The organism is Streptomyces sp. NPDC007971, from assembly GCF_042958635.1.
GTDB lineage: Bacteria > Actinomycetota > Actinomycetes > Streptomycetales > Streptomycetaceae > Streptomyces.
On sequence record NZ_JBIBJK010000011.1, the window covers coordinates 1 to 56,852 of the forward strand.

General features: G+C 70.8%; 47 protein-coding genes and 3 tRNA genes. 16 read left to right on the top strand and 34 right to left on the bottom strand.

Going from position 1 to position 56,852, the window contains the following annotated elements:
• Positions 1–1,282: 1,282 nt before the first annotated feature.
• A tRNA-Leu gene (locus tag ACFZCP_RS23330) sits at positions 1,283–1,366 on the bottom strand.
• A 387-nt stretch (positions 1,367–1,753) separates the two neighbouring features.
• Between ACFZCP_RS23330 and ACFZCP_RS23335 the strand changes: the two genes are divergently transcribed.
• From ACFZCP_RS23335 to pknB, 6 genes are all read left to right on the top strand, one after another.
• Positions 1,754–2,620, top strand: a complete 867-nt coding sequence (locus ACFZCP_RS23335; protein WP_362688819.1) for a DUF3662 and FHA domain-containing protein — start codon at positions 1,754–1,756, stop codon at positions 2,618–2,620.
• A gap of 10 nt (positions 2,621–2,630) precedes the next feature.
• Positions 2,631–3,152, top strand: coding sequence for an FHA domain-containing protein (locus ACFZCP_RS23340; RefSeq protein WP_391429584.1), 522 nt, complete (start codon positions 2,631–2,633; stop codon positions 3,150–3,152).
• A 131-nt stretch (positions 3,153–3,283) separates the two neighbouring features.
• Positions 3,284–4,825 carry a Stp1/IreP family PP2C-type Ser/Thr phosphatase gene (locus tag ACFZCP_RS23345; RefSeq protein WP_391429586.1) on the top strand — a complete coding sequence of 514 codons (1,542 nt, stop codon included), beginning with the start codon at positions 3,284–3,286 and terminating at the stop codon, positions 4,823–4,825.
• Positions 4,826–4,852: 27 nt separating this feature from the next.
• Positions 4,853–6,304: an FtsW/RodA/SpoVE family cell cycle protein gene (locus ACFZCP_RS23350; RefSeq protein WP_391429588.1), complete on the top strand. Its 1,452-nt coding sequence runs from the start codon at positions 4,853–4,855 to the stop codon at positions 6,302–6,304.
• Positions 6,301–7,782, top strand: coding sequence for a penicillin-binding transpeptidase domain-containing protein (locus ACFZCP_RS23355; protein WP_391429590.1), 1,482 nt, complete (start codon positions 6,301–6,303; stop codon positions 7,780–7,782). Before ACFZCP_RS23350 ends, ACFZCP_RS23355 begins: the two co-directional genes overlap by 4 nt.
• A gap of 169 nt (positions 7,783–7,951) precedes the next feature.
• Entirely contained in the window at positions 7,952–9,943 is a 1,992-nt protein-coding gene (pknB, locus tag ACFZCP_RS23360; protein ID WP_391429592.1) for a Stk1 family PASTA domain-containing Ser/Thr kinase, read from the top strand.
• A gap of 287 nt (positions 9,944–10,230) precedes the next feature.
• On the opposite strand, the gene ACFZCP_RS23365 is transcribed toward pknB, so the two are convergent.
• The 6 genes from ACFZCP_RS23365 to ACFZCP_RS23390 are packed head-to-tail and all read right to left on the bottom strand — an operon-like array spanning position 10,231 to position 14,404.
• Entirely contained in the window at positions 10,231–10,983 is a 753-nt protein-coding gene (locus ACFZCP_RS23365) for a class E sortase (protein ID WP_391429595.1), read from the bottom strand.
• A gap of 14 nt (positions 10,984–10,997) precedes the next feature.
• Complete coding sequence (locus ACFZCP_RS23370) at positions 10,998–12,062, bottom strand: class E sortase (RefSeq protein WP_391429597.1); 1,065 nt, start codon at positions 12,060–12,062, stop codon at positions 10,998–11,000.
• Positions 12,059–12,697 (bottom strand): aminodeoxychorismate/anthranilate synthase component II, encoded by a 639-nt coding sequence (locus tag ACFZCP_RS23375; RefSeq protein WP_362688793.1) that lies wholly within the window; start codon positions 12,695–12,697, stop codon positions 12,059–12,061. The genes ACFZCP_RS23370 and ACFZCP_RS23375 overlap by 4 nt, the downstream gene beginning before the upstream one ends.
• Positions 12,694–12,855 (bottom strand): hypothetical protein, encoded by a 162-nt coding sequence (locus tag ACFZCP_RS23380; RefSeq protein WP_362688790.1) that lies wholly within the window; start codon positions 12,853–12,855, stop codon positions 12,694–12,696. The genes ACFZCP_RS23375 and ACFZCP_RS23380 overlap by 4 nt, the downstream gene beginning before the upstream one ends.
• Positions 12,856–12,907: 52 nt before the next feature.
• Entirely contained in the window at positions 12,908–13,594 is a 687-nt protein-coding gene (locus ACFZCP_RS23385; RefSeq protein ID WP_391429599.1) for a class E sortase, read from the bottom strand.
• Positions 13,595–13,615: 21 nt separating this feature from the next.
• The gene (locus ACFZCP_RS23390) at positions 13,616–14,404 is read right to left on the bottom strand and encodes a DUF881 domain-containing protein (RefSeq protein ID WP_391429601.1); all 789 of its coding nucleotides are present in this window, start codon (positions 14,402–14,404) and stop codon (positions 13,616–13,618) included.
• A gap of 140 nt (positions 14,405–14,544) precedes the next feature.
• Between ACFZCP_RS23390 and crgA the strand changes: the two genes are divergently transcribed.
• Entirely contained in the window at positions 14,545–14,799 is a 255-nt protein-coding gene (gene crgA / locus ACFZCP_RS23395; RefSeq protein ID WP_067299185.1) for a cell division protein CrgA, read from the top strand.
• Between the two features lie 283 nt (positions 14,800–15,082).
• Here crgA and ACFZCP_RS23400 read toward each other — a convergent pair whose 3' ends face one another.
• Entirely contained in the window at positions 15,083–15,973 is an 891-nt protein-coding gene (locus ACFZCP_RS23400; protein WP_362688780.1) for a rhomboid family intramembrane serine protease, read from the bottom strand.
• A gap of 88 nt (positions 15,974–16,061) precedes the next feature.
• Positions 16,062–16,595 carry a peptidylprolyl isomerase gene (locus ACFZCP_RS23405; RefSeq protein WP_391429605.1) on the bottom strand — a complete coding sequence of 178 codons (534 nt, stop codon included), beginning with the start codon at positions 16,593–16,595 and terminating at the stop codon, positions 16,062–16,064.
• Between the two features lie 241 nt (positions 16,596–16,836).
• Between ACFZCP_RS23405 and ACFZCP_RS23410 the strand changes: the two genes are divergently transcribed.
• On the top strand, positions 16,837–17,538 hold the full coding sequence (locus ACFZCP_RS23410; protein ID WP_391429607.1) for a DUF5324 family protein: 702 nt from the start codon (positions 16,837–16,839) through the stop codon (positions 17,536–17,538).
• Positions 17,539–17,759: 221 nt separating this feature from the next.
• On the opposite strand, the gene ACFZCP_RS23415 is transcribed toward ACFZCP_RS23410, so the two are convergent.
• Positions 17,760–18,977, bottom strand: coding sequence for an MFS transporter (locus ACFZCP_RS23415; protein ID WP_391429609.1), 1,218 nt, complete (start codon positions 18,975–18,977; stop codon positions 17,760–17,762).
• A 183-nt stretch (positions 18,978–19,160) separates the two neighbouring features.
• Here ACFZCP_RS23415 and ACFZCP_RS23420 point away from each other — a divergent pair, with 183 nt between their 5' ends.
• On the top strand, positions 19,161–19,982 hold the full coding sequence (locus ACFZCP_RS23420; protein WP_391429611.1) for a helix-turn-helix domain-containing protein: 822 nt from the start codon (positions 19,161–19,163) through the stop codon (positions 19,980–19,982).
• Between the two features lie 222 nt (positions 19,983–20,204).
• On the opposite strand, the gene ACFZCP_RS23425 is transcribed toward ACFZCP_RS23420, so the two are convergent.
• The 10 genes from ACFZCP_RS23425 to ACFZCP_RS23470 form a co-directional block, all read right to left on the bottom strand.
• On the bottom strand, positions 20,205–21,311 hold the full coding sequence (locus ACFZCP_RS23425; RefSeq protein ID WP_391429613.1) for a zinc-binding dehydrogenase: 1,107 nt from the start codon (positions 21,309–21,311) through the stop codon (positions 20,205–20,207).
• On the bottom strand, positions 21,308–22,120 hold the full coding sequence (locus tag ACFZCP_RS23430; RefSeq protein ID WP_391429615.1) for a phytanoyl-CoA dioxygenase family protein: 813 nt from the start codon (positions 22,118–22,120) through the stop codon (positions 21,308–21,310). Before ACFZCP_RS23430 ends, ACFZCP_RS23425 begins: the two co-directional genes overlap by 4 nt.
• A 135-nt stretch (positions 22,121–22,255) precedes the next feature.
• Positions 22,256–22,990, bottom strand: a complete 735-nt coding sequence (locus ACFZCP_RS23435) for an SDR family oxidoreductase (protein WP_391429617.1) — start codon at positions 22,988–22,990, stop codon at positions 22,256–22,258.
• A 31-nt stretch (positions 22,991–23,021) separates the two neighbouring features.
• Complete coding sequence (gene panD / locus ACFZCP_RS23440) at positions 23,022–23,438, bottom strand: aspartate 1-decarboxylase (protein WP_391429620.1); 417 nt, start codon at positions 23,436–23,438, stop codon at positions 23,022–23,024.
• Between the two features lie 124 nt (positions 23,439–23,562).
• Positions 23,563–24,081, bottom strand: a complete 519-nt coding sequence (locus tag ACFZCP_RS23445) for a flavin reductase (protein WP_391429622.1) — start codon at positions 24,079–24,081, stop codon at positions 23,563–23,565.
• Positions 24,075–25,265, bottom strand: coding sequence for an acyl-CoA dehydrogenase family protein (locus ACFZCP_RS23450; RefSeq protein WP_362688757.1), 1,191 nt, complete (start codon positions 25,263–25,265; stop codon positions 24,075–24,077). The genes ACFZCP_RS23445 and ACFZCP_RS23450 overlap by 7 nt, the downstream gene beginning before the upstream one ends.
• A gap of 44 nt (positions 25,266–25,309) precedes the next feature.
• A complete protein-coding gene (locus ACFZCP_RS23455) occupies positions 25,310–26,470 on the bottom strand; it encodes an acyl-CoA dehydrogenase family protein (RefSeq protein WP_391429625.1) in 1,161 nt (386 codons plus the stop codon).
• On the bottom strand, positions 26,467–26,730 hold the full coding sequence (locus tag ACFZCP_RS23460) for an acyl carrier protein (RefSeq protein WP_362688751.1): 264 nt from the start codon (positions 26,728–26,730) through the stop codon (positions 26,467–26,469). Before ACFZCP_RS23460 ends, ACFZCP_RS23455 begins: the two co-directional genes overlap by 4 nt.
• Positions 26,727–28,340 (bottom strand): amino acid adenylation domain-containing protein, encoded by a 1,614-nt coding sequence (locus ACFZCP_RS23465; RefSeq protein ID WP_391429627.1) that lies wholly within the window; start codon positions 28,338–28,340, stop codon positions 26,727–26,729. The genes ACFZCP_RS23460 and ACFZCP_RS23465 overlap by 4 nt, the downstream gene beginning before the upstream one ends.
• Positions 28,337–29,128 (bottom strand): alpha/beta fold hydrolase, encoded by a 792-nt coding sequence (locus ACFZCP_RS23470; RefSeq protein ID WP_391429629.1) that lies wholly within the window; start codon positions 29,126–29,128, stop codon positions 28,337–28,339. The genes ACFZCP_RS23465 and ACFZCP_RS23470 overlap by 4 nt, the downstream gene beginning before the upstream one ends.
• Positions 29,129–29,700: 572 nt before the next feature.
• Here ACFZCP_RS23470 and ACFZCP_RS23475 point away from each other — a divergent pair.
• Positions 29,701–30,555, top strand: a complete 855-nt coding sequence (locus ACFZCP_RS23475) for a LysR family transcriptional regulator (protein ID WP_391429631.1) — start codon at positions 29,701–29,703, stop codon at positions 30,553–30,555.
• A gap of 155 nt (positions 30,556–30,710) precedes the next feature.
• Here ACFZCP_RS23475 and ACFZCP_RS23480 read toward each other — a convergent pair.
• Positions 30,711–30,783 (bottom strand) — tRNA-Ala (locus ACFZCP_RS23480).
• Positions 30,784–30,966: 183 nt separating this feature from the next.
• Between ACFZCP_RS23480 and ACFZCP_RS23485 the strand changes: the two genes are divergently transcribed.
• Both ACFZCP_RS23485 and ACFZCP_RS23490 read left to right on the top strand, forming a co-directional pair.
• On the top strand, positions 30,967–31,515 hold the full coding sequence (locus tag ACFZCP_RS23485) for a helix-turn-helix domain-containing protein (protein ID WP_391429633.1): 549 nt from the start codon (positions 30,967–30,969) through the stop codon (positions 31,513–31,515).
• A 141-nt stretch (positions 31,516–31,656) separates the two neighbouring features.
• The gene (locus tag ACFZCP_RS23490; RefSeq protein WP_391429635.1) at positions 31,657–33,249 is read left to right on the top strand and encodes a protein kinase; all 1,593 of its coding nucleotides are present in this window, start codon (positions 31,657–31,659) and stop codon (positions 33,247–33,249) included.
• On the opposite strand, the gene ACFZCP_RS23495 is transcribed toward ACFZCP_RS23490, so the two are convergent.
• Positions 33,213–34,496, bottom strand: a complete 1,284-nt coding sequence (locus ACFZCP_RS23495; RefSeq protein WP_391429637.1) for a hypothetical protein — start codon at positions 34,494–34,496, stop codon at positions 33,213–33,215. The two genes, ACFZCP_RS23490 and ACFZCP_RS23495, sit on opposite strands and share 37 nt — an antisense overlap.
• A gap of 362 nt (positions 34,497–34,858) precedes the next feature.
• A complete protein-coding gene (locus tag ACFZCP_RS23500; protein ID WP_003999697.1) occupies positions 34,859–34,987 on the bottom strand; it encodes a DLW-39 family protein in 129 nt (42 codons plus the stop codon).
• A gap of 348 nt (positions 34,988–35,335) precedes the next feature.
• Here ACFZCP_RS23500 and ACFZCP_RS23505 point away from each other — a divergent pair, with 348 nt between their 5' ends.
• On the top strand, positions 35,336–35,671 hold the full coding sequence (locus ACFZCP_RS23505) for a DUF6344 domain-containing protein (RefSeq protein ID WP_362688730.1): 336 nt from the start codon (positions 35,336–35,338) through the stop codon (positions 35,669–35,671).
• A 298-nt stretch (positions 35,672–35,969) separates the two neighbouring features.
• Positions 35,970–36,596 (top strand): UTRA domain-containing protein, encoded by a 627-nt coding sequence (locus ACFZCP_RS23510; protein WP_391430064.1) that lies wholly within the window; start codon positions 35,970–35,972, stop codon positions 36,594–36,596.
• Between the two features lie 35 nt (positions 36,597–36,631).
• Here the strand turns inward: ACFZCP_RS23510 and ACFZCP_RS23515 are convergent, their stop codons facing one another.
• Together ACFZCP_RS23515 and ACFZCP_RS23520 are read right to left on the bottom strand one after the other, a co-directional pair.
• The gene (locus ACFZCP_RS23515; RefSeq protein ID WP_391429639.1) at positions 36,632–36,874 is read right to left on the bottom strand and encodes a ferredoxin; all 243 of its coding nucleotides are present in this window, start codon (positions 36,872–36,874) and stop codon (positions 36,632–36,634) included.
• A gap of 254 nt (positions 36,875–37,128) precedes the next feature.
• Complete coding sequence (locus ACFZCP_RS23520; protein WP_391429641.1) at positions 37,129–37,593, bottom strand: hypothetical protein; 465 nt, start codon at positions 37,591–37,593, stop codon at positions 37,129–37,131.
• Positions 37,594–37,741: 148 nt separating this feature from the next.
• Here ACFZCP_RS23520 and ACFZCP_RS23525 point away from each other — a divergent pair, with 148 nt between their 5' ends.
• Together ACFZCP_RS23525 and ACFZCP_RS23530 are read left to right on the top strand one after the other, a co-directional pair.
• Positions 37,742–38,281, top strand: coding sequence for a hypothetical protein (locus ACFZCP_RS23525; RefSeq protein ID WP_391429643.1), 540 nt, complete (start codon positions 37,742–37,744; stop codon positions 38,279–38,281).
• 433 nt (positions 38,282–38,714) lie between these two features.
• A complete protein-coding gene (locus ACFZCP_RS23530; protein WP_391429645.1) occupies positions 38,715–43,007 on the top strand; it encodes a hypothetical protein in 4,293 nt (1,430 codons plus the stop codon).
• Positions 43,008–43,404: 397 nt separating this feature from the next.
• Here the strand turns inward: ACFZCP_RS23530 and ACFZCP_RS23535 are convergent.
• From ACFZCP_RS23535 to dnaA, 9 genes are all read right to left on the bottom strand, one after another.
• A tRNA-Ile gene (locus ACFZCP_RS23535) sits at positions 43,405–43,478 on the bottom strand.
• Between the two features lie 110 nt (positions 43,479–43,588).
• Positions 43,589–44,326 carry a DUF3566 domain-containing protein gene (locus tag ACFZCP_RS23540; protein WP_391429647.1) on the bottom strand — a complete coding sequence of 246 codons (738 nt, stop codon included), beginning with the start codon at positions 44,324–44,326 and terminating at the stop codon, positions 43,589–43,591.
• A 19-nt stretch (positions 44,327–44,345) separates the two neighbouring features.
• Positions 44,346–46,943 carry a DNA gyrase subunit A gene (gyrA, locus tag ACFZCP_RS23545; RefSeq protein ID WP_391429649.1) on the bottom strand — a complete coding sequence of 866 codons (2,598 nt, stop codon included), beginning with the start codon at positions 46,941–46,943 and terminating at the stop codon, positions 44,346–44,348.
• Positions 46,944–46,985: 42 nt separating this feature from the next.
• Positions 46,986–49,067 (bottom strand): DNA topoisomerase (ATP-hydrolyzing) subunit B, encoded by a 2,082-nt coding sequence (gene gyrB, locus ACFZCP_RS23550; protein ID WP_391429651.1) that lies wholly within the window; start codon positions 49,065–49,067, stop codon positions 46,986–46,988.
• Between the two features lie 364 nt (positions 49,068–49,431).
• Complete coding sequence (locus ACFZCP_RS23555) at positions 49,432–50,013, bottom strand: DciA family protein (protein ID WP_391429653.1); 582 nt, start codon at positions 50,011–50,013, stop codon at positions 49,432–49,434.
• The gene (gene recF, locus ACFZCP_RS23560) at positions 50,010–51,167 is read right to left on the bottom strand and encodes a DNA replication/repair protein RecF (protein ID WP_391429656.1); all 1,158 of its coding nucleotides are present in this window, start codon (positions 51,165–51,167) and stop codon (positions 50,010–50,012) included. Before recF ends, ACFZCP_RS23555 begins: the two co-directional genes overlap by 4 nt.
• Before the next feature lie 64 nt (positions 51,168–51,231).
• A complete protein-coding gene (gene gnd / locus ACFZCP_RS23565; protein WP_391429658.1) occupies positions 51,232–52,107 on the bottom strand; it encodes a phosphogluconate dehydrogenase (NAD(+)-dependent, decarboxylating) in 876 nt (291 codons plus the stop codon).
• Between the two features lie 193 nt (positions 52,108–52,300).
• On the bottom strand, positions 52,301–53,431 hold the full coding sequence (gene dnaN, locus ACFZCP_RS23570; RefSeq protein WP_391429660.1) for a DNA polymerase III subunit beta: 1,131 nt from the start codon (positions 53,429–53,431) through the stop codon (positions 52,301–52,303).
• A gap of 1,144 nt (positions 53,432–54,575) precedes the next feature.
• Positions 54,576–56,561, bottom strand: coding sequence for a chromosomal replication initiator protein DnaA (gene dnaA, locus ACFZCP_RS23575; RefSeq protein ID WP_391429662.1), 1,986 nt, complete (start codon positions 56,559–56,561; stop codon positions 54,576–54,578).
• Positions 56,562–56,852 lie beyond the last annotated feature (291 nt).

Genomic DNA, 56,852 nt, shown 5'->3' on the forward strand with positions numbered 1-56,852 from the left:
GGGGGGGGGGGGGGGGGGGGGGGGGGGGGGGGGGGGGGGTTTTTGTGGGGGGGGTTGGGGGGGGGGTTGGGGGGGGGGGGGGGGGGGGGGGGTTGGGGGGGGGGGGGGGGGGGGGGGGGGGGGGGGCGCGGGGGGGCCCCCCCCGACAGTGTGGTCGGACTCAGTCCTCGCCTGCGTACGCGTCCCATTCGTGGGCACCGTACGCACCGTAGTGGCGGGTGAAGGACAGTCTGCCGAGCAACTTGGCGATCATGACGCACTCCTCTCGCCCGTCTTCAGCTCCAAATGCCACACATGCACCTATGCCATATTGCCACATACGTCACATATGTGGTACTTCGCAGATCCGGTCCACAAGCCGCCCGCATGGGCGCAAGCGCCCGCCGCGGGCCGAGCCCGCACCCAGCCGACGCTGCTCTGCCGACGCCGCCCAGCCGACGCTGCCCTACCGAGCCGCCCAGCCGACGCTGCCCTACCGACGCCGCCCTGGCGCCGAAGGCCAGTGCCGTCCTCGCGGCGACGGCGCGGACCGATCGGGAGATCGTCCCGGAGTCGACGCCGGACGGGCTCGGCACGGCCTCCCGCAGGGGCACGCGGCAAGCACGGCGGCCGGCCACCGCTCATCACCGACGACCTGCTCCGCACCGCGCTGCGGCACCGGGAGAGGAGAACGGCGAGTCCGTCGGGCGGATCCAGCCCGATCAGGTCATCCCCACCGGCAGGCGAACGGGACACGCCCACAAGGCCGTTGGGGCGACGGCCGCCCATCCCGACGATGCCGTACGGGCGGGACCGGACGAGAAGGAAGACGTTCAGCGCTTGCGGCGGCGGTTCGGAGCCGATGTGCTCCCGCGCCCCCTCCAGTTGAGGGAGCCGGTCCGCACCGAGGGCGCCGGACTCCGGCAGAGCGAGGGCGCCCGCCCGCCAGAACTCCGGCTTCGGGCCCACGAAGACGCCCCCGAAGGGCAGGCCTGCCGTACGGCGGCGGTCGCCCGGGAGCACAGTCGGCGTCCGGCACCGGCCTGCCGAAGATGCACCGCCGCCGGACAGGAGAACCGAAGACCCGGACCCGGTCGGACCCCGCACCCGCCGCCCGGCCAAGCCGGATCGGGTAACAGAACGACATCATCCGCGGCAAAAGCCTTGGCCCCGCCCGTGACATAGCTCACGGACGGGGCCGGCTACTTCCTCGCCAGGCTGTGCGATCCCTCACAAACCCGGACACAACGAGAAACGGGCCCCTGCGGTGACTTTCGTCACCTGCAGAGACCCGTTCCGTCTGTGCGCGAGGGGGGAGTTGAACCCCCACGCCCTTGCGGGCACTGGAACCTGAATCCAGCGCGTCTGCCTATTCCGCCACCCGCGCATTGGGTGTGTCTTCCGTTTCCCGCCCTTCTGGGCTGGCCCCTTCCGACATCCAGAACATTAGCACGCCGTACGGGGTGGGTTCACATCCCTTTCCCGGCACCCGAGCCCGTACCCGTACCCGCTCACGTCTCGACACATGCCTGGTCACGTATCAACCTCGTACCGGTCCCGGGGATCTGCCCACGAGGCGGAGCAGGTCCACAGCCGGGTGCGGGACACTGGTCCTCGACCCCCTCTACGATCCTTGCCGGAAAGAGTTCGAAGGGGAGCCGCTGGGGGAACCGGCTGATTGCCGGGCGCGTAGATACGATCAGTAAGCAGTACCGGGCAGGACAGCAGCACAGAGCAGGGCAAGACACAGCGGCAGCGATGGAGGAGGTGCCCCATGGGAGTCCTGAAGAAGTTCGAGCAGCGTCTCGAAGGTCTGGTCAACGGCACCTTCGCCAAGGTCTTCAAGTCCGAGGTCCAGCCGGTGGAGATCGCCGGTGCGCTCCAGCGGGAGTGCGACAACAACGCCACCATCTGGAACCGCGAGCGGACCGTGGTCCCCAACGACTTCATCGTGGAGCTGAGCGCACCGGACTTCGAGCGCCTCAGCCCCTACTCCGGACAGCTCGGCGACGAGCTGGCCGGCATGGTGCGCGACTACGCCAAGCAGCAGCGCTACACCTTCATGGGCCCGATCAAGGTCAACCTGGAGAAGGCGGACGACCTCGACACCGGTCTGTACCGGGTGCGCTCGCGCACCCTCGCCTCCTCCTCCGACCAGCAGGGCGCCCCTCCGGCACCGCCCGCAGGCCGGCCCGGCCAGGGCGCTCAGGGTGCCCAGGGCGGCTACGGCTATCCGCCGGCCGCCCCCGCCGGAGCGCCCCCGATGCCCTCGGCGCCGCCGTCCGGCGCCCGCCCCGGCGGCTACGGCTATCCCCAGCCCGCCGGCCAGCGGCCCGCGGCCGGCCCGGCGAGCGGCGGACGCACCCGCTACTGGATCGAGGTCAACGGCACCCGCCACCAGATCTCCCGTCCGACGCTGGTGCTGGGCCGCAGCACCGACGCCGACGTGCGGATCGACGACCCCGGCGTCTCGCGCCGGCACTGTGAGATCCGGACCGGAACGCCCTCGACGATCCAGGATCTCGGTTCCACCAACGGCATCGTGGTGGACGGGCAACACACCACTCGCGCTACGCTCCGCGACGGCTCGCGGATCGTCGTGGGCAGCAGCACCATCATTTACCGGCAAGCCGAAGGGTGAAGCGGGGGCAATGTCAGAGCTGACCCTCACGGTCATGCGGCTGGGTTTCCTGGCCGTACTGTGGCTGTTCGTGATCGTGGCCGTACAGGTCATCCGGAGCGACCTGTTCGGTACGCGCGTCACCCAGCGCGGATCGCGTAGGGAAGCCGCGCGCCCGCAGCAGGCGGCCCGGCAACAGGCCGCGCCGCCGCAGCAGCGCGGCCAGCAGGGCGGCGGTGGTGGCCGGCGCGGCCGCAACGCCCCCTCCAAGCTGGTCGTGACCGAAGGCACACTGACCGGCACCACCGTCGCGCTGCAGGGCCAGACCGTCACCCTGGGCCGGGCACACGACTCCACGATCGTGCTGGACGACGACTACGCCTCCAGCCGGCATGCCAGGATCTACCCGGACCGCGACGGCCAGTGGATCGTCGAGGATCTCGGCTCCACCAACGGCACCTACCTGGACCGTTCCCGGCTGACGACTCCCACACCGATCCCGCTGGGCGCGCCGATCCGCATCGGCAAAACCGTCATCGAGCTGCGGAAGTAGTACGACAATGAGCGAGCGGAGCGAGCACGCAGCGGCAGGCCGCACCACGGTCTCCGGCGGCTCCCGACCGGAGGGTGGGCAGTGTGGCTCGACACGACCGGCTGTACCCGGAACCGACGGGTGAGGTGCGTATGAGTCTGTCACTGCGCTTCGCCGCCGGATCGCACAAAGGCATGATCCGCGAGGGCAACGAGGACTCCGGTTACGCCGGTCCCCGCCTGCTCGCCATCGCCGACGGCATGGGCGGCCAGGCGGCCGGCGAGGTCGCCTCCTCCGAGGTCATCTCCACCCTGGTCACGCTCGACGACGACGTGCCCGGCTCCGACATCCTCACCTCCCTCGGCACCGCCGTGCAGCGCGCCAACGACCAGCTGCGCTCCATGGTCGAGGAGGACGCCCAGCTGGAGGGCATGGGGACCACCCTCACCGCCCTGCTGTGGACCGGGCAGCGGCTCGGCCTCGTGCACGTCGGCGACTCCCGGGCGTATCTGCTGCGTGACGGCGTGCTGTCCCAGATCACCCAGGACCACACCTGGGTGCAGCGGCTCGTCGACGAGGGCCGGATCACCGAGGAAGAGGCCACCACCCACCCGCAGCGCTCCCTGCTGATGCGCGCCCTCGGTAGCGGCGACCACGTCGAACCCGACCTGTCGATCCGCGAGGTCCGGGCCGGCGACCGCTATCTGATCTGCTCCGACGGCCTCTCCGGCGTCGTCTCCCACCAGACGATGGAAGAGACCCTCGCCAGCTACCAGGGCCCGCAGGAGACCGTACAGGAGCTCATCCAGCTCGCACTGCGCGGCGGCGGACCCGACAACATCACGGTGATCATCGCCGACGTCCTCGACCTGGACACCGGTGACACCCTCGCCGCGCAGCTGTCGGACACCCCGGTCGTGGTCGGGGCCGTGGCCGAGAACCAGCACCATCTGCACGACAACGGGATCATGCAGACCCCGGCCGGCCGCGCCTCCCACCTCGGGCGCCAGGGCCGCCGGCAGGGCGGCGGCGAGTTCGGCCCGCCCGGCTCCGGCGACCCGGCCGGCTATGCGCCCGCAGGCAGCTTCGGCGACTACTCCGACGAGGACTTCGTCAAGCCGCGCAAGGGCCGCAGATGGCTGAAGGGAACGCTGTACGGCGCCCTCGCCCTCGCGGTCATCGGCGGCGGCCTGTACGGCGGTTACCGCTGGACGCAGACGCAGTACTACGTCGGCGCCAGCGACCAGCACGTCGCGCTGTACCGCGGCATCAGCCAGGACCTGGCCTGGGTGTCGCTGTCGAAGGTGGAGAAGGACCACCCCGAGATCGAACTCAAGTACCTGCCGCCCTACCAGCAGAAGCAGGTCAAGAGCACGATCGCGGCGGGCGGTCTGCAGCAGGCCCAGACGAAGATCGAGACGTTGGCGGTACAGGCCTCCGCGTGCAAGAAGCAGGCGGAGCGCACGGCCGCCGAGAGCGAGCGGAACGCGCGCACGGGCCAGGGCGAGGCCGGAGGAACCACGGGAACCACCCGTTCCTCCTTCACGTCCAAGGCTTCACCGACGCCGAACCCGTCGGCGTCCAAGTCGTCCACCGCCAAGCCCCCGACCCCGTCCGCGAGTGCCACTCCCCACCCCGGCCCGAGCCTCTCCGAGGATGAGCAGAAGGTCGTCGATCAGTGCGGCAAGCAGTGAGCAAGCCGTGAGAGGCCCCGTCACACGATGAGCAGTAGTACTTCGAATTCGTCGCACCACACGTCCACGATCGGCGCGATCGGTGCCCCCAGCCGTCGCAACACCGAACTGGCCCTGCTGATCTTCGCCGTGGCCATCCCGGTGTTCGCCTACGCCAACGTGGGCCTGGCCATCAGCGACCAGGTGCCCGCGGGACTGCTGAGCTACGGCCTCGGCCTCGGCCTGATGGCCGGCATCGGCCACCTCGGCGTGCGCAAGTTCGCACCGTACGCCGACCCGCTGCTGCTCCCGCTGGCCACCCTGCTCAACGGCCTCGGCCTGGTCATCATCTACCGCCTCGACCAGTCGAAGCTGCTCCAGTCGCTGCCCCACTTCGCACAGGCCGCGCCCCGCCAGCTGCTGTACACCGCGCTGGGCATCGCCATGTTCGTCGCCGTACTGATCTTCCTCAAGGACCACCGCGCCCTGCAGCGCTACACGTACATCTCCATGTTCGCCGCCCTGGTCCTGCTCATCCTGCCGCTCGTGCCCGGCCTCGGCGCCGACGTCTTCGGCGCCAAGATCTGGATCCGGGTCCCCGGCCTGGGCACGCTCCAGCCCGGTGAGTTCGCGAAGATCGTCCTTGCCATCTTCTTCGCCGGCTACCTGATGGTGAAGCGTGACGCCCTGGCCCTCGCCAGCCGGCGCTTCATGGGCCTCTACCTGCCGCGCGGCCGCGACCTCGGCCCGATCCTGGTCGTCTGGGCGATCTCGATCCTCATCCTGGTCTTCGAAACCGACCTCGGTACCTCGCTGCTGTTCTTCGGCATGTTCGTGATCATGCTGTACGTCGCCACCGAGCGGACCAGCTGGATCGTCTTCGGCCTGCTGATGTCCGCGGTCGGCGCGGTCGGCGTGGCGAGCTTCGAGCCGCACATCCAGACTCGTGTGCAGGCCTGGCTCAACCCGATGCGCGAATACAAGCTCAGCCGCCAGGTCACGCACGACGGCATCCTCCACTCCGACCAGCTGCAGCAGGCCCTGTGGGCCTTCGGCTCCGGCGGCACCCTCGGCACCGGCCTCGGCCAGGGCCACTCGGACCTGATCAAGTTCGCGGCCAACTCCGACTTCGTTCTCGCCACCTTCGGCGAGGAGCTGGGCCTGGCCGGCGTCATGGCGATCCTGCTGATCTACGGCCTGATCGTGGAGCGCGGCGTACGTACCGCCCTCGCCGCCCGCGACCCGTTCGGCAAGCTGCTCGCCGTCGGCCTGTCCGGCGCCTTCGCCCTCCAGGTCTTCGTCGTGGCCGGCGGTGTGATGGGCCTCATCCCGCTGACCGGTATGACGCTGCCGTTCGTCGCGTACGGCGGTTCGTCCGTGCTGGCCAACTGGGCCCTGATCGGCATCCTGATCCGCATCAGCGACACCGCCCGCCGCCCGGCGCCCACGCCCGCCAGCAACCCCGACGCCGAGATGACCCAGGTGGTCCGCCCGTCATGAACAAGCCCCTGCGCCGGATCGCGATCTTCTGCGGACTCCTCGTCCTGGCCCTGCTGATCCGCGACAACTGGCTCCAGTACGTCAAGGCCGACACACTGCGCACCGACTCGGCCAACCGCCGGGTCACCATCGAGCGCTACGCCAACCCACGCGGCGACATCATCGTCGACGGCAACCCGATAACCGGCTCCGTCGAGTCCAAGCACGGCGACTTCAAGTACAAGCGCACCTACAAGGACGGGCCCATGTGGGCCCCGGTCACCGGTTACTCCTCGCAGGCGTTCGACAGCAGCCAGCTGGAGAAGCTGAACGACGGCATCCTCACCGGCAACGACGACCGGCTCTTCTTCCGCAACACCCTCGACATGATCACGGGCAAGCAGAAGCAGGGCGGCAACGTCGTCACCACGCTGAACGCGGCCGCGCAGAAGGCGGCGTTCAGCGGCCTCAAGGAGCGCGGCGGCAAGGGCGCGGTGGTGGCGCTCGAACCGTCCACCGGCAAGATCCTCGCGCTGGCCTCCTACCCGTCGTACGACCCCTCGTCCTTCGCCGGCAACTCCACGACCACGGACGCCAAGGCCTGGAACGCGCTGCAGAAGAAGAACAACCCCGCCGACCCCATGCTGAACCGGGCGCTGCGTGAGACCTACCCGCCGGGCTCCACGTTCAAGGTGGTCACGGCCGCTGCCGCGCTGGAGAACGGGCTGTACACGGACGCCACCTCGCCCACGAGGTCGCCGCTGCCCTGGATCATGCCGGGCACTACGACCCCGCTGAAGAACGAGGGCAACATCGCCTGCAAGAACGTCAGCATGGAAGAGGCGCTGCGCATCTCCTGCAACAGCGTCTTCGGCAAGATCGGCGCCGACCTCGGCAACGACAAGATGCTGGCCGAGGCGAAGAAGTTCGGCTTCGACTCCGAGCAGTTCACCCCGGTCCGCTCGAACGCCTCGGTCTTCTCCGACCACATGAACCAGTCGCAGACCGCGCTGTCCTCCATCGGCCAGTACAACACCGCCGCCACCCCGCTGCAGATGGCCATGATCGCCTCGGCCGTCGCCAACGACGGCAAGCTGATGAAGCCGTACATGGTCGACGAGCTGCAGTCCTCCAACCTCGACCAGGTCGCCAAGACCGAGCCGAAGGAGATGAGCCGGCCGCTGTCGCCCAAGAACGCGCAGATCCTGCAGCAGATGATGGAGACGGTCGTCACGAAGGGCACCGGCACCAAGGCCCAGATCGGCGGCGGCGTCACGGTCGGTGGCAAGACCGGTACCGCCCAGCACGGTGTGGCGAACAGCGCGAACCCGTACGCGTGGTTCATCTCCTACGCCAAGCTCAGCGACGGCAGCTCGCCGGTCGCCGTGGCCGTGGTCATCGAGGACGAGAGCGCCCACCGCGACGACATCTCCGGCGGCGGCCTGGCCGCGCCGATCGCGAAGAACGTCATGAAGGCGGTCATCGACTCCAAGAAGTGACCCTGCACACGTCCCCTTCACATCGCTGCACGTTGCGATACCGGTCCTGTATCGGGTTTCGGGCTTGGCCAGGTCACACACAGCGAGCCGGGTACGGTAGGCCCGGACGGCAGCCTCCGGCCGCGCACACATGGCGACCGGGACCGACGGAGAGGGCTGGTAGGTAGCTATGGAAGAGCCGCGTCGCCTCGGCGGCCGGTACGAGCTGGGCCAGGTGCTCGGCCGTGGTGGCATGGCCGAGGTCTACCTCGCGCATGACACCCGGCTCGGCCGCACCGTGGCAGTGAAGACGCTGCGCGCGGACCTCGCGCGTGATCCGTCCTTCCAGGCCCGCTTCCGCCGGGAGGCCCAGTCGGCCGCCTCGCTCAACCATCCCGCGATCGTCGCGGTCTACGACACGGGCGAGGACTACATCGACGGGGTCTCGATCCCGTACATCGTGATGGAGTACGTCGACGGCTCCACGCTCCGTGAGCTTCTGCACTCCGGCCGCAAGCTCCTGCCCGAGCGCGCCATGGAGATGACCATCGGCATCCTCCAAGGCCTGGAGTACGCCCACCGCAGCGGCATCGTCCACCGCGACATCAAGCCGGCCAACGTCATGCTGACCCGCAACGGTCAGGTCAAGGTCATGGACTTCGGCATCGCCCGGGCCATGGGCGACTCCGGCATGACCATGACGCAGACGGCCGCGGTGATCGGTACGGCCCAGTACCTCTCCCCGGAGCAGGCCAAGGGCGAGCAGGTCGACGCCCGCTCGGACCTGTATTCGACGGGCTGCCTCCTCTACGAGCTGCTGACGGTCCGGCCGCCGTTCGTCGGCGACTCCCCGGTCGCCGTGGCCTACCAGCACGTGCGCGAGGAGCCGCAGGCACCCAGCGTCTTCGATCCCGAGATCACCCCCGAAATGGACGCGATCGTCCTGAAGGCGCTGGTCAAGGACCCGAACTACCGGTACCAGTCGGCCGACGAAATGCGCGCCGACATCGAGGCCTGCCTCGACGGCCAGCCGGTCGCGGCGACGGCCGCGATGGGCGCCGTCGGCTACGGCGGCTACCCCGACGACCAGCCGACCACGGCCCTGCGTCCGGACGCCGGCGCCGGAGCGACGACCATGCTCCCGCCGATGAACCCGGACGACGGCTACGGCTACGACGACCGCCCCGACCGGCGCGGCCGGCAGAAGAAGAACAACACCTCCACGATCCTTCTCGTCGTCGCCGGCCTCCTGGTCCTGGTCGGCGCGATCCTGATCGGTAAGTACGCGTTCGACGGGAAGAACAACAACGAGGGCGTCAAGGCCCCCAACTTCGTCGGCAACAGCTATGACACCGCCAAGGAGATGGCCCGGAACTCGGACCTGAAACTCGGCCAGATCACCCGCAAGCCCTGCGAGAAGCAGCCCAAGGGCAACGTCTGCTCCCAGGACCCCACGGCGGGCTCGGACGTGAAGAAGGGCGACACGATCAACCTCGTCGTGTCGAAGGGGGCACCGACGGTCACCGTGCCGGACGTCCAGGGCATCCAGTTCGCCGACGCCGAGAGCCAGCTCAAGGCCAAGGGCTTCACGGTCGACAAGAAGACCGAGGTGTCGGACCGGACACCGGGCGTCGTCATCAACCAGGACCCCCCGGGCGGCGCGAGCAAGCAGAAGGGCACCACGATCACCCTCACGGTCGCCAAGGCCGCCGAGAAGGTCACCATCCCCGGCGACCTCGTCGGCAAGTCCTGCGACGACGCCAAGGCCGAGCTCCAGGGCTTGGGCCTGACACCGAACTGCGCCGACACCCCGACCAACGACCCCAATCAGGACGGCAAGGTCATCTCGACCGACCCGCAGGCGGGCCAGCAGGTCGTCAAGAACACCCCCGTGACGATCAGCGTCGGCAAGGCGCAGGACAACGGCCCGGTCCAGGTCCCGAACATCCAGGGGCAGAAGCTCAAGGACGCCAAGAACCTGCTGCAGCAGGCCGGCCTTCAGGTCGGCAACATCCAGGGCTCGCAGGACGACAACGCCATCGTCTTCACGTCGGACCCGGGTCAGGGCAGCACGGTCCAGAAGGGTTCCGCGGTCAACCTGATCACCGTCGGCGGTCAGAACGGCAACGGGAACAACGGCGGCAACGACGGCGGCGGCGGCTTCCTCGGCGGCACCGGCTGACGCCCGCACCTGTGCATGGGCCCCTGCCGGGACTTCCCGGCAGGGGCCCACGTCTTTGACGACCTCACCGCGCGCACGACAGTGCCCCTGCCGGTCGTTTCTTCATATGACACGGCTCGTCGACCGGGCGGGGTGGGGGTCGAGTCGCTGCCCCGGTCGGACGACCACGACGAACCGACGGGGCAGAACGTGATCAACGAATCGGCACTGCTGGGATCGAAGACCCTGCGCGACGGCGTGCTGAACGGCACCGACGTGCTCGACGTCAAGCGAGACAGAGCGTCACGCTAACGAAGTTCCTTGGGCAACGTCCGCTTGCTGTCCACCTTCTGCACCCGGACCAGCTCGCCCCACACCACGAACCGGTACTCGCTCGTGTACACCGGCGTGCACGTCGTCAGGGTGATGTAGTGGCCCGGCTTCTCCTTGCCGGACTCCTTGGGGACCGAGGTGAGGACCTTGACGTTGAACTTCGAGGTCTCCGGGAGGATCGAGTACACCTTGTAGACGTACCAGTCGTCCCTCGTCTCGAAGACGATCGGGTCGCCCTTCTTCACCTTGTCGATGTTGTGGAACTTCGCGCCGTGGCCGTCGCGATGGGCGGCGAGGGCGAAGTTGCCGTCCTTGCCCGTTATCGGCAGGGTCGCCTTGACCGGGTCCGTGTAGTAGCCGGCCACACCGTCGTTCAGGACGTCCGTGCCCGTGCCCTTCTCGACCAGGACCTCGCCGTTCTTCATCGACGGCACGTGCAGGAAACCGATGCCGTCCTTGGTGTCCAGCGCACCGGGACCCGAATCGGCGGCGTGGGCCCAGTGCTCACGGACCTTCTCTGCCTCCTTGTGCGCCTTGCGATCCGCTATGACGTTCGTCCACCACAGGGAGTAGACGACGAACAGGGCGAGCAACAGGCCCGCCGTGATCAGGAGTTCACCGAAGACACTGACCGCCATCGCGATCCGGCCGGGACGCCGGCCGGGCGCGCCCGGCGCCGCGCCGGAGGAATCCGTGTGCTCTTCGGTGTCGTCGGCGGTCGCTGCCACTGTTCCTTTAGCCCCTACTCGATGAGCGCATCCGGCTTGCCCTTGGTACGCGGGCGTTCCTCGACCATCTTGCCCCAGACGATCAGCCGGTACTTGCTGGTGAATTCCGGTGTACAGGTGGTGAGGGTGATGTAGCGGCCCGGCTCGGTGAAACCCGAACCCCGCGGGATCGGGCTCAGCACACCGGTGTTGGACGGCGGGGTCACCGGCAGCGTCGAGGTCACCTTGTACACGAAGTACGTGTCCTGTGTCTCGACCACCACCGGATCACCGGGCTTGAGCCGGTTGATGTACCGGAACGGCTCGCCGTGCGTGTTGCGGTGCGCGGCAAGGCCGAAGTTGCCGGTCTTCGCGCTCGGCATCGCCGTCTTCAGCGCACCCTCGCCGTAGTGCCCGACCATGCCCTTGTCGAGCACCTTCTTGTTGCTGACGCCCTCCGCTATCGGCGCCACCACGTCCAGCGCGGGGATGTGCAGGATGGCGAAACCCTGCCCCGGCTCGAACACCCCGGGGCTGCGCTTGCCGCTGGCCCAGTCGTTCTGCAGCTGATGGGTCTCGCTGCCCGCCTGCGCATGCGCGCGGACGTTCGTCCACCACAGCTGGTAGGTGACGAACAGCAGCATCAGCACGCCGGTGGTGATGAACACCTCGCCGATCGCCCGGCTCGCGACGACGCCCGGGCCCGGCCTGCGCAGCCGCGCCTGCCGCCGGGCCTCCACCCGGGAGAGCGGCCGCCCCGGCCCGGACTCCGACGCAGTCCCGGACGGACCCACCGGCTCCCGGTGCCCGCCATGACGGCCACCACGCCGCTTGGCGGCCTTTCTGCGGGCCGCACGGCCACCCGGCGGAGATCCAGTGGCGGAAGAGGCCGACGGGGCCCCAGAGGCCCGTACGGGCTCGCTCCCTGGCCCCAGCAGCGGATCGGGGATCCGCAGCGCCATCGTCTCCTCGTCCACCGGCGCCACCATGGGCATCTGCGCCGTGTCAGGGGCGCCCGCGCTCGCGTACGGCACACGGCCGTAGGACTCGTACGGTCCCTCGCCGTACAAGTCCTCGCGCTCGGGGCGCAGCGCGGTCACGCCGTGGCCCTGCCCACCACCGGGGCGAGCCCCGCCGACCTCGCCACGGCACCCTGGTCGCCGCACTCCACCAGCCAGTTGGCCAGCATCCGGTGCCCGTACTCGGTCAGCACCGACTCGGGGTGGAACTGCACGCCCTCGACGGGGAGTTCACGGTGCCGCAGGCCCATGATGATCCCGTCGTGCGTACGGGCCGTGACCTCCAGCTCCGCCGGCACGGTGGCCGGCTCGGCGGCCAGCGAGTGGTAGCGGGTCGCCGTGAACGGGGAGGGCAGCCCGGCGAAGACGCCCTTGCCCCCGTGCTCCACCGGGGACGTCTTGCCGTGCAGCAGTTCGGGCGCCCGGTCGACCACACCGCCGTACGCGACCTGCATCGACTGCATGCCGAGACAGACCCCGAAGACCGGCACCCCGGTCGAGGCACAGTGCCGGACCATGTCCACGCACACGCCCGCCTCCTCCGGCGTCCCCGGCCCGGGCGACAGCAGCACACCGTCGAAACCGTCCTGGGCGTGAGCAGTCGACACCTCGTCGTTGCGCAGCACCTCGCACTCGGCACCCAGCTGGTAGAGGTACTGGACGAGGTTGAAGACGAAGCTGTCGTAGTTGTCGACGACGAGAATCCGCGCAGTCACTGGTTGTCCACCGTCACATCGTTGAAGGGCAGCAGCGGCTCGGCCCAGGGGAAGACGTACTGGAACAAGAGGTAGACCACGGCCAGGATCAGGACGAGTGAGATGAACGCCTTCAGCCACGCATTGCCCGGCAGATGCCGCCAGATCCAGCCGTACATGCCGTCCCTTCCGTTCCACCACGGCACCTGACTCAGGCCGTACAGCACCAGACTAACGGCGCAGAGCCCTCGGTTCGCCTTTGTCCACAGGCTGTGTGGAGTCCAGGTGTCCCCAGACGATCAACCGGTGACTGTGCCCCCATTCCGGATCGCACGTCGTCAGCGTCAGGTACCGCCCCGGACGCGTGTACCCCGACTTACGTGGCACAGGGTCGATCACCTCAACGTCGGTCGGGACGGTTTTGTAGGGCCCTTTGTCGATCCGATACGTGAACCAGGTGGTTCCGTCGGTCAGCACCACCGCGTCGCCGGGCCGCAGCCGGGGGAAGTCCTTGAAGGGGTCCCCGTAGGTGCGCCGGTGGCCGGCGACCGCGAAGTTGCCCTCCTGGCCGAGGCGGGCCGTTGCGGCGTAGTGGCCGAGGCCCTTCTTCAGCACATCGGTGCCGGTGCCCTCCAGCACCGGCTTGTTCCACGTGAAACCGAGCCGCGGGATGTACATGATCGCGAAGGCCCGGCCCACGTGATAGACGGCCGGACCGGGCGCGCCCGCCGAAGCCCCGCCTGCCCCCGAGGGGTGCACGCTCCCCTTCGACCACTGCTCGTGCAGCCGGTCGATCTGGTCGTTCATGGCCCCGTCGGCCTGCACGCCGGTCCAGAACAGCACGTAGGCGACGAAGAGCACGATCAGGGTGCCGACGGTGATGCACAGTTCGCTGAGAGTCCTGACGATCACGCGCACCGGCGGCTCCTGGGCGGACGGCTACTGCACGGGCTTCGCGTAGTGCAGATCCACTGTGCCCGAGTAGCCCGGCAGAGTCACCGCGCCGTCCTCGGTGACTTTCCAGCCGAGCCCGTAGACATTGACGTAGACCATGTAGGTCTGGATCGCCTTGCTCGCGGCGAGCGCCCGCTGGAGGCTGTCCGGGTCCCCCACCGCGGTGATCTTGTAGGGCGGCGAGTAGACACGGCCCTGGAGGATCAGGGTGTTGCCGACGCAGCGGACGGCGCTGGTGGAGATCAGCCGCTGGTCCATGACCTTGATGCCCCGGGCGCCGCCCTGCCACAGAGCGTTCACCACGGCCTGCAGGTCCTGCTGGTGGATGACCAGGTAGTCGGGCTGCGGCTCCGGGTAGCCGGGGAGCTTGGCGGTGGCGTTCGGCGGGGCGTCGTTGAGGGTGACGGTGAGCCCCTTGCCGGTGAGCTCCTGGGTACCCGCGCTCTTCTCCAGCCCGGTGAGCCTGCGGTCCTGGGCCTCGGTACTGCCGCCGTCACTCTTCGCGAGCGACTCCACCCGATCGCGCAGGGCCGCGCTGGACTCGTCCAGCTCCTTGTTCTTGCGGCTGCGCTCCTGGATCAGGTCGGACAGCTTCAGCAGGGAGGAGTCCTTGCGGATGTCCGTGCCCTTGGCCGTGTTGAAGCTGGTGACGAAGATGAGCCCCGCCAGGGCGAAGACGGCAGCCGTGAGAATGCGCACCGGACGCAGACGCGGGCCACGCGCGGGGCCGGGACCCGTTGATCCCGTCCCGGGAGAGTCGGCAGAATTGCTCAACGTACCCTTATCTCCTTCGGCGCCGCGGAAGCACTACGCTAACGGACGCCCGGGGGAGCACTCAGTGTCCCCTTGTACGCTGCCCCGGACCGACCCAGTTACCTGCGCGGCCACGCAGCGCATCGACAGGAGAGACCCTCGTGCCGAAGTCACGTATCCGCAAGAAGGCCGACTACACGCCGCCGCCCGCGAAGCAGGCACAGGCCATCAAGCTGACCAACCGTGCCTGGGTCGCGCCCGTCATGCTGGCCATGTTCCTCATCGGCCTGGCCTGGATCGTCGTCTTTTATGTGAGCAATGGCTCGCTGCCGATCGACAGCCTGGACAACTGGAACATCGTGGTCGGCTTCGGCTTCATCGCCGCCGGGTTCGGCGTCTCCACGCAGTGGAAGTAGCCGCCGCCACGGCAGCTCCGCCCATGTCGGCGGCAGCTCTGCCCACGGCTGTTCGCTGAGTTATCCACAGCCTCGGCTCGCTGTCCACACCCCTCCTGGGGAAAAGACTACGATCTGTGGATAACTCATCGGCCGTTGACGCCGGTGTGACTGCCCTACCGGTCTCCACACACGCGTTCGCCCCCTGTCCGACCTGCGAAAACACATCCGAGCGACAGGGGGCACACCTGTGCCCGCACCGTGTGCACAAGATCCGGCACACACTGTGGACAACGGTTCGGTATCAGGTGAGCTGAGCGGTCCTGACCAGTGTCAGGACCACCACGACGGCCAGTACCAGGGCGCAGGTGCCGTACTGGATCAGCGTCCGTCTGTCGCGCGGGGCGTGGACCATGGCATAGCCGGTGACGACGCCGGCGACGAGACCGCCGACGTGGGCCTCCCAGGCGATGCTCATCCCCGGGCTGAAGGTGATGATCAGGTTGATCACCAGCAGCGCGACGATCGGCCGCATGTCGTAGTTGAGCCGGCGCATCAGGACGGCGGTGGCGCCGAAGAGTCCGAAGATCGCCCCGGAGGCGCCCAGCGAGGGCTGGTTGGGCGCGGCGATCAGGTAGGTGAGCGCGCTGCCGGCCAGGCCCGAGACGACGTACAGGGCGATGTAGCGGGCGCGGCCGAGGGCGGCTTCCAGGGGGCCGCCGATCCACCAGAGGCTGAGCATGTTGAACGCGATGTGGGTGTAGCCGCCGTGCAGGAACATCGCGGTCAGCAGGCGGTAGTACTGGCCCTCCGCGATGCCCTGTACTCCGGGGAGGTAGTAGGTGTAGGCGTGGCCGATGAGCTCGAAGCGGTTGGTGAAGCGGTCGCCCAGGGACATCTGCAGCAGGAAGACGGCCAGGTTGATCCCGATGAGGATCTTGGTGACCAGGCGGGGGTCGGCCGCGACGGTGCCGCCGGCGACGGTGCGCGGGATCGAGGCGGCCGGGGAGTGGCCCGTGCCGGAGCCGCCGCGGACGCATTCGGGGCACTGGAAGCCGACGGAGGCGCTGACCATGCACTCGGGGCAGATGGGGCGCTCGCAGCGGGTGCAGTGCACACCGGTCTCGCGGTCCGGGTGCCGGTAGCACACGGGCAGGCTCCGGGCGTCCTGCGCGCTGCCTGCGGCCTGGTCCATCAGATCCCCTTGCTGGTCGTGGGCGGTCCCCCGGCAATACCCCGCCCCGCTCTTCCTTACGGACGAGCGGGGCGTTTGGTTCCCGGGTTCAGCTCTGGCGCTTGTCGACGACGATCGTCTCGATGGCGACGTCGTCGACGGGACGGTTGTTGGGAAGCGTCGTCGGCACGGCGGCGATGGCGTCCACGACCTTCTGGGAGGCCAGGTCGGTGACCTCGCCGAAAATGGTGTGCTTGCGGTTCAGGTGCACTGTCGGGACGACGGTGATGAAGAACTGCGAGCCGTTGGTGTTGGGGCCTGCGTTGGCCATGGCGAGCAGGTAGGGCCTGTTGAAGGACAGGTCCGGGTGGAACTCGTCCGCGAACTCGTAGCCGGGGCCGCCGATGCCGTTGCCCAGCGGGTCGCCGCCCTGGATCATGAAGCCGCTGATGACGCGGTGGAAGATCGTGCCGTCGTAGAGCTTGTCCTGGCTCACCGCGCCGGTACCCGGGTGTGTCCACTCGCGTTCGCCCTGCGCGAGTTCGACGAAGTTCCTGACCGTCCTGGGCGCGTGGTTCGGGAACAGCCGGACCTCGATGTCGCCGTGGCTGGTCTTCAGGGTGGCGTAGAGCTGCTCGGCCACGATCCGCCTTCCGTTGTCCGCGTGTGCTCCCCGATCCTCGCACGGCCCAGAACGGGCGACGCCCGTCAGGAGGCAGTTCCGCCGGTGAGGGAGCGCAGGGCCGCGATTCGTGGGAGTGTCGTGAGGAAGTTCCTGTTGCACCCATATGCCCGCCCGCGCATGCCGCGCAGCTGGTTGACAGGCATGATCCGTAAAAGGGTGGAAAGTCGAATTACCGTACGCCACCGAGGAGGAGGAACCCGTGACCCGCATCGACAGCGTGCGCGCCGCGACCGGCTCGGCGAGGGACAGCGTGCTGCACGCCGCGGAAGTGGTGGCACCCTACGCCGACACGGCAAAGGAGCGTGCCGCGTATTACGCGCAGGAGGCACGCGTACGGCTGGCGCCCGTGGTGTCGCAGGCCGCTGAGCAGGCCCGCGAGCAGTACGACGCCTATCTCGCCCCGCGTCTGGAGCAGGCGCGGACGCATGTGCCGCCGAAGGTGGACCTGGCTGCGCACGAGGCTGCCGCCCGTACGTTGAAGGCTGCGCGGCAGGCCGCCGAGTATTCGCGTCCGATGATCGAGCAGGCGGTGGCCGCTGCGGTCCCGGTGGCGGACGAGGCCGCCACGCGCAGTGCCGCCGCGCTGGCCGCGCTGCGCGGCCATGTCTCGGCGCAGGAGATCCAGAAGCTGGCCCGCAGGAACGAGCGGCGTTCCAGGGTCGGCCGGACCGTGAAGGTGCTGGCGCTGCTGGGCCTGGTGGCGGGCGGTGCTTTTGCGGCCTGGAAGTGGTGGGACAAGCAGGCCAACCCGGACTGGCTGGTGGAGCCGCCCGCTGCGACGGAGGTGCCCGAGTCGGGGCGGCTGAGCGCGGTGGACGGCAGTGGTACCTCGGTGCTGGACCCGGAGGCCCAGGCGAAGCAGGCCGATGAGGACGCCGCCGATCGCGACGAGAAGGAGTGAGGCCGGGCGTCCGTGGGACGCCCGGCTGTGCCGGGTACGGCGCCTGCGGGCGGGTTGTGGTGGAGATCGCCCCGTCCGGGATTCGTCGTTGAGGACCCCTGTGACCTGCGTGGACGCGGTCATGGGGGTCTTTTTTGCGCGGTGTGGTTCCGCGCCGGGGGTGTGTCGGCTCCTGGGGCCGGCGGCAGCTTCGCCCCGGGGCCGGCGGGGACGCGGTCGGGTCAGTTCCGGTAGCGGGCGCGGCCCACGGCGGCTGCCACGGTCAGGGGGACGGTCAGGACCGCGGCCGTCAGGAACATGCCCTGGTAGGCGTGGTGTTCGGCGGGTCCGGCGGCGAGGGCGCTGGCCAGGGCGCTGCCGACGTAGAGAGCCACGCCGAACATCGCGACGCTGGTGGCCCGGGCGGCGGGCGACAGGGCGGTGGCCCAGGACTGGATCGTGGAGTGCATGAACGACCAGCCACCGCCGAGCAGCAGAGCGCATCCCACCAGCGCGGGCACGGACCGGCTGGCCGCGGCGAAGCCGAAGGCCACCGCCATCTGCACCCCGCCGATCACGATCAGCCGCACCGGTGTCCAGCGCCCGACGAGCCGCTTGACCATCTGTGCCGCGGCCATCGAGCCCACGCCGTACAGCGCAGACACCGCACCGGCCAGGGTCGCCGAGGCGCCCTGCGCCTCCAGCGCCGGCGCGATGTAGGTCAGGAAGCCCAGCAGGACGGCGCCTTCGAGCATCGCGACGGCCATGACGTACCACTGCCAGCGGGAACTCAGGGCGATCTTGAACGGAGTGAGCAGCGCACCGGGCGCTGCGCGCGGCGGTTCGGGCAGTCGGCGCAGGGCGACGACCAGGTAGGCGGCGATCAGGCCGGGCAGGGCGAAGACCAGCCGCCAGCTGACGTAGTGCGCCAGTGCCCCGGCGACGACGGTGGCGACGGCGGTGCCCAGCGCGAACGCGGTCATCAGCTCGCTGAGCGGGCGCTGGCGGACCGCGGCGGGCACGGTGTCCCCGACGTAGGTGATGGATGCGGCGATGGACGCGGCGAAGAACGCGCCGGCCGCGACGCGGGCCACGATCAGCACCGTCGCGCCGGGCGCGATCACCGAGCACAGTGCGGCGACGGCGGCGCCGGTCAGCGAGATCCGCATGACCCGCACCCGGCCCAGCCGGTCGCTCGCCAGGCCCCAGATCGGCTGCATGAGGCCGTAGGCGAGGAAGTAGCCGCTGGCGGCGAGCATCACCGTGGTCAGCGGGACGCCGAGCCGGCTTCCGATGATCAGCAGCATCGGGGTGATGCAGAATCGGTCGAAGTTGCTGACGAATCCGGCAGTGCGCAGCAGACGCAGCGAGGCGGCGGGGGGCGTCGGTAAAGCGGCCGGGCCGGTGACGGCAGCCGGAGGGGGTGTGGGAGTGGTGCGGGGTGAGTCGGCGGTGTCCATGGGGCTCCTCGTGTCGTGCCGACCGGTGCTGTCGGACCGGCCGATTCAGCTCATCACCGCAGCCGGCCGGGGTGGCCCCGTAGCCGATTACCGTTGCTCACAGCCTGGGGACCGGTGCGACGTCCCGGGCAAGGGTGCGATGCCCCGGGGAGCGGGGCGGCGGAGCAGGGAGGGCGTGGGGGCGTGAACGACAGCGGACCCAGCGGCCTGCGCCGCGAACTGGGCGCGTTCCTGCGCTCCCGCCGCGAGCGGCTGGCGCCCGCTGACGTGGGGCTGCCCGGCTCTGCGCGGCGCCGTACCCCGGGGCTGCGGCGCGAGGAGGTCGCCGAGCTGGCCGGGGTCAGCAGTTCCTGGTACGCGTGGCTGGAGCAGGGACGGGTCCGTACGTCGGAGCAGGTGCTGCGGTCCGTGGCGCGGGCGCTGCGGCTGAACGCGGACGAAACCGCGCATGTGCTGTCGTTCGTGGAGCACGCCGTGCCGGCCGAGCGGCCGCCGGGGTGGGTGTCGCGGAATCTGCTGTCGCTGGTGGAGTCGCTGGCGCCGAATCCGGCCGCGGTGCTCGACCCGCACTGGGACCTGCTGGCCTGGAATTCGGGGTATGCGGCGCTGCTCACCGACCCGGCGCGGCTGGCGCCCAAGCAGCGCAATCTGCTGTGGCTGGTGTTCCGCTGGCCGCCGGCCCGTACGCTGCTGGCCCGTTGGGAGCCGGAGGCGCGGAGTCTGCTCGGCCAGTTCCGGGCGAAGGCGGCCCGGCACCCGGAGGACGGCCGTTATGCGGAGATCACCGAGGAACTGCTGGCCGACCCGGACGCGGTCCGCTGGTACAGCCACCGGGAGACCTCGGCGTTCCATCCGGCGGTACGCCATTTCCGGCACCCGGTTGCCGGTGATCTGCGGCTGCGGTACGTCAAGCTCGCCGCCGTGGACGAGCCGGGCCACCACCTGCTGGCCTACCTTCCCGACGACGAGGCGACTCAGGAGGCGCTGGGGGCGCTCGGCGGGTGAGCCGGTGCCTTTTCGTGCGGACGGGCGAGCGGGCGACCGCGACGGCGACGGCAGCGGCAGCGGCGACGGCCCGACCGCGCCGTGAGGCTGCTGTCGGGCCGTCGCCGTCATCTTCGCTTTCGCCCTCGCCCTCGCCCTCGCCCTCGCCTTCACCTCGCCTTCGCCGTCACCGGCGCACCGCAGGGGTGGTGTGTCAGGAGGTGAGCGTCGGGAAAGGGGGTGTCAGGACGTGAGCACCGCCTTCATCACCGACCCGTCGGCCACCGCGGTGAGCGCGTCTGCGTGCTGGTCCAGAGGGAAGGGCGTCACCAGGGCGGCCAGGTCGAACCGGCCGGTGAGGGCCGGCAGCAGGCGGACGTACTCGACGAGGTGGGCACCGGTGAAGGCCCAGGAGCCGACGACGTCGAGCTGCCGGTGGACGATCTGGTGCGGGTTGATCAGGGTGTCCCCGGCGTCCGTGTACTGGCCGATGATCAGGTAGCTGCCGCCCCGGCGGGCCAGGGTGAGGCCCTGTCCGACGGCGGCCGGCACTCCGGCGCACTCGATCACCAGGTCGGCGCCGTCCCCTCCGGTGGCGGCCCGTACCTCGCGCAGGACCTCCGCGGGGTCGGCGGCGTCGGCGATGTTCAGGTGGACGTCACCGATGCCGGCCGCGGCGGCCCGCTCCAGTCGCCCGGCCGGGCCGCCGACGACGACGACCTTGGCGGCACCGGCCAGCTGCGCGAACGCGGCTGCCGCCAGACCGACCGGGCCGCTGCCCTGCACGACGACGGTCTCGCCCAACCGCACCGGCCGCCTCTCGTAGAGCGCGTGTGCCACGGTGGGCCCGGCGCAGGCCAGGGACATGGCGGCGAGCGGGTCGGTGCCGTCGGGAACCTTGATCACGGTGGTGCCGGGTTGCAGCACGATGTGGTCGGCCCAGGCTCCGGAGAGTTCCGGGCCGTCGGCGAGGGCGCGGTTGACGCCGTAGGTGCGGCGCCGCTCGCACAGGGTCGGTTCGCGGTGCAGCCGGCAGGGCGGGCAGACGCCGCAGGCGATGGAGGAGGCCCACATCACCGTGTCGCCGACCGCGAGCGGCGTCCCGGCGGCGTCCTGGTGGGTCCCGGCGCCCAGCTCTTCTATGACGCCGAGCCCTTCGTGGCCGAGGACGAGCGGGACGGGGATGTCCAGGTGGCCCTGCTGCAGATGCAGGTCCGTGCCGCAGACGCCGCCGTATCCGCAGGCGACGACCATGCCTTCGTCGGGGGCCGCGGGCAGCGGGAACTCCCGCAGTCGCAGTGGCTCGGCGAACTCCTCCAGGACGACGGCGCGTCCGGTGCGCTGTGTCATGCCGTCACCGTGCTCAGGGTCTGGGAGAAGGGGGCGGCCAGTGGGCGCAGCGGCTCGGTGTCGCGGCACACCACGTAGTCCGGGCGGGGTTCGCCCGTGGGCCGCGGCAGGTTGGCGGTGTCGTTGTAGGTGGCGATCAGCAGCCGGCGGGGGAACGGCGACATGTTGGGGGACGAGCCGTGCACGATCTCCGGGGAGAACAGCACGACGGAGCCGGCGGGGCCCTTGGGGCTGGTCATACCGTGCCGGTCGACGTGTTCGGCGAGCTGCTGCGGCGACAGCGAGATGTCGTCGGGGTCGAGGTGCTGCTCGGACCTGGCGGCGGCCGAGCGGCCCTCGTGGACGAGTCCGCCCCGGTGCGAGCCCGGCAGGAAGATGACCGGGCCGTTGAACTCGGTGACGTCGTCGAGGAAGACGCCGATGTTGATCTGGCGCGGAGCGGGCAGGTTGTCGGCGAGCCGCCAGGCGAGGTAGTCCTGGTGCCAGGCCCACTTGTCGCCGCCGAAGGCCGGCTTGGCGTTGATCTTGAACTGGTAGACGTAGACGTCCTCGGTGAGCAGCTGCTGGACAGGCTCCAGGATGCGCGGGTCACGGATCAGGCCGGCGAACTCGGACTGGCGCTGGTGCGAGGCGTAGACCGCCCGTACCTCCGTACCGCCGTCCTCGGTCACCACCTGCGGGCCGGGTACCTTCCCGTCGCGCTCGAAGGCGGCGCGGAGACTCTCCACCTCCTGCGGGTCGAGGAGGGATTCGAGCATGAGGAACCCCTGCTGGTGGTACTGGTCGGCCTGTTGCTGGGTCAGTCGCATGCGCTTCTTCTCCTGAGAGGTGAGGGAATCCGTCGGGGCGGACCGGCGGCCGTGAGCGCACCGGCGGGCGTGCACGGACCGGTGGGCGTGCACGGACCGGTGGGCGTGCACGGACCGGTGGCGATGTGGGGGGGGTCACCCCATGAAGTGGCCGCCGTCGACGATGAGTTGTTGGCCCGTGACGTAGCCGCTGCGCGCGGTCACCAGGAATTCGAGGGCATCGGCCATGTCCTCGGCCGTGCCGAGCCGGCGGCCGGGGATGGCGTCCAGGACGGCGGCCAGCCGCTCGGGGTCATCGAGGCGGTAGCGCTCGGTGACCTCTTCGGTGTCGGTGAATCCGGGCAGCAGGGCGTTCACCCTGATGTGCGGGGCGAGTTCGAGGGCCAGGCACTTGGTGAGCTGGAGCAGGCCCGCCTTGCTCGCGCAGTAGTTGGCGCCGTCTGCACGGGGCCGGATCGCCGTGGTGGAGGCGACGTTGACGATGCTGCCGCCGCCCGCCTGCGCCATCGCGGGCGCCAGGGCCCGGGTGAGGTGGAAGGGACCGGAGAGGTTGGTGGCCAGCACCGTGTCCCAGTCCTCGGCGGTCATCGACAGGAACGGCCGGTCGCGGTTCACACCGGCGTTGTTGACCAGCACGGACGGTGCGCCGTACGTGCCGGTGATCGTGTCGCCGACCGCCCGTATCTCCTCGGGCCGGGCGAGGTCGCAGCGCAGCGTCTCGATCCGGCCGTCGCCGGCCTTCGCGGTCTCCTGTGCGGCGAGGTCGTCACTGCGGTAGAGGGCGATCACCCGGTGGCCGAGGGCGGCGAGCCTGAGGCTCAGTGCCCGTCCGATGCCGCGGGTGCCGCCGCTGACCACGGAGATCGTCATGGCATCTCCCTGAGACGGCGTGTTCGGGCGCTCAGCCGGCGACGAGGTCGCCGCGTTCGAGGCCCGAGCCCTCGGGGGCCTCGGCCGGGTCGCCGCCCAGGCCCGAGACGGCATTGTGCTCGTCGACGAAGACGACGTGGGGGACGAAGGAGGCGGCCTCGGTGTCCGTCATGGAGGCGTAGGCGATGAGGATGACGAGGTCGCCGGGGCTGATGAGGCGGGCCGCGGCGCCGTTGATGCCGATGACGCCGGAACCGGCCGGGCCCTCGATGACGTAGGTGGACAGCCGGGCGCCGTTGTCGATGTCGACGATGTCGACCTTCTCGCCCGCCATCAGGTCGGCGGCCTTCATGAGGTCGGAGTCGACGGTCACCGAGCCGACGTAGTGCAGCTCGGCCTGGGTGACGGTGGCGCGGTGGATCTTCGACTTCATCAGGGTGCGGTACATGCGGATTCCTCACGTGTGGTGGGGCGTGTGGTGGTGGGGCGTGTGGTGGTGGGGTGCGGCCGCGGGTGGGACCGGCCGGAGGCACGTGGCCGCGGGTGGGGCCGGCCGGTGGGGCGCGGCCCGGTCAGGCCGGCCAGGTGGCGTAGCGGCGCATGCCGTACAGCAGCGGCGGCTCTTCGCCGGCCGGGGCGTGGGTCTGGGTGTGCAGCACCTCGCCGATCACGATGGTGTGGTCGGCGGCCGGGACGAGCCGGGTGACCCGGCACTCGGCGGTGGCGTGCGCGTCCTGTATCAGGGCCGGTAGGCCGGTGGTGGGCGCGGGCTGCCAGGGGACGGTGCGAAACCGTTCGGCGGCCGGCCCGGCGAACGCCTCGGCGGCACGCCGCCCGGCGCTGTGCAGGAGGTTGACGGTGAAGGCGCCACGAGCGGCGAGGACCGGGAGGGTGCTCCCGTTGTTGCCCGCGCAGACCAGCAGCTGCGGCGGGTCGAGGGAGAGCGAGCACAGGGCGGTGCAGGTGAAACCGTACGGCGTGCCCTGCGCGTCGGCGGTGGCGATGACGGCGACGCCGCTGGGGTGGGAGCCCATCAGGGCCCGGAAGGCGTCGCGGGTCACCGCGCGTTCGTCCTGGAGGGGGGTCACCATGCGAACGCCCGGGCGTCGTAGAGGTTGACGCCGACCGCGGCCTTGCCCAGGTATTCCAGGCACTCCTGCGGCTTGGCGGGCATCACATGGGCGAACTGGACCTCGCGGATCAGCCGCTCCAGCGGGTGGCTGCGGCTGACGGCGGCCGAGCCGCACAGCCTCAGCGCGTCCTGGGCGAGCTGGGGGCCGACCTCGCCGACGACGTACTTGGCGGCGTGCACCATGGCGTTGGCCTCCAGGCTGCCGCGTTCGGCGGTGACGAGGTCACCGGCCTCGTGCACCAGGGCGCGGGCGGCCCGCAGCCGGGCGGACATCCGGCCCAGCTCCTGCTGCACGACGGGCGAGTCGGCGCGGGCGGGAGAGGCGGTGACATGGTCGACGGTGTGCCGGAAGAGGGCCTCGGCGATGCCGAGGTAGGCGCCGGTGTAGCCGGCGACCATCCAGTGCGGTTCGCGCACGACCTTGAACAGGGACATGCCCTCGACGCCGAGGTAGAGCCGGGAGCGGGGCACCCGGACCTCGTCCAGCGTCATCGGGGCGGTGCTGGTGCCGTACATCGCCGACATGTGCTGCACGGTGCCGAAGCTCACGCCGGGGTCGTCGGCGGCGACGACGAAGTGCGAGGCCTCGCCGGTGTCCTCGGCGCCGCCCTCGGCACAGGCCGCGACGACGTAGTAGTCGGCGGCGCCGGCCAGCGACACGAAGGACTTCTGGCCGCTCAGGAGGTAGTGCGTGCCGTCGTCGGAGAGCCGGTAACGGGTCTGCATCCCGCGGAGTTTGGCGCCGCGGCCCGCCTCGGAGGTGGCGGAGGCGAACAGCTTGCGCCCGTTCACGACCTCGTCCAGCATCCAGGCGCGGAACGTCTCGGCGGCCGGGGGCAGCCGGGTGCCGGCGGCATCGGCGAGCGCGCCGATGACGACGTGGTGCATGTTGAAGCCGAGGGCGGCGGCGCCGTTGTGCGCGCCGAGTTCGGCGAGCACCCGCCAGTAGTCGCCGAAGCCCAGGCCTGCGCCGCCTGCTTCCCGGGGGACGAGCAGGGCGAGCAGACCGGACTCGCGCAGGATGCGGTAGGTCTCGTGGCCGTTGTCGCGTCCGGCGTCGGTGCCGGCGGCGAGCGGGGCGAGCCGGTCGCCCGTCTCCGCGGCGAGTTTGAGGAGGTCGTCGAGTGGGGTCGGCAGCGTCATCGAAGTCCTTGGAGTCGGTGGGCGGCCGGTCGGGTCTCGACCGGTCAGTTCTCGACGGGCAGGCCGAGTTGCCGTGCGACACCCACGCGCAGCAGGTCGTTCGGACCGGCGTAGGTGAGGGCCGCCATGGGGCCGGCCAGGTCGGCGGCGAGTTCGGAGGCGGGGAGGAAGGCGCGGACGCCGGACAGCGCGGTGGCGTGCTCGGTCATCCGTACGTAGTCCTCGGAGACGGAGATCTTGGTGAGGGCCGCCTCGGTGGCCAGCTGCCGGGCGGGCGTACCGGTGTCGAGCCGGGCGGCCATCGCGTAGAGCTGGACGCGGGAGCGGTGCAGCGCCAGGGCCATGTCGCTGACCCGGGCCGCGACCTGGTGACTCGCTCCCATACGGCGGCCGAAGTGGTCGCGGTCCGCGGCCCAGTCGACGGTGCGGGCCAGGATGCGCTGCATCGGGCCGAGGGCGTAGCCGAGGATGACGGAGCGTTCCCAGGCGGTGGTGGAGGCCATCACTGCCAGTCCGGAGCCCTCCTCGCCGAGCAGTGCGCTCCCCGGCAGCCGGGCGCCCTCGAAGAGGAGCTCCCCCATCGGCACGGTGGGCAGCGCGGTCTTGGTGAAGGTCTCGCCGCGGCGGATCCCCGGCAGGTCGAGCGGGAAGAGGAACGCGGACAGCGCGAACGGCGAGCGTCCCTCGGCGGTACGGGCGAAGACGATCGCCCGGTCGGCCACGGGGGCGGCGGTGATGAACGTCTTGGCGCCGTCGAGCACGAAGCCGTCTCCGTCGCGCCGGGCGCGGGTCCGCATGGAGAACGGGTCGCTGCCGCCGCCGCGTTCGGTCAGCGCGTGGCACAGCAGCACCCGGCCCTGCTGGACGTCGGCGACCGCGCGCCAGGCGTCGGCGCCGAGGGCGTCCCGGAGCGGGAACTGCATCCCGAAGATCTGCGAGGCCAGCGCGTAGCACAGCCCCGGGTCGGCGCCGGCCAGACCGATGCCCTCGATCATGGCGAGCGAGCGGGTGACCGGGCCGGGTGCCGTGGCGTCCGGCGGGGCGAGCCGGAGCACACCGAGGTCGGCCATGGCCTGCCACTGGGCGGTGAAGTCCTTCTCGGCGATCCGCTCGGCCACCGGTGCGGCGAGGTCACGGTAGGTGTCGACGAGCTGTTCGGTCTCCGGTGCGCCGGTGCGCAGCGCCGCGGTGGCCGCCGGACTCATGCGCGGACCTCGCCGGAGAGGTTCTCGATGGCGTCCCAAAGGGCCCTGGGGCTGCGGAAGTTGGCGGCGACGATCTCGGTGTCGGGCAGGGTGATGCCGGCTTCCTTGTGGAGCGCCGCGACGATCTCCATGATCGCCAGCGAGTCGAGGAGGCCCATCTCCAGCAGCGGGGTGTCGGCGTCGAGGGAGCCGGCGTCCTCGCCGCGTCCCCAGGTGATGCGGCTGCCGATGAGGGTGCAGAGTTCTTCGACGCTGTTCATACGGTGATCTCCTTCAGGAGTGCGGGGCCGGAGGTGCGGTCGTCGGTATCGCCTGGAAGGGCAGGGCCGGCGGTGTGCTCGTCGCTGTCGCGCAGGGCACGGCGGTCGACCTTCCCGCTGGTGGTCGTGGGCAGGGCGGTGAGCGGAACCACCCGGTCGGGGAGCATCCGTTTGGGCAGCACGTCGCGCAGAGCGGCCAGGACCTCCCGCTCGTCGGCGTCGGTCTGTGCGTAGGCCCAGATCTGGCCCAGGTACGGGCCGTCCTTGGCGACGACCGCGGCGGTGGCCACCTGCGGCAGCTCCAGGACGGCGTTCTCCACGTCCATCAGGTCGATGCGGTGGCCCCGCCGCTTGACCTGGTTGTCGCGCCGGCCACGCAGGAAGACGCGGCCGTCGGACGTGATCCGGCCGAGGTCGCCGCTGGCGTAGGCGCGGCGGGCCACGCCGTCGCGGCAGGTGACGGTGACGGTGGGGTCGTCGAGTGCGCCGCCGCGCAGATAGCCCTGGAAGACGACGGGTCCGGCGATGTGGATCTCGCCTTCGCCGTCGGTGTGCCGGCCGTCCCCGTCGAGCACGTCGATGTGGACGCCGCCGATACCGCGGCCGATGGGCAGCTCCTGGTCGGCCGTCCAGTCGGCCGGAACCCGGTAGTAGGTGCAGGCGTTCGTCTCGGTGGGCCCGTACAGGTTGTAGAAGGGCACCCCTTCCAGCAGCCGCAGGTACCGTTCCAGCAGGTCGGGGGCGAACGCCTCGCCGCCGAAGGCCGCGAGGCGCAGGGCGGGCGGCGGGGCGTCGGCGATGCCGCCCTGCTGGAGCATGGTGTGGTAGAGGGACGGCACGGCCATGAAGGCGGTGATGCGCTGCTCGGTCAGCCATCCGACGACATCGCGCGGGAAGGTCCGCAGCACGTCCGGCATCAGGACCGTGCAGGCTCCTGCTGCGGCGGCGCTGAACAGGTCGAAGGTGGTCAGGTCGAAGGTGAGGGCGGCCTGTGAGCCGATCCGGTCCTCGGGGGTGAGGCCGAACTCGCCGGCGGCCCACAGCGCGTAGTGCATGACGTTCTCGTGCGAGAGCAGAACGCCCTTGGGCCAGCCGGTGCTGCCGGAGGTGAAGAGGATGTAGCCGCCGGAGTCGGTGGGCGCGGGCAGCGGCGCGGGCCGCTCCTCGGGGGCGAGGATCCGCACGCAGTGCAGGCCGTGCTCCAGGGGGCCCTCGTCGGCCGGCGCACCATCGCGGGCTCGGGTGGCGGCGCGGTGGGCCCCGGCCAGGGCTCGGTCGCAGGTCAGCAGCAGGGACAGCCCTGCGTTGCGGATCATGCGGGCAGTACGTTCGGGCGGGTCGGCCACGTCGAGAGGCGCGGTCACCGCGCCGGCCCGCAGCGCCGCGTACAGGGCGATGACGGTGGCCGGGTTCTTGGGGGCGTAGACGCCGACCCGGTCGCCCGGTGCGACGCCGGTGGCGGTCAGCCGGTCCGCCAGCGCATCGACGGCGCGGTCGAGCTGGGCGTACGTCCAGCTCTCGCCGGCCCCCTCCAGGGCGGTGCGGTCGGGGTGTGCCTGCGCGGAGCGGGCCAGCAGGGCGTCGAGGCGTACGGGGGCCTGCGCGGTCATCGGGCGGCCTCCGCGGACCGAACGTGCCCGGCGTGCCCGGCATGCTCGGCGAGGAAGTCGCGGACGGTGTCGGTGACCAGGTCCGGGCGGACCAGATGGGGGTAGTGGTCGCACCCCTCGGGGACCAGGCGCCGGAAGGGGCCCTCGACCGCGCGCTCGACGGCGTCGACCTGGGCCAGGGAGCCGTACTCGTCCGCGTCCCCCTGGATCATCAGCACGGGCGCGACGACGTCGAGGTCGTTCTCGATGGACCAGGTGCGGAAGCCGGACGAGAGCCAGACCCCGCTCCAGCGGTCGAAGACCCCCCGGGGGTCGTCGTGCACCATGGCCATCTTCCGTGCGAGCGGGCCCGCGTCGTAGGAGGCGCGGGCGTTCTCGATGCCGATGCGGTTCTCGTCCTCGAAGTACATGTGCGGGCCCATCCCGACGACCGCTTCGACGGGGTGCACCGAGGCGTACAGCAGGGCGATGGAGGCGCCGTCGCTGTGGCCGACCAGGACGGGGCGGTGCAGGCCCAGCGCATCCAGCAGTTCGGGCAGCACGTCCTGGGCGTGTTCATGCATGTAGCGCGGGGTACGGGGCAGCGGGTCGGGACCGCTGCCGCCGTGGCCGTGGCGTGAGTAGACCAGCGCGCGGCGCCCGGTGGCGGCGGCCAGACGGGCGGGAAAGCGCCCCCAGGCCGCGAGGCAGCCGAGTCCGCCGTGCAGGAAGACCAGGGGTGCCAGGTCCGGGTCTCCGTCGATGACGACATGTTCAAGGGGACCGTTGCTCGTATTGATTACAGGCACAGCAAAAATCCTTCTCAGTGATCTACGGCAGCAGGACGGGAATTTCCGGAAAGCCCGACCAGAATCACCCCGCGACGGCCTGTCGCGGCGCGGGACAGAGTTGATGGACAGGCCGGAAAGTCGTCGGCGAAAGTAGTTGAGGGGATAACTTTCGAGAGGATGGCGGCCGTCGACATGAAATCGACACAAAGCCAGCACATCGCATTACATCGAATCACCCGTGCCATACCCCGCACCACCAAAGGGCAGCGCGGTCGGCAACCGGTCTACGAAGGGTCCGCAGAGGCCACGACGAAAGCAGATTCGGGAACGGGCACCTTTCTGGCAGCCCGACCGGCCACGGGTCCCTTGACCTTCCCTTTGGCCGATTCTTGCGCTCTGCCGATTGACGGCGCGCACCAACGCTCCAGCGCTTCCTGCATGTTACCCCCGTAACAATGACTGCACACCGGCGGCGTCGGCTATCGGCCCATGCTTCCCGGGCACTCCGTCCGCTCGGCTACACCCAGAACACTAGACACTGGGCAGGGGGTGGAGAAATTACTTTACTGCACCACCTATACACTCGACGAATGAACATCGACCTGCGTCACCTGCGTTGCTTTCTGGCGGTAGCCGAGGAAGGAGGCTTCACGGCCGCCGGCCGCCGCCTGCATCTCACCCAGCCGACCCTGACCCGCAACATCAGGACTCTTGAGGACTCCCTGGGCGTGAGGCTTTTCGAACGCAGCACCCGCAGAACGGAGCTGACCGACAAAGGAAAGACCCTGCAGGAGGCCGTCGCCCCGCTGATACGCCAGCTCGACTCGACGCTGGTGGATTTACAGAAAGGGGAGAAACTGCGCATCGGGTTCAGCTGGGGACTGCCCGAGGGACTGTCGCGGCTGGCCGCCCGGTTCGGCGAGGAGACCGGAGTCGGAGTCGAGTTCATCCGCTGTGACACCCCCCAGGCCGGACTCGACACGGGCGAAGCGCATCTGGCCCTGCTGCGCAGCGCGCCCCTGCCGAAGGGACTGCGCGGCGTCCTCCTCTACGAGGAGCCCCGTATCGCGGCGGTCCCCGCGAGCTGGCGCCTCGCCGAGCGCACCGAACTCGACTGGGCGGAACTCTCCGAACTGCCGCTGATCGTCAACACCGTCAGCGGCACCACGTTCCCCGACATGTGGCCCGCCGGCAGCCGGCCAGTGGTCGGCGCCGAGTGCCGCAACTTCGACGAATGGCTGGAACAGGTGGCCGTCGGCCTCGGTGTGGGCACTGCACCGGTCTCCGCCGCCCGCCGCTACACGCACCCCGGCGTCCACCTCGTCCCGCTGACCGGCGCACCCACCGTGCGTGCCTACCTCGCCCACCCCTCGCACGGTGCCCACCCCCAGGCCGCGCGCTTCGCCGACCAGGCCTGGCGAGCGGTCGACGAACCACTGGTGTAGGAGGCACCGGCCGGGCAGGGCGCTGCCCCAAAGCCCTGCGGACACGGGCCTGCACGGACGTCCGCCGGCACCGCCGTGTGTTCCCGCCAGCACGGGAAACCGGAAGAAAAAGACCCCTCCAACTGCGTTTCCGCAGGTCAGAGGGGTCTTCGGTGTGGAGCCTAGGGGAGTCGAACCCCTGACATCCGCCATGCAAAGACGGCGCTCTACCAACTGAGCTAAGGCCCCGGAAGGGAAGCCACGGCCGAAGGTACCGCGTACCCCGGCGCGTGCCGCAGACCAGACTACCGGGTCACCCCCCGTATCCCGCAAAAAGATTGGGGGTCCCCGCAGATGACCACTCTCCGTAAGATGCTCGACATGGTTCGCTACAGCGAACCGCGGTTTTAGGGGAAGCGATGGGGAGACGCAATGGACGCCGCACAGCAGGAAGCCACCGCGAGAGCGCGAGAGCTGCAGCGCAACTGGTACGGGGAGCCGCTGGGGGCGCTCTTCCGTAAGCTCATCGACGATCTCGGGCTCAACCAGGCCCGTCTCGCGGCGGTCCTGGGCCTGTCGGCTCCGATGCTGTCGCAGCTGATGAGCGGCCAGCGCGCCAAGATCGGCAATCCTGCCGTCGTCCAGCGGGTGCAGCTGCTGCAGGAGCTGGCGGCGCAGGTCGCGGACGGCAGCGTCAGCGCGGCCGAGGCCACCGACCGCATGGACGAGATCAAGAAGTCGCAGGGGGGATCCGTGCTCAACAACACCACGCACACGACGAGCAGTTCGGGGGCGCCGACGGTCAAGCGCGTGGTGCGCGAGATCCAGTCGCTGCTGCGTTCGGTGGCTGCCGCGGGCGACATCATCGACGCCGCCGACTCCCTCGCCCCGAGCCACCCGGAGCTGGCAGAGTTCCTCCGGGTCTACGGTGCCGGCCGCACCTCCGACGCGGTCGCGCACTACCAGTCCCACCAGAACTGACCCGAGGGCCCGGCTCCGCGGAGGGGGTCCGCGGGGCCGGGTCCAGGGGTCAGCCGTCCGGGGCACGGGGGAGGGGTCGTATCTCTCGTCCCGGGGGGAAGAGGGGGAACGAGGGGCTAGGGGGAGGAGCGGCGGACTGTCATGGGTGAGGTCTTCGCCGGCCGGTACGAGCTGGCCGACCCGATCGGGCGTGGCGGCGCGGGTGCCGTGTGGCGCGCCTGGGACCACCGCAGGCGGCGCTATGTGGCCGCGAAGGTGCTCCAGCAGCGCGACGCGCACTCGCTGTTGCGCTTCGTGCGGGAACAGGCTCTGCGCATCGACCATCCCCATGTCCTGGCCCCGGCCAGCTGGGCCGCCGACGACGACAAGGTCCTGTTCACCATGGACCTGGTCGGGGGCGGCTCGCTGGTCCATCTCGTCGGCGACTACGGCCCGCTGCCGCCGGCGTACGTGTGCACCCTGCTCGACCAGCTCCTGTCGGGTCTGGCCGCGGTCCACGCGGAAGGCGTCGTGCACCGCGACGTCAAGCCCGCCAACGTGCTGCTCGAAGCCACCGGCACGGGCCGGCCGCGGCTCAGGCTGTCCGATTTCGGCATCGCCATGCGGTTCGGCGAGCCCCGCCTGACGGAGACCAACCTCGTGGTGGGCACGCCCGGCTATCTGGCGCCCGAGCAGCTGCTGGGGTCCGAACCGGACTTCCCCGCCGACCTGTTCGCCGTGGGCCTGGTCGCCCTGTATCTGCTGGAGGGCGCCAAGCCCGACGCCAAGTCACTCGTCCAGTACTTCCTGGAGCACGGGACTCCCGGGCCGCCCAAGGGCGTTCCCGAACCGCTGTGGCAGGTGGTCGCCACCCTGCTCCAGCCCGATCCGGCGGCCCGCTTCCGCACGGCCACGGGAGCGCGCAAGGCACTCGCCTCGGCCACGGAGCTCCTGCCGGAGCCCGGCCCCGACGACGAGCTGATCGAGATCTTCGACCAACTCGGGCCGCTGCCGCCCGGGTTCGCTCCCGACGGCCCGCTCAAGCCCGCCTCCGGCGTACGGGAGGGACGGCCCGCCACGGGCAGACACGGCACCGGCACCGAGGCCGGCGACGACGCCTACGCCGACGCCAACAGCACGGGGAGCACGGCGGGCCGCTCCTCCGCCGCCGACCCCGTCGATCCACGCCTGGGCGGGGACGGGGCGCAGCACTTCGCACAGCCCTCCATGTCGGACACCGGAAGCTTCCACCTGCCGCCTCCGCAGCCGACCCCCAGCCCCCAGCCGCACGCCCCCCGGCACCCGCACGAGGAGAGCCGGCAGGCACAGCACGGCGCCCGGCCGGGCCGGTACGCCGCGGAGCAGCCGCCCACTCCCGCCACCGCCGCTTCCGCCCGTTCCCCGCACGCCCCCACGCCCACGCCCCCGCCCGCGCAGTCCTCCCCCGAGCCGTACGCCGCCCGGCACCCCGCCCCCGCTGCCCCGCCGCCGACGGCGCAGCCGCGCGGTGACGCGTCCACCGCCGTGTACACCGCCCGGGACGTGCAGGTCCCCGCTCCGGCGCGGCACTCTTCGGCGCGGCAGCCTTCGGCGCGGCACCCTTCGGCGCGGCACCGCGAGCCGGGCCCCGCGCACGGCCGCAGGGCCCGGCGCGGGGGCCGCCGCCCCGGCCCTCCGGCGAAGGCCGCGATCCCGATCCTGCTTCTGGCGCTGGTCTGCTACGCCGTGGGCTTCTGGGCGCTGGCCCGCGTCTGAGCCCGCCGGGCCACCAGCGTCCACCCGCCCAGCACGAGCAGCAGTGCGGTCCCGCCGCCGATCCCCCCGACCGCCAGGGCCTTCATCGCGGTGCCGCCGCCCCCGGTGCTCCCGGTGACCGCCGCCTCCCGGTCCTCGTCCGTGACCGTGAAGACGCCGCCCGGCACGGGCCGTCCGGCGTACGAGGGCCCGCCGTGCGCCCGCCCGTCGACGCGCACCCGCAGCGTCACCGTGAACGGCCCGGTCCCGAACGTCCGGGCCAGCTGCTCGCTGAGGTGCACGACCAGGTAGTAGTCGCCGGCGAAGCGCACCGCACTCTGCGCGCTGAGCACGGTGTACCGGTTGGTGTACTCCACGGGCGGCAGCGGGCCCAGGGCCGCGGGTTTCCCGGTGCCGGTGTAGCCGAGGGACGCGTCGTCGACGAGTCCCCGGACGGGGTTGTACAGCGACAGGTTCAGGGCGCCGCCGACATATCCCCGGCCCTGGGCGGAAGGGCCGAGTTCGGCGACGGCGTCCAGCCGGCGGCCCCAGTCGACCGGCACCTTGTAGAAGAGGGTCTGGCCGGGGGTCATGCCGGTCCGCCACACGCCCTGGCCGAGCGGGCGGGCCAGGGCGAAGCCGGCGCCGCCCGACCGACGGCGGGCCGTCCCGGGAAGGGGCTCGGGGGAGGCGGAGTCCCAGGTCCCGGGCGCGCTGGTGGTGCCGGCCCGGGCCAGGCGCGGTTCCGTGACGGGCGCGATCTCCAGGTCCCAGCCCTGCGCCGAGCCAGAGCCCGCAGCACCGGAGCCCGCCGCGGCCCCGGTTTCCACGCGCTCCACCAGGACGTAGTACGTCCCGGCCTCCTGGCACTGCGTCCCGCCGGGCTCGCGCCGCCCCAGGGCCGTGACGGGGCGGGGGCTCAGTCCGGCGCCGAAGCGTGCGGAGGCGTAGGAGCAGGCGCTGCCGTGCGCGTCCCGGACCGAGACACGGATGCCGTCGGTGGCCGTGACCGTGGTGTGGGCCGGGGGTACGGCGGTGACGGGGACGTACGCCGTGGCCGTGGCGGGGAGGTCGAGGCGGTAGTAGAGCCTGCCGTTCCTCGGGAGGGAGCTCCGGTAGGTCCGGCCGGGCTCCAGCCGTGCGGCGTCGGACATGCTGCCCGTACCCGAGACCGCGAGGGCGCCGGGGGCGAACGCGTAGGTCCCGTCCTGGACACCGGCCGCCGTCCCGCCCGGCAGGGCGGCCACGGCGCAGAGCACGGCGGTCACGACCGCGGCCCGGGTTGCGGGACCCGTCGGCCGGCGAACCCGCCACCACCACACCGTCCGCCCCCGCCCGCGCACGCGCCACTCCCTGTCGCTGCGCCCCCGCACGTGCCACCCCCTGTCGCTGCGCTGCCGACCGTGGCCCATCCTGCCCCGCGCGGCCCTGTGCCATCCGTGGAATCCGTACGGCCGTCCGAAACGCCCGTCCCGCCCGTCCCCGTGCCCGGGTCACGGCCCCGTGCGCGTACACCACCCCCCGGGAGCCGGCAACACGGGGCGCCGGTGCCCGGCGAGTGCGCCGTCCGGGCAACACAAAACCCCGACCGCAAGGGCGGTCGGGGTCTGATCAGATTCTGGATCGGTACTCACGAACCCGTGGGCACGGAGTCAGTCGCCTCCGTCCACAGGTCCTGCTCGGCGCGATCCGCCTGGATCTGGCGGTACACGAGGAGCCCGCCGATGGCGGCCAGTGCGACCAGGAGCAGCTTCTTCACCGCGCGACCTCGTCTTTCTTTGACGTAGGGGACCTCTGGCGCCCGACTATACACACCGACCGATATCGATCGGTGACCTGCTTCGGGCCCCAACTCCGGCCTCCGGCAGCGCATTAGGCGAGGTCGGAGCCGTTGCGATCGGAGGGTGATCACACCCCCACGGACCGTGACTTTGCTCCCTCTTCGCTCGTCCTCACCTTGCTTTGCGGGTTTTCCGACCTTCTTGCACCCATCCGAGTGGTGTTGATCTGAACATCGACGCGCCACGAGCGTTGGTCCACCACTTCGCAGCCCCCTTACACATCATGAACAAAGTACGCAAATCGCCCAACCTGAAAGTGAGGGGCCATGACCCAGAACAAGGTCATGAAGCTGTGGACCACCATCGTCACCGCCTTCCTCGCGCTGTTCACGGCGCTCGGCCTCGTCACCGCGACCGACGCGGCGGCCACCACCCGGCCCGAGACCCCGAGCACCCCCACCGCACAGCGCACGGCCCCGACGATCCCGGTGACGAACCACTGGGCCTGGTCCCATGCCAGGGCCCTCCTGCCCCCCACGATGAAACAGCGGATCCGGGCCGAGGCCCACGGAAAGTCCCCCAGCTGCCGGCGCAGCAGCCTCAACCGGACGGAATCCGAGACGGAAGCCGAGGACCAGTCCACCGCCCCTCTCGACTGCTGAGCACGACGGCAGCACGCAGGACCGCGGACGTTTCGACTTCACGGCGACTTGCGTACGCAGCACAGTCGACACGGAAGACCCCCGGCCGGGTTGGGCCGGGGGTCTCGCGCTTTTCGGGGGGACGCACGGGACGCCCGTCCCGACCCGCCGGGTCCGCACGCCGCTCCCGTCCGGCCCGCCAGGCCCTGACGGGACGCTTTCGTCCCGCTCGCCGGGTCCGCACGGGACGCTCCCGTCCGACTCGCCGGGTCCGCGCGGCGGGCCGTAGCCTGGACGGGTGCCCAAGCCCTACGACGAGATGGCGGACGACGGGCAGCGCGGGCGCGGCTCGTTCGTACGACGTCCTCGCACCCGGGTGGTGCGCGACAGCCGGCGACACCAGTGGGAGAAGGACCGGGCCCTCAGGTCCTTCGGCACCCGGGCCGGGACCGGCGCCACGGAGCACGACACCGGCCTGGACCCGGGCGACCTCGTCTTCTTCGCGCACTACCGCACGGTCGAGGCACCCGGCGAGCTGGCCGGGGTGTTCGGCGTACCGGTGGGCACGGCGCTCCTGGAACGCACCTACCGGACGCGGTACTCGGCGGAGACGGCCCCCTTCAGCCTCGCGACCTCGTATCTCCTGCACGCCGTGGCCGCGGCCAACCCCGATCTCCTGGACGAGTCCAAGGAGCCCTGGCCCGGCGGCACACCCCACCAGCTCTCCACCGTGGGCATCGAGATCGACCGCGTGGAGGAACGGTTCACCGCGCGGGAGCCGACCCCGCAGGAGGCGCGGGAGCTGGGGCTGCCGGCCGGGGCGGCGGTGATCCTGCTCCGCAAGACGTCGTACGACACCGGCGGCCGGGTCGTGGACGTCTCCGACGTCGTACTGCCCGGCGACCGCACGGAGTTGTTCTTCACGACATGCCTGGAACGGTGGTGAATGCCGCCGTGGGCCCCGTCACGCCGGGCGGTGTCTCATTCGCTCACGACGATGGCCTGTGAGGGGCACCTCTCGGCCGCTTCCCGCACCGCTTCGCACACCTGTGGATCGTCGTCCCACACCTGTGGATCGCCTTCCCGCACCTGTGGATCGTCCGCGGCCCGCGTCCGGCCGGGCCGGACGACCCCGTATCCGTCCTCGAACGCGAACACGGACGGCGCCCGGTGCGCGCACTCGGCGGAGCCGTAGCACGCGCTGCGGTCGACGGACACCTTCATACGCCCTCCAGTCGTAGGCGACTTCCAGGACGTGCCTGCCCGGCGGACCGCGCACCGAACCGGGACGCGCCGTCAACGGCCCGTCAGCGGTACCTGTCCGGTCGTGGGCGGTCGTGGGCGGTCGGTGGTGGGCCGCGAGCGGTCCGACGACGAGCGCGGCGCCCCGCCGCAGACGTCACCGGCCGCCGGGCTGCCCGCGTCGGCGTCACCGACGGCGAAGGCACCCGCCTTCGGCCTCACCGGCGGCCGCCGCCTCAGCCCCCGGCGGACGAGAGCCAGTGGGCGACGCGGCGGACGGTGGGTTCGTCGAGCCGTTCGACGAGGGTGCGCACCGCGTCCTCGTCCTCGGCGGCGAGGTCGTACAGACCCGCCTTGCTCAGGCCCGCCATGAGTGCCTGGTGCCGGCGGTCCGACCTGCGTTCCGCGAGCCTGGCCGGCTCCTCGGGGCACTCGGGGGACGGCTGCGCGGCAGGGGCGGCCGCCTTGCCCGCCGGGGCGTCGAACCGCTGCCAGGTACCGTCCTGCGGGCCCCACACAGCGACCGTCACCTCGTCGCCGCGCGCCCGCACCGTCTGGGCCATGTCTCCCACGGCGTACATGACCGGAGCCCGGTCGGGGGACTCCGCGCCCACGTGCCAGGAGGCCTGCGCCGGCCGGTAGAACATCGCGACCCAGCGCGGCGCACCGGACGGTTGCGGGCATTCGGGACGATTCACCATGGCACTCACCCCTTCGGGAACGGCCGGGGAGGCGACCATATCTGACGGACCGTCAGCTTTCCAGACGGCCGGTGCCCCTGGCCTCTTCACGGCCGGCGTGGCACCCTGCCCGCGCCCGGCCCCGGACACCCTCACAGGGAGACCGAAGATGAGCGGACTGGAAGAGGCAGTGACAGCGACCTCGGCACCGGCACCGGATCCGGCGGCTCTGCGCAGGACCCACGCCGACCGTGCGCGCAGCGCGTACGAGCGCGCCGCCGCCACCTGCCGGCATGCCGGAGTCGGCGAGGACGACGCCCAGCTCGTGCCGACGAGCCCCGTCGGCCGGGCCGCGGGTGCGCTGCGCCTGTCGGCCGGGGCCGTCGCCGCGCTGGCCGCCGGTGCCCCCGATCCGGCGGCCGACGCGCGCTGCGCCCGCAACGCCGCCGCCGCGGCCGCCCTGGCCGCCCAGGTGGCCGCGGCACGGGACAGCGGGACCGGGCCAGGCGCCACGGCCGGCGTCGATTCCTCCGCCCCGGCATCGGCCCTACGTGCCGCTCTGGCCGCGTCCCGGGCCGCAGCGGCCGCCGCGGGCGGCACGGCACCGGGCAGGGACGCTTCGCTGAACGCCGCCGCCGACGAGGCCGAGCGGCATGCCGCGGCGGCGGCACGCGCGGCGGGGTGGATCTCCCGGGCACCCGGGGCGTAGGTTCACCGGCCCGTCCGGCACCGGTCCCTCCCCACGTGGGGACCGGTACCGGACGGAGCAGGTGGTCTCGGACCGTGCCGCGTCGGCGGATGGGCACGGGCCAAAGAACCGGATCGACGGCGTCGCAGGGGGGCCGGTCCCGTTGCCGGTCCGGTCACCCGTCGCCGCTGTCCGTCCCGGCCCTCGTCTCTGCGATGTCGTCGGCGTCTGCGACGTCTTCGATGTCGTCGGCGGAAGTTGTCCGAGAACGTTCGGCGCCACCCGCCCTCTTCCGGGCACCCGGCCGGTGGCCTGTCCGGACGCCGTGTGACGGGCTCGCTACCGGGACGTGATCCTGCCACCTGTCGCCCCGGAGGGGGAGATTCCCGTCTCCGGTCCCGGGCTTATCCGCAGGTCAGCCGTATAGGGTGAGTTTTCCGGTCCGGACGTCGAGATGCGGGGGGAAGTAAGGGGTGGGACCTTGGGTTCCGACTCAGGGGCACGCACAGCTTTCGCCGAGCGCCTCGCACTGCTGTACAAGGAGGCCGGAAATCCTCCTCTGAAGAGCGTCTCCGAGGCGGTCGTACGGCTGCAGCGGATGGACGAGCGCGGCCGTCCCGTGCGGGTGTCCGCCCAGCGCATCAGCGACTGGCGGCGGGCCAAGAACGTGCCCGCCCAGTTCGCCGCCCTCGCGGCCGTCCTGCACATCCTGATCCCCGAGGCACGCCGTCTGCGGACCGTTCCGGTCTCCGCCGGCCTGTACGACCTCGCGCAGTGGCAGCGTCTGTGGGAGCGCGCGGTGGCCGATCCGGCCGGCGAGCGCCCGGCGGTGCCCGCCGAGGAGGAGCGGCCGCCGGCGGCCGAGGCTCCGCCGGTCGCGGGCGGTGTGTGCCCGTACCGGGGGCTGGCTCCGTACCGCGAGGAGGACGCCCGGTGGTTCTTCGGGCGGGAGCGGAGCACGGACGCCCTCGTCACCCAGCTGCGGGCCGCGGAGAAGACGGGCGGGCTGATCATGCTCGTCGGCGCCTCGGGCGCCGGGAAGTCGTCGCTGCTGAACGCCGGGCTGGTGCCCGCGGTGCAGGACGGTGCCCTCGGGGACGGGAACAACCGGCCGAGCGCCGTGCTGCAACTGGTGCCGGGCGCCGATCCGCTGGGCGAGCTGACCCGCCGGATCCCGGAACTCACCTGGCTGGCCGCCGCGGCCCGCAGGGCCGAGGAGGAAGCGGCCCAGAACCACTCGGCACCGGGGTCGGACGCCGCGCACTTCGCCCGCGGGGTGCGGGAGGCCGTCACCGTATGGGCACGGCGGGCGGGGGCCGGGGCCGGGCAGCCGTCCACCGGGGAGTCCTCCGGCGGTCCGGAGGCGGACGAGACCTCCCCCGGCGCGGCCCTCCCGACGACCGGGACACCGGCGGACGTACCCCCGGGCACCGAACCGGCACCTGCCGCCCCCCTCTCCCCGGCCACCGCCACCTCTCCGGCGACCGGCTCCGCCCCGACCGCCGATTCCGCCCAGGCCCTCGGCTCCGCCCCGGCCGGCGATTCCGTCCCCACCGCCCGGCCGGTCCTCATCGTGGACCAGTTCGAGGAGACGTTCACCCTCTGTACCGACGAGGCCGGCCGACGCACCTTCCTGCAGTTCCTGCACGCGGCCTGCACCCCGGCCGCCGACTCGGACGGTCCCGCCCCCGTGCTGGTCGTCCTCGGCATCCGCGCCGACTTCTACGAGCAGTGCCTCGGCTATCCCGAGCTGGCCGACGCGCTCCAGCACCGGCACATGGTGCTCGGGCCGCTGACCACCGCGGAGCTGCGCGAGGCGGTGACCGGCCCCGCCAAGGCCGTGGGCCTGGAGCTGGAACCGGGGCTGGCCGAGCTGATCGTGCGAGAGGTGAGCGCCGACGGCCCGCGTGGGACGCACGACGCCGGAGTGCTCCCGCTGCTCTCGCACGCCCTGCTGGCCACCTGGCAGCGCCGCAAGGCCGGCCGGCTGACGCTGGCCGGCTACCGCGCGGCGGGCGGCATCCAGGGCGCGGTGGCGGCAACCGCCGAACGCGCCTGGTCCAGCCTCGACCCCGCCGCCCGCACGGCCGCCCGGCTGCTCCTGCTGCGTCTGGTCCGGCTGGGCGAGGACACCCAGGCCACGCGCAGGCGGGGCACGCGCCGCCAGCTGGCGCAGGAGTCGTCAGACCCCGGCAAGACCGAGGAGTCCCTGGAAACCCTGGTGCGCGCCCGTCTGGTGACCCTCGACGCGGAGACCGTGGAGATCACCCACGAGGCGCTGCTGCACGCCTGGCCCCGGCTGCGCCACTGGATCGACGACAACCGCAACGACCACCTGCTGCGCCAGCGCCTGGAGGAGGACGGCCGGGCCTGGGAGGACTCGGCCCGGGACAACTCGCTCCTGTACCGCGGCTCGCGCCTGGAGCAGGCCCGCAGCTGGGCGAAGTCCGCCGGGGACACCTATCTGACCCGCAGTGCGGTGCAGTTCCTGGCCGCCTCGGTCCGGCTGCGCAGGCGCACGGTCCTGATCAGCCGCGCCGCGGTGGCGGCGCTGGTGGTGCTGGCCCTGCTGGCCGCGGGTTCTGCGGTGGTCGCGTGGCAGCAGCGGGACGACGCCCTGTTCGAACAGGTGCTCGCGGAGGCGGACCGGGCCCAGCGCACGGACCCGTCGCTGGCCGCCCAGCTCGATCTGGTGGCCCACGATCTGCGCCCGGACGACGAGGGGACGTACAGCCGCCTGATCTCGATCGTCAACGCCCCGCTGGCCACCCCGCTGCTCGGCCACACCGGCGCCGTCTACCTCACCTCCTTCAGCCCCGACGGCAAGACCCTGGCCACGGCCAGCTACGACCGCACCGTCCGGCTGTGGAACGTGGCCGACCGCGGGCATCCGAGGCCCCTGGGCAGGCCCCTGACCGGCCACACGAGCTGGGTGAGCAGCGCGGTCTTCAGCCCGGACGGCCACACCCTGGCCAGCGCGGGCGACGACGGCACGATCCGGCTGTGGGACGTCACCGATCCCGCCCACCCGTCCCCGATCGGCTCACCGCTGACCGGCCACACGGGCACGATCTACCTGGTCGCCTTCAGCCCGGACGGGCGCACCCTGGCCTCCGCGAGCGAGGACCGCACCGTGCGCCTGTGGAACGTGGCCGACCCGCACCGGCCGAAGCCGATCGCCACGCTGGACGGCCACACCGCCGCGGTGCGCTGCGTGGCGTTCAGCCCCGACGGACGCACCCTCGCGGCGGGCGGCGACGACAACACCATCCGGCTGTGGAACACGGCCGACCCGCGCCACCCCGCACCCCTGCACTCGGTGCTGACCGGCCACACGGACCTCGTGCACTCGGTGGCGTTCAGCCCCGACGGGCGCACCCTGGCCAGCGGCAGCGCGGACGACACCATCCGGCTGTGGAACGTGGCCGACCCGACGCGCGCGGCACCGCTCGGCTCGCCCCTGACGGGGCACACCGGTCCCATCTGGTCCGTGGCCTTCAGCCCCGACGGCAGACGGCTCGCCGCCGCCAGCGCGGACAGCACGGCGAGCCTGTGGAACGTCACCGATCCCACGTCCGCCTCCCAGGTCGGCGAGCCGCTCACGGGCAGCAGCGGCGAGATGTACGCCCTGGGGTTCAGCCCCGACGGGCGCACCCTCGCCACCGGCAGCGGCGACAGCAAGGTCCGTCTGTGGTCGATCCCGACGGGGGACATGACCGGCCGCAGCGGCGCGTTCCGGCCGGACGGCAAGGTGCTCGCCACGGCCGCCCGCGACGGCAGGATCCGGCTGTGGAACGCGGCGGCGCCCGGCCGGCCCGTGGAGATGGGCAGGCCGTTCATGGAGGCCGACGGCGGCCAGCGTTCGATCGTCTTCTCCCCCGACGGCCGTACCCTCGCCGTCCTGAACGGGAAGGCGAGGCTGTCGCTGTGGAACGTGAGCGACCCGGCCCGTCCGGTGCTCGCCGGACCGCCCCTCGCCCTGCGCACCCGCTTCGCGGGCACGCACGCGCTGGCGTACGGCCCGGACGGACGGACCCTGGCCACCGTCTACGGCGACCACACCATCCGGCTGTGGAACGTCACCGACCCCGCCCGAGCCGTCCCGCTCGGCACACTGCTGTCCGGGCACCGGGGCTACATCAACGCCCTCGCCTTCAGCCCGGACGGGCACACCCTCGCCAGCGGCAGCGCGGACCGCACCATCCGGCTGTGGAACGTCACCGAACCCGCCCGCGTCACCCCGCTCGGCAAGCCGCTCACCGAGCACTCCGCCCCGGTCAACGCCCTCGCCTACAGCCCTGACGGGCACACCCTCGTCAGTGGCAGCGACGACGACACCGTACGGCTGTGGGACGTCACCGATCCCCGGGCGGCGACCGCGCTCGGCTCGCCCCTGACCGGCCACACCGAGGCGGTCACCTCCCTGACGTTCACCGCGGACGGCCGGACCCTGGCGAGCGGCGGCGACGACAACACGATCCGGCTCTGGAACGTCACCCGTCCCTCCTCGGCCAAACCCATCGGCCAGTCGATGAGCCCGTACGCCAAGACCGGCAACTTCCTGTCCTTCAGCCCCAACAGCCGTGTGCTCGGGGTGTCGAGCGGCGCGGACACGGTCCGTCTGTGGCCGCTGAACGCCGACGAGGCCATCCGCCACATCTGCTCGGTCACCCGCAACGTACTGACCCCGCAGAAGTGGCACGAGTACCTGACCCGCCTGTCGTACGACCCTCCGTGCCCCCGCTGACCGATCAAGATCGGCCAACTACCCCGCCAAAACGTTCCGTTGCCTCCCCCAAGCCCCCACATCCTTGTTACCCTTGGCCATAGCCCGATCGCTGGTGCATCCCCCGTCGCCAGCGATCGGGCCTTTTTTCGTGCCGTGAAGCGGAATCCCCGCCTACGGAATCCCTGCACACGGAGTCCCTGCACACGGAGTCCCTGCGGGGGACGGAAGACCTGGTCCCGGCCATGATCGGACAAGGCCCGGTCCGGCTCTTGGCGTTCGAAGAACCGTCGCGACGTCGTGGCCGTGCTGCCGGTCACCGACGGGCCGCCCGGACCAGCCCTCGCACCGCACCGGCCGGCGTCGGCCATGAACGCCGAAGACCCCCAGTCACGATGGACTGGGGGTCTTCGTTCTGTGGGGCTAACAGGATTTGAACCTGTGGCCTCATCCTTATCAGGGATGCGCTCTAACCAACTGAGCTATAGCCCCGCCGCGCTGTGGGGTGTGTCCCGCGCGCTGACTCCTGAAGATTAGCGCACGAGGGGGGCAGTCCCAAAATCGGTTGTCGGGGCACCGTCAGCACAGGGCGGCAGGTGGGATCACTCGTCCTCGGCCAGCGTCAGCTCGATGCCGCCCACGAAGCCCGCGGACAGGTTGTAGATGAACGCGCCGAGCGTGGCGAGCGCCGTCGCGAGGACGACGTCGATCACCGCGATGATCGACGTGAACGTCAGCACGTGCGGCAGGGAGAGATAGGCCTGCAGGTCGAAGCCGTTCGCCTCGTTGGAGCCGGTCGCCTCCGAGATGGTGCCGCCGACCGTCGAGAACACGCCCATCGCGTCCATGACCATCCACAGCACCGCCGAGGCGACGATCGTGCAGATGCCGAGCGCGATGGAGAGCAGGAAACTGACCTTCATCACCGACCACGGATCGGCCTTGGCGACCCGCAGCCGGGCCTTGCGGGTGCGCGGTGCCGTCTTCGCACCGGTGCGCGGCCGGCGCACGGCGCCGGACGGTGTCTGCGCCGGATAGGCCTGCGGCGGGTGGTAGGGCCCGGCGGGCTGCTCGGCGCGCCGCTCCCCGGGCAGCGGCGAGGCCTGCCCCTCGGCCGGGCCCGGCTGGGTGTGCGCACCGCGGGTGTCCGTCACAGTTCCCCCCTGGGATCCATGCGTCTCGGGCGAGGGCGAGCCGTCCTTGCCCGCGTCGATCTTGCGCAGCTGGGTCGTGTGCGGGTCACTCGCACCCCTGGCGCTCGCGGCCGAGCCACGGCCGCCGCCGCCCGTTTCCGTACCCGTGGAGGTACCGGCCGATCCGGCGCCCGTGGCTCCGCTCACGATGACTCACTCCTCGTGCCTACTCGGCCGAGGGCGCCTCACCCTCGTCCGTGCCGGTGGTCGCGGCACCCTCGGCGGCCTCGTCCACGGCCACGTCGCCGTCGACTTCCTCCGCCTCGCGCCCCGCCTCGGCGTTACGTGCGATACCGACCACGGCATCGCGCTTGCCCAGGTTGATCAGTTGGACGCCCATGGTGTCACGGCCCGTCTCCCTGACCTCGCTGACTCGCGTACGAATCACACCGCCGGACAGGGTGATGGCGAGGATCTCGTCGCTCTCCTCGACAATCAGTGCACCGACGAGAGACCCACGGTCCTCCACGATCTTGGCGGCCTTGATGCCGAGGCCGCCGCGACCCTGGACGCGGTACTCGTCGACGCCGGTCCGCTTGGCGTACCCGCCGTCCGTCGCAGTGAACACGAACGTACCGGGTCGAACAACATTCATCGAGAGAAGTTCGTCGCTCTCGCGGAAGCTCATCCCCTTGACCCCGGAGGTGGCCCGGCCCATCGGGCGCAGGGTGTCGTCCGAGGCGGTGAACCTGATCGACTGTGCCTTCTTGCTGATCAGAAGGAGATCGTCGTCGGCCGAGACCAGCTCGGCGCCGATCAGCTCGTCGTCGGATCCGTCCTCACGCTCGCGCAGATTGATCGCGATCACGCCGCCGGAGCGGGGCGAATCGTAATCCTTCAGAGGCGTCTTCTTGACCAGACCGGACTTGGTGGCCAGCACCAGGTACGGCGCCGCCTCGTAGTCGCGGATCGCGAGGATCTCGGCGATCGCCTCGTCCGGCTGGAAGGCGAGCAGGTTCGCCACGTGCTGGCCGCGCGCGTCCCGGCCGACCTCGGGCAGCTCGTACGCCTTCGCCCGGTAGACCCGGCCCTTGTTGGTGAAGAACAGCAGCCAGTGGTGCGTGGTGGAGACGAAGAAGTGGTCGACGATGTCGTCTTCCTTCAGCTTCGTGCCGCGCACGCCCTTGCCGCCGCGCTTCTGCGCCCGGTAGTCGTCCGTCTTGGTCCGCTTGACGTAGCCGCCGCGCGTGACCGTGACGACGATGTCCTCCTCGGCGATCAGGTCCTCGATGGACATGTCGCCGTCGTAGGGCACCAGCATGGTCTTGCGGTCGTCGCCGTACTTCTCGACGATCGCCGCCAGCTCCTCGCTGACGATCCCGCGCTGGCGCACCGGCGAGGCGAGGATCGCGTTGTACTCGGTGATCTTCGCCTGGAGCTCGTCGTGCTCCTGGACGATCTTCTGGCGCTCCAGGGCGGCCAGACGGCGCAGCTGCATCTCCAGGATGGCGTTCGCCTGGATCTCGTCGATCTCCAGCAGGCCCATCAGGCCGGTGCGCGCGATCTCGACGGTCTCACTGCGCCGGATCAGCGCGATGACCTCGTCGATGGCGTCCAGGGCCTTCAGCAGACCGCGCAGGATGTGGGCGCGCTCCTCGGCCTTGCGCAGGCGGAAGCGGGTCCGGCGGACGACGACCTCGATCTGGTGCGTCACCCAGTGGCGGATGAACGCGTCCAGCGAGAGCGTGCGCGGCACCCCGTCGACCAGCGCCAGCATGTTGGCGCCGAAGTTCGACTGCAGGTCGGTGTGCTTGTACAGGTTGTTCAGGACGACCTTGGCGACCGCGTCCCGCTTGAGGACGATCACCAGACGCTGGCCCGTGCGGGACGACGTCTCGTCGCGGACGTCCGCGATGCCGCCGATCTTGCCGTCCTTCACCAGGTCGGCAATCTTCTGCGCCAGGTTGTCCGGGTTCGTCTGGTACGGCAGCTCGGTGACCACCAGGCACTGGCGGTTCTGGATCTCCTCGACCTCGACCACCGCGCGCATGGTGATCGAGCCGCGGCCGGTGCGGTACGCCTCCTCGATGCCCTTGCGGCCCACCACCAGGGCGCCGGTCGGGAAGTCCGGGCCCTTGATCCGCTCGATGAGCGCGTCCAGCAGCTCCTCGTGCGAGGCCTCCGGGTTCTCCAGGTACCACTGGGCGCCGGCCGCCACCTCGCGCAGGTTGTGCGGCGGAATGTTGGTGGCCATACCGACCGCGATACCGGCCGAGCCGTTGATCAGCAGGTTGGGGAAGCGGGAGGGCAGGACGGTCGGCTCCTGGGAGCGGCCGTCGTAGTTGTCCGTGAAGTCGACGGTCTCCTCGTCGATGTCGCGGACCATCTCCATCGACAGCGGCGCCATCTTGCACTCGGTGTAGCGCATGGCGGCTGCCGGGTCGTTGCCCGGGGAGCCGAAGTTGCCGTTGGAGTCCACCAGCGGCATCCGCATCGACCACGGCTGGGCGAGGCGCACCAGCGCGTCGTAGATGGAGGAGTCGCCGTGCGGGTGGTAGTTGCCCATGACGTCGCCGACGACACGGGCGCACTTGTAGAAGCCGCGCTCGGGGCGGTAGCCGCCGTCGTACATCGCGTACAGCACGCGGCGGTGGACGGGCTTGAGGCCGTCCCGGACGTCGGGCAGCGCACGGGACACGATGACGGACATCGCGTAGTCCAGGTACGAGCGCTGCATCTCCGTCTCGAGCCCGACGGGCTCGACACGCAGGACGGTCTCGCCGCCCTCGGTCTCAGGGGTCTGCGGAGTGTTCTCGTCGGCCATTGCTGGTGAAGATCCTTCCTGGTGCGGTCAGCTGAGACCGACTCAGATGTCGAGGAAGCGGACGTCCTTGGCGTTGCGCTGGATGAACGCGCGGCGGGCCTCGACGTCCTCGCCCATCAGGACCGAGAACAGGTCGTCGGCCTGGGCGGCGTCGTCCAGGGTGACCTGGCCGAGGACTCGCAGCTCCTGGTCCATGGTGGTCACGCGCAGCTCCTCGGCGTTCATCTCGCCGAGACCCTTGAAGCGCTGGATCGAGTCCTCCTTGACGCGCTTGCCGCGCTGGCGGCCCATCTCCAGCAGCGCGTCGCGCTCGCGGTCGGAGTACGCGTACTCGATCTCGTCACGGCCCCACTTGATCTTGAAAAGCGGGGGACGGGACAGGAACACGTGCCCGGCCTCGACCAGCGGCCGCATGAAGCGGAACAGGAACGTCAGCAGCAGGGTGTTGATGTGCTGGCCGTCGACATCGGCGTCCGCCATCAGGATGATCTTGTGATAGCGGAGCTTCTCGATGTCGAAGTCCTCGTGCACACCCGTGCCGAAGGCCGAGATCAGCGCCTGGATCTCCTGGTTCTGCAGGATCTTGTCGATCCTGGCCTTCTCCACGTTGAGGATCTTGCCGCGGATCGGGAGGATCGCCTGGTACTGCGGGTTGCGGCCGGACTTGGCCGAACCGCCGGCGGAGTCACCCTCGACGATGAAGATCTCGCACTTGGTGGGGTCGTTGGACTGGCAGTCCGACAGCTTGCCCGGCAGGGACGCCGTCTCCAGCAGGCCCTTGCGGCGGGTCAGGTCACGGGCCTTGCGGGCCGCCACGCGCGCCGTGGCCGCCTGGATGCCCTTGCGGACGATGTCCGCCGCCTCGACCGGGTAGCGGTCCAGCCAGTCGTTGAGGTGCTCGTAGACCGCCTTCTGCACGAAGGTCTTGGCCTCCGTGTTGCCCAGCTTGGTCTTCGTCTGGCCCTCGAACTGCGGCTCGCTCAGCTTCACCGAGATGATCGCGGTCAGACCCTCACGGATGTCGTCACCGGTGAGGTTGTCGTCCTTCTCGCGCAGCAGCTTCTTGTCGCGCGCGTACTTGTTGATCAGCGACGTCAGCGCGGCCCGGAAGCCCTCTTCGTGCGTACCGCCCTCATGGGTGTGGATGATGTTGGCGAACGAGTACACACCCTCGCTGTAGCCGCTGTTCCACTGCATCGCGACCTCGAGGGACAGGCTCTTGTCCTTGTCCTCGGCCTCCAGGTCGATCACGGTGGGGTGGACCGCCTCCCCCTTGCGGGAGTTGAGGTACTTGACGAAGTCGACGATGCCGCCCTCGTAGTGGTACGTGACCGACTTGACCTCGGCCTTCTCGTCCGCGCCCGCCTCGTCCGCGCCACTGGTGGCCTTCGCCGACTCACGCTCGTCGGTGAGCTTGAGGGTCAGGCCCTTGTTGAGGAACGCCATCTCCTGGAAGCGCCGCGACAGCGTCTCGAAGGAGTACTCGGTGGTCTCGAAGATGTCGCCGTCGGCCCAGAAGGTCACCGAGGTGCCCGTCTCGTCCGTCGCCTCGTGCTGGACGAGCGGCGCCGTCGGAACGCCCATCTTGTAGTCCTGCGTCCAGCGGTGCCCATCGGTCTTCACCTCGACCGACACCTTGCTGGACAGGGCGTTCACGACGGAGACGCCGACACCGTGCAGACCGCCGGAGACCGCGTAGCCGGCGCCGCCGAACTTGCCGCCCGCGTGCAGCACGGTCAGCACGACCTCCAGGGCCGGCTTGCCCTCGGAGGGCACGATGCCCACCGGGATGCCACGGCCGTTGTCGATGACACGCACGCCGCCGTCGGCGAGGATCGTCACGTCGATGGTGTCCGCGTAGCCGGCCAGCGCCTCGTCGACGGAGTTGTCGACGACCTCGTACACCAGGTGGTGCAGACCGCGCTCACCCGTGGAGCCGATGTACATGCCGGGCCGCTTGCGGACCGCGTCCAGCCCTTCGAGCACGGTGATGGCACTGGCGTCGTAGGCCGCAGAGCCCGCGGCGGACTCTGCGGCCTCGCCGTTCACGCCGGCGTCGGTGGACGGGATGTTCTCGTTGGGGTTGCCGGAATCGGCCACGAAGCGCCCTTTCTGGCACAGCACGAGCCGGGCTCGTCGGCGGGTTGCCGGAGCGGCTGCGGCATGTTGCGTTGGTAAGCCTTGATCAGCGTTGCTCAGCTTTTCCCGGGCGGTCCCCACGATTGGGGCGGGATTGGCTTCCAGTCTACCGGTAGCGCCGACAGTGATGGGGGTTTGCAGGTACCTGAGTCCGCATGTGCCGCCCTCAACCGGTCTCCGCCGGGTCCCGATATGCGGATGGGGGCTCCAAGCGGCTCACAGCGCCACTCAGCGCTTCGGGCTGTCAACCCTTGGCTACTGGGGGGTCAGGTCGCGCTCCACCCCTGCCCACAGGGGTACGACCACGGGCGCGTCGGCATCACGCAGCAGCCCCACGACGTGAGGTACGTCACCCGTAGGTGTCGCCGGGACCGGTGCTCCCCGGAGCCCGCAAGGGGCCGTAACGCCGCGCGGGACCGCCGGGGCCGTTGACCTTGAGCAGCCGGACCGTGCCGTGCCCGAGGTCCTCGTTGAGGCGGGCGACCAGCGTCGGGGCGAGCAGGCGCAGCTGGGTCGCCCACGCCGTCGAGTCGCACTGCACGGACAGCACACGCTCGTCCTCGTCGTACTTCTGCGGCACACAGTGCTTGGCCAGGTCCTCGCCGACGATCTGCGGCCAGCGCCCCATCACGCCGCCCACCGCGGCCGGGGTCTCCCAGCCACGCTCGTTGAGCAGCCGGTTGATCGCGGCGCCCAGCGCCATCGGGTCACGCCCGTCGGCCCGCGCGCCGGAACGCAGGCCACCGCCCCGCCGCGCCTGCTTCTTCTGCCGCGCCGCGTCCCCCCGCGCGCGTGCCTGTTCCTTCGCGGCGCGCAACGCCACGCGCGCGAGGTCGACACCGGAGGGTTCCGCCGCCTTGTTCGGGCTCCGCGGGTTCTTCGCGTCCTTCGGGCTCTTCGCGTCCCTGGGAGCAGGGTCGTCGGTGCTCATACGCGCTCCACCGTGCCCTCGGCCACCGCATACCGGGCGCCGGCCAGTACATGCGGCACGTCGTCGTCCACAGCGGCGGTGACCAGCACCTGCTCGCCGGGCGCGACCAGCTCGGCCAGCCGCTCACGGCGGCGGGCGTCCAGTTCGGCGAAGACGTCGTCGAGGATCAGCACCGGCTCGTTGCCCTCCGCACGCAGCAGGTCGTACGAGGCCAGGCGCAGCGCGAGCGCGTACGACCACGACTCCCCGTGGGAGGCGTATCCCTTGGCGGGCAGCTCGCCGAGCTTGAGAACCAGGTCGTCCCGGTGCGGGCCCACCAGGGTCACACCCCGCTCGATCTCCTGCTTGCGCGCCTGGGCCAGGGCCTCCATGAGCTGGGCGTAGAGATCCTCGCGCGTCTGGGCCTCGCCGGGCGCCGACGGCCTGTACTCCAGCGCGACCGGACCGCCGCCCGGGGCCAGCTGCTCGTACGCCTTGTCGGCCAGCGGCTGGAGCGCCGCGATCAGGTCCAGACGCCGGGCGAGCAGCTCGGCGCCCGCCCGCGCCAGATGCTGGTCCCACACGTCGAGGGTGGACAGGTCCGTCCCCGGGCCCGAATCCGCCCGCTCGGCAGACGCCCCCCTCCGCCCGCCGTGCCGGCGAGCCAGGGCGGCGGTCTTCAGGAGCGTGTTGCGCTGCTTGAGCACGCGCTCGTAGTCGGAGCGCACACCCGCCATCCGCGGCGAACGCGCCGTGATCAGCTCGTCCAGGAACCGGCGCCGCTCACCGGGATCGCCCTTGACCAGCGCAAGATCCTCGGGCGCGAACAGCACGGTCCGTACGATCCCCAGCACGTCCCTCGGCCTGACCTGCGAGGACCGGTTGATCCGGGCACGGTTGGCCCTGCCGGGATTCACTTCCAGCTCCACCAGCTGCTGCCGCTCGCCCTGTCTGACCTGCGCCCGGATCACGGCCCGCTCGGCGCCCATGCGGACCAGGGGGGCGTCGGAGGCCACGCGGTGGCTGCCGAGCGTGGCCAGGTAGCCGACGGCCTCGACCAGATTCGTCTTGCCCTGCCCGTTGGGGCCGACGAAGGCGGTGACGCCCGGGTCCAGCGGGACCTCGACCCGGGCGTACGAGCGGAAGTCGGCCAGCGAAAGATGCGTGACGTGCATGGTCGTTTCGCCGACCTCCCCCAGAGTAGTGACGGGTTGTGGATCGCTCGGGCGACCCTGTGGACTACTTCTTCTCCACGGCGTGACCGCCGAACTGGTTGCGCAGCGCGGCGATCATCTTCATCTGCGGCGAGTCCTCCTGGCGGGAGGCGAACCGCGCGAACAGCGACGCGGTGATCGCGGGAAGCGGCACCGCGTTGTCGATGGCGGCTTCCACAGTCCAGCGTCCCTCACCGGAGTCCTGTGCATAACCGCGCAGCCCGCCCAGGTGCTCGTCCTCGTCCAGCGCGTTCACCGCGAGGTCGAGCAGCCAGGAGCGGATGACCGTGCCCTCCTGCCAGGAGCGGAAGACCTCGCGGACGTTCTCCACGGAGTCGACCTTCTCCAGCAGCTCCCAGCCCTCGGCGTAGGCCTGCATCATCGCGTACTCGATGCCGTTGTGGACCATCTTGGCGAAGTGGCCCGCGCCGACCTTGCCGGCGTGCACCGCACCGAAGTCGCCCTCCGGCTTGAGCGCGTCGAAGACCGGCTGCACCGCGGCAACGTGCTCGGCGTCGCCGCCGTACATCAGCGCATAGCCGTTCTCCAGGCCCCAGACGCCGCCGGAGACGCCGCAGTCGACGAAACCTATGCCCTTGGCCGCCAGCTGCTCGGCGTGCTTCTCGTCGTCCGTCCAGCGGGAGTTGCCGCCGTCCACGACCACGTCACCGGGCTCCAGCAGCTCGGCCAGCTCGTCGATCGTCGACTGGGTGGGCGCGCCGGCCGGGACCATCACCCAGACCACGCGGGGCCCTGTCAGCTTGCCCACAAGCTCTTCCAGGCTGTGGACGTCCGCGAGGTCCGCGTTGCGGTCGTATCCGAGAACGGTGTGGCCCGCGCGGCGGATCCGCTCGCGCATGTTGCCGCCCATCTTGCCGAGGCCGACGAGACCGAGCTCCATCAGTTGTGTTCCTTAGGTTGCTGTGTGACGTGTGGGGCACCTGCGTACCCGGGTCCGAGCCTAGCCCCGGACCGTCACGCACAGCTGTGGGCATACGCGCTCATACGTAGCCCCTCACCTGCGGGTTCTGTCCACAGGCCGGGATGGTTTCCCACCGACCTGTGGACGATCTGTCGGTACTCGGCGCGGGGGTTCAGCCGCTCAGCCGCACCGGCATGATCAGGTACTTGTAGGCCTCGTCCGCCTCCGCGTCCAGCGCCGGCTTGCCGCTGAGCAGCGCGGGCTTGGTGGACGTCGTGAACGACAGCTGGGCCACCGGGGAGTCGATGGCGCTCAGACCGTCCAGCAGGAAGGTCGGGTTGAAGGCGATCGAGATGTCGTCGCCCTCCAGCTGCGCGTCCACCCTTTCCACAGCCTGTGCGTCGTCGCTGGAGCCGGCCTCCAGAATCAGCACGCCCTGCTCGAAGCTCAGCCGCACCGGGGTGTTGCGCTCGGCGACCAGGGCCACACGCTTGACGGCCTCCACGAAGGGGGCGGTCTCGATCACGGCGATGGAGTTGAACTCGGTCGGGAACAGCGTGCGGTACTTCGGCAGGTCGCCCTCGAGCAGACGCGTGGTCGTGCGGCGGCCCGCGCCCTCGAAACCGATCAGGCCCTCACCCGCGCCGGAGCCGGACAGCGCCAGCGTGACGGTGTCGCCCGCACCGAGCGACTTGGCGGTGTCCAGCAGCGTCTTCGCCGGGACCAGGGCGACCGCGGAGGCCTCCGGGTTCTCCGGCTTCCACAGGAACTCGCGGACCGCGAAGCGGTAGCGGTCGGTGGAGGCGAGGGTGACCGTGTCGCCCTCGATCTCGATGCGCACACCGGTGAGGACGGGCAGCGTGTCGTCGCGCCCGGCGGCGATGGCCACCTGGGACACGGCGGCCGCGAAGACCTCGCCGGGGACGGTGCCGGTCGCGTTCGGCATCTGCGGCAGCGCCGGGTACTCCTCCACAGGCAGGGTGTGGAGTGTGAACCGCGAGGAGCCGCAGACCACGGTCGCCCGTACACCGTCTGTGGAAATCTCCACCGGGCGGTTGGGCAGGGCGCGGGAGATGTCGGCGAGCAGGCGGCCGGAGACGAGGACCGTGCCCTCCTCGTCGACCTCGGCCTCGACGCTCACACGGGCGGAGACCTCGTAGTCGAAGCTCGACAGGCTCAGCTGGCCGTCCTCGGCCTTCAACAGGAGACCGGCGAGGACAGGGGCCGGCGGACGGGCCGGGAGGCTGCGTGCAGCCCACGCCACTGCCTCCGCGAGTACGTCGCGTTCCACCCGGATCTTCACGGTAAGCCGCCTCCTGCTGTTGCTACTGAGTCCTCCGACTCGGTGTCACCGCCCACTGCGAAGGGAAGGACACCGGGGACCAGTCTGACGCACCGCACTGACAGTAGGTGCCTGTCGGGGTCAAGTCGCTCCGAGGGGCAGCCGGGCTCGAGAGAGCGAGTTGTGCACAGCCCCCGCTTCAAAGCGATTGCCAGGCTCTCTCTAGTCGGGAGTAGTAGTAGGGCCTGTGGATACCGTGGATAACCTCGTTTTCCCAGCTCAGAGCCGGAATTTTGTCCACTGGTCCTGTGGGTGGAGGCGGTGGACAACCAGGTGTCTCTGTGGAGAACAGAAAGTTCTGCACACGCCGCCCACAGCCCGAGGGCAGTTCTCCCCAGCTGCGTCCCCAGGTTTACCCACGTTTCCCACACCCCAATCCGGCACCTTCGTGTGACGGCTTTCACTCGCGGCGGTGAGCGGGTGCGTCGGGTTGCCGAACAGTGGACAGCCATGTGGAGAAGCCGGCCATCGCTGGGGACAACCGGCCCCAGCCTGTGGGCTGCCCGTGGACAACTTCTTGCACAGCCTGTGGATCTCTGCTTCGTCCACAGTCTGTGGAGATCCTTCGTCCACGATTCCACAGGGTGCTGAGCTGGGCGGACGCTGTTTCCCCGGACTCCCTGTGGACGCAGTTCGGGACAACTTCGCAGTCCCCAGGATGTGGACGGAAGAAAGTCACCGAATCTGTGGAGAGTGGCCGTAACCAGGCACTTAATCGAACACCGGGTGGCCGGGGAGGGGCGGCTGCGGAGCGGTCACGGGACGGCAGTGGGGCGGGGACGGGGGCAGTGGGGCGGCGACGGAGGGGAAAACGGGGCGGGTGCAGGGTGGGGACGGGCGGGGGCGAGGGCCGGTGAGCTCTTGACAGCGGGTGGCCCGGCAGGGCGAGGACGCGCCGGGGGACGAGCGGTCGGCAGGTCGCCACCCGGGGTCCCCACCAGAGGTCGGCACCAGAGGTCGGCATGGTGGGGGGCGAGCATTTGGACGGGGTCTTGCCGAGGGCCTCCGGGCGGGCCGCGGCGGCAGGTGCCGGCGGCCGCCACGAACGCGAAGGGCGCCTCCGGGATCTCCCGGAGGCGCCCTCGGTGCCGTTCGGCGGCCGGTGTCAGCCGTTCTTGATGCGGTTCGTCAGCTCGGTCACCTGGTTGTAGATCGAGCGGCGCTCGGCCATCAGCGCGCGGATCTTGCGGTCGGCGTGCATGACGGTCGTGTGGTCGCGGCCGCCGAACTGCGCGCCGATCTTCGGCAGGGACAGATCCGTCAGCTCGCGGCACAGGTACATGGCGATCTGCCGGGCGGTGACCAGCGCGCGCCCGCGCGAGGTGCCGCACAGGTCCTCCACCGTCAGCCCGAAGTAGTCGGCGGTGGCGGCCATGATGGCCGTCGCGGTGATCTCCGGGGCGCTGTCCTCGCCGCCCGGGATCAGGTCCTTCAGGACGATCTCGGTCAGGCCCAGGTCCACCGGCTGCCGGTTGAGCGAGGCGAAGGCCGTCACCCGGATCAGCGCGCCCTCCAGCTCACGGATGTTCCGCGAGATCCGGGAGGCGATGAACTCCAGTACCTCCGGCGGGGCGTTGAGCTGCTCCTGGACCGCCTTCTTGCGCAGGATCGCGATGCGCGTCTCCAGCTCGGGCGGCTGGACGTCGGTGATCAGACCCCACTCGAAACGGTTCCGCAGCCGGTCCTCCAGCGTGACCAGCTGCTTGGGCGGCCGGTCGCTGGAGAGCACGATCTGCTTGTTCGCGTTGTGGAGCGTGTTGAAGGTGTGGAAGAACTCCTCCTGCGTCGACTCCTTGTCCGCGAGGAACTGGATGTCGTCGACGAGCAGGATGTCCATCTCGCGGTAGCGCTTGCGGAAGCTGTCGCCCTTGCCGTCGCGGATGGAGTTGATGAACTCGTTGGTGAACTCCTCCGAGCTGACGTACCGCACGCGCGTGCCCGGGTAGAGGCTGCGCGCGTAGTGCCCGATCGCATGCAGCAGATGCGTCTTGCCGAGCCCCGACTCCCCGTAGATGAACAGGGGGTTGTAGGCCTTGGCCGGCGCCTCCGCCACGGCCACCGCGGCCGCGTGCGCGAACCGGTTGGAGGCGCCGATGACGAACGTGTCGAAGAGGTACTTCGGGTTCAGCCGCGCGGTCGGCTCACCGGGGCCGCTCGCCGGCGCGGGCTTTGCGGCCGACGGACCGGGCGCGCCGCCCCCGGGGGCCGACGGCAGGTCCGGGCGGCCGGGGCCGCCGCGGTGCACCGGGCCGACACCCGAGGGCGGCTCGGGCAGTTCACGGCGGACGGGGTCGCGCTGGTCGTACTCGGTCCGGGACGGTTCGTACTCGGAGCGCGGCGAGTCGTAGTCGGGCCGGTCGTAGTCGGAGCGGTTGTACTCCGGCCGCGGGGACTTGTAGTCCTGGCGCGGGGAGTCGTACTCGGAGCGCTGCTGGTCGTAGGGCGGGCGGTCCATGCCCGGTGTGCGGTAGTCCTGGCCCGGCGAGCCGTAGGTGTCCTGCGGCGGCGAGGCGTACGGGTCGCGCTCGGGGAAGCCGAGGCGCGGCTGCTGCCAGCTGTACTCGTCCGGTGCGGACCGCGGCCAGGCACCCGGCTCGGGGCGCTGGTACTCGGACGGGTACGCGGGGCGGGCGGTGGGCAGCTGGTCCCCGCGGGAAGACGGTTCGCCGCCCGGGTGCTGGTCGCCGCCACGGTGCCGGCCGTAGCCCTCGTACGGTCCGGACGGCGGCTCCGGCTCCTCGTAGCGCGACTGCGGTTCCTCGTAGCGGGACTGCGGCTGCTGCACGGGCGGCGCCGAGGGGGCCGGCGGCTCGCCCGCGGAGTCGTCCACGGTGATCGCGATGCGGATGGGGCGTCCGCACTCGCGGCTCAGGGTCTCGCTGACGATCGGCGCGAGACGGCCCTCCAGTACGCCCTTCGCGAATTCGTTCGGCACGGCGAGCAGAGCGGTGTCCGCGACGAGCGCGAGCGGCTGGCAGCGCCGGATCCAGCGCTCGTCCTTCGTCTCGACGCCTTGTCCGCGGCCTTCTCCGAGGAGGTGCTCCAGAACTCGTGGCCACACTGCGGCAAGATCGGCAGGTACGTCAGCCACAGGGCACGCTCTCTCGCAGGTCCCACGAACGTGTGGTTCGGGGACGGGTCGGGATGAAAATCGGGTCGGGCGGGGATATGGGAACGAATCGGAGTTCAGTCACGGTAGTCAGGGCGGCGGGTGCGGTTCAAGTTGTTGTCCCCAGCCTGTGGACAGTGTCTCTCCGTGCCCCCCGGTTTGACCGGATGGCGTAGCCCCGCGTACCGTAACCAGGTCGAGTTGTCGATGGCTGCTGCCGCCTGCCTCCGATGGGCACAGATCACTTGCAGGTGATCGGGAAGCGGTGCAATC

Excerpts from the sequence above, each read along its gene's own strand:
- ACFZCP_RS23460 (WP_362688751.1), bottom strand. The coding sequence starts at position 26,730 with ATGAACAGCGTCGAAGAACTCTGCACCCTCATCGGCAGCCGCATCACC.
- gyrA (WP_391429649.1), bottom strand. The coding sequence starts at position 46,943 with ATGGCCGACGAGAACACTCCGCAGACCCCTGAGACCGAGGGCGGCGAG.
- ACFZCP_RS23415 (WP_391429609.1), bottom strand. The coding sequence starts at position 18,977 with ATGGACACCGCCGACTCACCCCGCACCACTCCCACACCCCCTCCGGCT.
- ACFZCP_RS23445 (WP_391429622.1), bottom strand. The coding sequence starts at position 24,081 with ATGGTGACCCCCCTCCAGGACGAACGCGCGGTGACCCGCGACGCCTTC.
- recF (WP_391429656.1), bottom strand. The coding sequence starts at position 51,167 with ATGCACGTCACGCATCTTTCGCTGGCCGACTTCCGCTCGTACGCCCGG.
- ACFZCP_RS23505 (WP_362688730.1), top strand. The coding sequence starts at position 35,336 with ATGACCCAGAACAAGGTCATGAAGCTGTGGACCACCATCGTCACCGCC.
- ACFZCP_RS23350 (WP_391429588.1), top strand. The coding sequence starts at position 4,853 with ATGAGCAGTAGTACTTCGAATTCGTCGCACCACACGTCCACGATCGGC.
- ACFZCP_RS23525 (WP_391429643.1), top strand. The coding sequence starts at position 37,742 with ATGAGCGGACTGGAAGAGGCAGTGACAGCGACCTCGGCACCGGCACCG.
- ACFZCP_RS23465 (WP_391429627.1), bottom strand. The coding sequence starts at position 28,340 with ATGACCGCGCAGGCCCCCGTACGCCTCGACGCCCTGCTGGCCCGCTCC.
- pknB (WP_391429592.1), top strand. The coding sequence starts at position 7,952 with ATGGAAGAGCCGCGTCGCCTCGGCGGCCGGTACGAGCTGGGCCAGGTG.
- ACFZCP_RS23515 (WP_391429639.1), bottom strand. The coding sequence starts at position 36,874 with ATGAAGGTGTCCGTCGACCGCAGCGCGTGCTACGGCTCCGCCGAGTGC.
- ACFZCP_RS23340 (WP_391429584.1), top strand. The coding sequence starts at position 2,631 with ATGTCAGAGCTGACCCTCACGGTCATGCGGCTGGGTTTCCTGGCCGTA.
- ACFZCP_RS23400 (WP_362688780.1), bottom strand. The coding sequence starts at position 15,973 with ATGGACCAGGCCGCAGGCAGCGCGCAGGACGCCCGGAGCCTGCCCGTG.
- ACFZCP_RS23510 (WP_391430064.1), top strand. The coding sequence starts at position 35,970 with ATGGCGGACGACGGGCAGCGCGGGCGCGGCTCGTTCGTACGACGTCCT.
- gnd (WP_391429658.1), bottom strand. The coding sequence starts at position 52,107 with ATGGAGCTCGGTCTCGTCGGCCTCGGCAAGATGGGCGGCAACATGCGC.
- ACFZCP_RS23355 (WP_391429590.1), top strand. The coding sequence starts at position 6,301 with ATGAACAAGCCCCTGCGCCGGATCGCGATCTTCTGCGGACTCCTCGTC.
- ACFZCP_RS23455 (WP_391429625.1), bottom strand. The coding sequence starts at position 26,470 with ATGAGTCCGGCGGCCACCGCGGCGCTGCGCACCGGCGCACCGGAGACC.
- ACFZCP_RS23485 (WP_391429633.1), top strand. The coding sequence starts at position 30,967 with ATGGACGCCGCACAGCAGGAAGCCACCGCGAGAGCGCGAGAGCTGCAG.
- ACFZCP_RS23380 (WP_362688790.1), bottom strand. The coding sequence starts at position 12,855 with ATGTACGGCTGGATCTGGCGGCATCTGCCGGGCAATGCGTGGCTGAAG.
- ACFZCP_RS23345 (WP_391429586.1), top strand. The coding sequence starts at position 3,284 with ATGAGTCTGTCACTGCGCTTCGCCGCCGGATCGCACAAAGGCATGATC.
- ACFZCP_RS23520 (WP_391429641.1), bottom strand. The coding sequence starts at position 37,593 with ATGGTGAATCGTCCCGAATGCCCGCAACCGTCCGGTGCGCCGCGCTGG.
- panD (WP_391429620.1), bottom strand. The coding sequence starts at position 23,438 with ATGTACCGCACCCTGATGAAGTCGAAGATCCACCGCGCCACCGTCACC.
- ACFZCP_RS23430 (WP_391429615.1), bottom strand. The coding sequence starts at position 22,120 with ATGCGACTGACCCAGCAACAGGCCGACCAGTACCACCAGCAGGGGTTC.
- ACFZCP_RS23490 (WP_391429635.1), top strand. The coding sequence starts at position 31,657 with ATGGGTGAGGTCTTCGCCGGCCGGTACGAGCTGGCCGACCCGATCGGG.
- ACFZCP_RS23555 (WP_391429653.1), bottom strand. The coding sequence starts at position 50,013 with ATGAGCACCGACGACCCTGCTCCCAGGGACGCGAAGAGCCCGAAGGAC.
- ACFZCP_RS23425 (WP_391429613.1), bottom strand. The coding sequence starts at position 21,311 with ATGACACAGCGCACCGGACGCGCCGTCGTCCTGGAGGAGTTCGCCGAG.
- ACFZCP_RS23475 (WP_391429631.1), top strand. The coding sequence starts at position 29,701 with ATGAACATCGACCTGCGTCACCTGCGTTGCTTTCTGGCGGTAGCCGAG.
- ACFZCP_RS23435 (WP_391429617.1), bottom strand. The coding sequence starts at position 22,990 with ATGACGATCTCCGTGGTCAGCGGCGGCACCCGCGGCATCGGACGGGCA.
- ACFZCP_RS23335 (WP_362688819.1), top strand. The coding sequence starts at position 1,754 with ATGGGAGTCCTGAAGAAGTTCGAGCAGCGTCTCGAAGGTCTGGTCAAC.
- ACFZCP_RS23450 (WP_362688757.1), bottom strand. The coding sequence starts at position 25,265 with ATGACGCTGCCGACCCCACTCGACGACCTCCTCAAACTCGCCGCGGAG.
- ACFZCP_RS23530 (WP_391429645.1), top strand. The coding sequence starts at position 38,715 with ATGCGGGGGGAAGTAAGGGGTGGGACCTTGGGTTCCGACTCAGGGGCA.